This is a genomic window from Arthrobacter mobilis (assembly GCF_012395835.1).
GTDB lineage: Bacteria > Actinomycetota > Actinomycetes > Actinomycetales > Micrococcaceae > Crystallibacter > Crystallibacter mobilis.
In genome coordinates this window covers 124,360-180,155 of the sequence record NZ_JAAZSQ010000007.1, presented here as the reverse complement: position 1 = coordinate 180,155, position 55,796 = coordinate 124,360, and the positions used below count along the sequence as shown (strand labels likewise).

Sequence of the window (55,796 nt, the reverse complement as noted above, 5' to 3'; positions counted from 1 at the left end):
GAGCGCCAGGATTCGCCGCCGAGGAACTTCATCCAGACGAAGCAGAGCAGCAGCGAGGGGATCTCGAAGCCGATCACGGGCATTAGCGCCACCAGCCCCACGAGCGTGGCGGTGCCGAAGAGCACCAGCCAGGACAGCCGGGAGAACTTTTCGCCGTCCCCGCCGTGCCTGCCGATGACCATCTGCGCCAGGCCGAGCACCGCGATGACCAGGCTCATGACGAACGGCCACAGGCCCGGCTGGGGCTGGCTGGGTGTGCCCAGCCCCAGCCGGAGCGACAGGATGAGGCCGGCAGCGCCAAGCACCACCGCCACCGCCGAGGAGACGAGGTTGGCAACCGGCCCGGCGGCCCGCGGCGCTTCCGACTCCCACTGCGCCGCCAGCTGTTCGGGGGTCAGGTCCTCCTCGCGGCCAGCCGGTGCCGGGGTCAGGTTGGTGGTCTCATTCATGGTGCTGCTCCTGGGTGCCTGGCGCCGCTGCTTAGTTCTCCTGCAGGGAGATGTCGTACTTCTCGGTCAGCTGCTTGTACTTCGCGGCCAGCTCGGTCCACTCGCTGACGACTTCCTCGCCGGAGACCTCCCGGGGGGTCAGCAGGTTCTGCTCGTTGAACTGCTGGTAGGCCTCGGTCTTGAAGGTGTTCTCGAAGGCGGTCTTGAGCCGGGCCTGGACGTCCTCCGGGGTGCCCTTGGGCGCCACCATGGCGCGGTACTGCGACACGGGGATGTCGTAGCCTTCCTCGGTCGCGGTGGGGACGTCGGGCAGGAACTTATTGCGTTCGGTCGAGAAGACCACCACCGGTACCAGCTTGCCGGCGTCGATCTGTGCCTTGGCCTCGCCCAGCTGGACCGTGGCCAGCTGCACCTGGTTGCCCAGGACCGCGGTGACTGCGGGCGCGCCGGAGTCGAACGGCACCTCGGTGCCCTTGATGCCGGCCTGCTTGAGCAGCAGGGCCTGGGCCAGCTGCGATCCGGTACCCACGCCGGTGGTGCCGAAGGTCAGGTCCTTGGCTGCGGTGAGGTCCTTGACGGTCTTCACGCCCGCCTCGGGGTTGGCGACCAGCACGTAGTCGTCCTGGGACAGGCCAACGATGACCTCGACGTCGTCCAGGCTCACGGCCTCGGCCTCGCTGACGGCGAGCGGGGTGATGGTGATCAGGGAGGCGTTCAGGGTGGCCAGCTCATAGCCGTCGGCAGCCTTGCCCTGGACTTCCTTCAGGGCCAGGGCACCGTTGGCGCCGGGCTTGTTGACCACGGGCATGGCCACGCCAAGGTCCTCGGACGCGCCCTCGGCCACGGCACGGGCGATCAGGTCGGTCGAACCGCCCGGGGCGGCACCGACCGTGACGTTGATCGGCTTGCTCGGGTAGGCATCGGCCGAGCCCGAGGCGCCGCCGACATTGCCGCCGCAGGCGGTCATCGCCAGCACGGCGGAGGCTGCGGCGGTGCCGAGCAGGATCCGGCGGGTGGGGAAGTACTTCATCGAGTGGACTCCTCGAGTAGGGGTGGCTTGGCATCCGGCCGAATGTGAAGCCGGTCACCAGTGGTTCGCTGAACGAGCCTAGAAAAAAGTTATGATGCATGTCCAAGCCCATTACTGCATTGAGTAATACCCGGAGGGAATCATGTTCACCCTTGACCAAGTGCGCAGCTTCATTGCCGTGGCCGAGGAACTGCACTTCGGCCGTGCCGCTGAGCGGCTGAACATGACCCAGCCGCCGCTCAGCCGGCAGATCCAGAAGCTGGAGAAGAGCATCGGCGTCGACCTGTTCGAGCGCGACAACCGCAAGGTGGCGCTGACCGCCGCCGGGGAGGCCTTCCTGGCGGAGGCCCGCCGGCTGGCCGTGGCCGCCGACCGGGCGCCGCAGACCGCCCGGCGGATCGCCGCCGGCCGGGCCGGTGTGCTGCGCATCGGCTTCACCGCAGCTTCCGGCTACAGCCTGCTGGGGCCGCTCCTGGCCGAGATCGAGGAGGGGCTGCCCGACGTCGACGTGGACCTGCAGGAGATGGTCACCGGGGAGCAGCTGCAGGCGCTGGCCGCCGGCGAACTGGACCTGGGGCTGGCGCGCCCGCCGTTCGACACCCGCCAGTTCGAGTCGCGCCTGCTGCTGTCCGAAAGCCTGCTGGTCGCCGTGCCCGAGGGCCACCCGCTGGATGAGCTGAAGCGTCCGGTGGAGGCCGCCGACCTGGTGGACGTGCCGCTGGTGATGCACCACCCCACCAAGGCCCGCTACTTCTATGACCTCTCGGTCCGCCTGCTGCCGATCGAGCACCGCAACGAGGTCCACTCGGTCAGCCAGATCCTGACCATGGTCGCCCTCGTGGCCGCCGGACGCGGCGTGGCCTTCGTCCCCGAGTCCGCCCGGCTGCTGGGGGTCGGCGGGGTGTCCTACCTGCGGCTGGCCGGCGCCTCCACGGACGTCGTGGAGCTGCACGCCCTGTGGGCACGCGGGACGCGCAACCCGGCGCTGGAACGGCTGCTCGATGTGATGCAGCTCAAGACGGACTAACGCGATTATGCTCCCCGTGCATCAATCCATACAAAAAGGGGCTTGGACACGCATCACCGGGCCTTCCTAGGCTGGACGCGAAGACCCCAGCTGCGCCGTCGCCGGCGCCGTCGCAAAGGAAGATGCCCGTGGCCCAGTACACACCCCAAGAACTCGCCGCCAAGCTCAAGGACGGCCTGCTGTCGTTCCCCGTCACGGCATTCGACGCCAACCTGGAGATCGACGAGGCCGCCTACCGCCGCCACCTGGAGTGGCAGGCCAGCTTCGACGTGGCCGGGCTGTTCGCCGCCGGCGGCACCGGCGAGGGTTTCAGCCTCATCCCTGAGGAGTCCGCCCGGGTTGTCCGGATGGCGGTCGAGGAGGCCGGCAGCCGCGTGCCCGTGCTGGCTTCGGCCGGCGGTTCCACCGCCCAGGCGGTGCAGAACGCCAAGGATGCCGAGGCAGCCGGCGCCGAGGGCCTGCTGCTGCTGCCGCCCTACCTGACCGAATGCGACCAGGCTGGCCTGCTGGCACACGTCTCGGCGGTGTGCGCCGCGACCAGCATCGGCGTGATCGTCTACAACCGCGCCAACGCCATCTACTCGGCCGATACCGTTGCCCGGCTGGCCGAGCGCCACCCGAACTTCATCGGTTTCAAGGACGCACTCGGCGACATCGAGCACCTGACCAAGGTCTACGCGAAGAACGGTGACCGGCTGTTCTACCTCGGCGGCCTGCCGACCGCCGAGACCTTCGCCCTGCCGCTGCTGCAGCTGGGCATGAGCACCTACTCCTCGGCCATGTACAACTTCGTCCCCGAGTTCGCCCTCGAGTTCTACGCGGACGTGCGCCGCCAGGACCGTGCGGGCGTGACCGAAAAGCTCAACCGCTTCGTCCTGCCCTACTTGGAGATCCGTGACCGGGTCAAGGGCTACGGCGTCTCGATCGTCAAGGGCGGGCTGAAGGCCATCGGCCGCGACGCCGGCGGCGTGCGCCCGCCGCTGCAGGACCTGACCGAGCAGGACGTGGCCGACCTGTCCGCACTCATCGACGCCGCCGGCATCCGCCCGGCCGACGCCGCCCTGCCGGCACACGTCTGATACCTATAGACCAACCGCACTACCGAAGGAGCATCCCCATGCCCACGCAACAGGCGGTCCTCACCGGCCACTCCATCATCGCCGGGCAGCCGGCCCCGGGCCGCGGCGGCACCGCCAACGGTTTCAACCCGGCCACCAACGAGATCCTCGAACCGGCCTACACGCTGATCGACGCCGGCCAGCTGGCCGAGGCCACCGCCGCTGCCGAAGCGGCCTTCGAATCCTTCAGCAGCCTGGATCCGGAAACCCACGCGGCGTTCCTGGAGCGGATCGCCGACAACATCGAGGCCGCCGGCGCCGAGCTCATTGCCCGGGCCATGGCCGAGACCGGCCTGCCCGAGGCCCGGCTGGCCGGCGAGCGTGCCCGGACCACCGGACAGCTGCGCCTCTTCGCCGCCGTCGTGCGCCGGGGCGACTTCCGCGGTGTGCGCATCGACCCGGCACTGCCTGAACGCACCCCGCTGCCGCGGGCGGACATCCGCCAGCGCAAGGTCCCGGTGGGCCCGGTGGCCGTCTTCGGCGCGAGCAATTTCCCGCTGGCCTTCTCCACCGCCGGCGGCGACACCGCCTCCGCGCTGGCAGCAGGCTGCCCGGTGGTGTTCAAGGCCCACAATGCGCACCCGGGCACCAGCGAGATCACCGGCCGGGCCATCGCGGACGCGGTCCGCGACCTTGGCCTGCACCCCGGGGTCTTCTCCCTGATCTACGGTCCCGGCAGCAGCATCGGCCAGGCCCTGGTCACCGACCCGGCCATCAAGGCCGTCGGGTTCACCGGCTCGCGCAGCGGCGGCACCGCCCTGATGGCCGCGGCCGCGGCCCGCCCCGAACCCATCCCGGTCTACGCCGAGATGAGCTCGATCAACCCGGTCTTCTTCTTCGACGGCGCGCTCAAGGGCGACGTCGATGCGCTGGCCCAGGCCTACGTCACCTCCGTCACCGGTTCCTCCGGGCAGCTCTGCACCTCCCCCGGGCTGGTCTTCGTGCCCGCAGGCGAGGCCGGCGACAGGTTCGCCGCCGCCGTCGAACGCGTCCTGTCCGGTGCTGCCGGACAGACCATGCTCACCCGCGGCATCGCCGACTCCTGGAATGCCGGCGTCGAGGCGCTCGGTGCCCAGGACGGCGTCGAACTGGTGGCCCGCGGGCAGGCCGGCGGCACGCAGAACGCCCCGGCACCGGCGGTCTTCGGCACCTCCGTGGACACCTTCCTGTCCAACACCGTGCTGCACGAGGAGATCTTCGGCGCCGCCTCGCTGATGATCCGCTACGCCTCGGCCGAGGAACTGGCCGAAGCCGCGCGGAAGCTGGAGGGACAGCTGACCGCCACCCTGCACCTGACCGAGGCGGACTACGCCACCGCTGCCCCGCTGCTGCCGGTGCTGGAGCGCAAGGCCGGGCGCATCCTCGCCAACGGCTGGCCCACCGGCGTCGAAGTGGGCCACGCGATGGTGCACGGCGGCCCGTTCCCGGCCACCTCCGATCCGCGCTCGACCTCCGTGGGCACCTTGGCGATCGAGCGCTTCCTGCGCCCGGTGGCCTACCAGAACATCCCGCAGGAACTGCTGCCGGCGCCGGTGCAGGACGCCAACCCCTGGCAGCTGAACCGCCTGGTCGACGGCAACATCGAACTCGCCGGAGGCAACCGATGAGCACCCAACCCACCATCGCCTCGGTGGAAGTGGTGCCCGTTGCCGGGCACGACTCCATGCTGCTGAACCTCTCCGGCGCCCACGGCCCGTTCTTCACCCGCAACGTGGTGATCGTGACGGACTCGGACGGCCGCACCGGCCTGGGCGAGGTGCCCGGCGGGGAGAAGATCCGCGCCACCATCGAGGATGCCGGCGCCATGATCACCGGCCGTCCGGTGGCCAGGTTCCGCAGCCTGCTGCGTGAGATCGCTGCTGCCTTCGCCGACCGCGACGCGGGCGGCCGCGGCCTGCAGACCTTCGACCTGCGCACCACCGTGCACGCGGTAACGGCCATCGAGTCGGCGCTGCTGGACCTGCACGGCCAGTTCCTGGGCGTCCCCGTCGCCGAGCTGCTTGGCGACGGACAGCAGCGTGAAGCGGTGCCGATGCTCGGCTACCTGTTCTATGTGGGCAACCCGGACGCCACCGACCTGCCGTACTTGCACGAGCCCAACGGCGCGGACGATTGGGAGCGGGTGCGTCGGGAGGAGGCCATGACGCCGGAGGCAGTGGTCCGGCTGGCCGAGGCGGCACAGGCCCGGTACGGCTTCCAGGACTTCAAGCTCAAGGGCGGCGTCCAGGCCGGGGACCTTGAGGTCGACGCAGTGGCCGCGCTCAAGGAGCGCTTCCCGGACGCCCGCATTACGCTGGATCCCAACGGCGGCTGGATGCTGCAGGACGCGATCCGGCTGGGCAAGCGCATGCGGGGCGTGGTGGCGTACGCCGAGGATCCGTGCGGCGCCGAAGGCAAGTTCTCCGGCCGCGAAGTGATGGCCGAGTTCCGCCGCGCCACCGGCCTGCAGACCGCTACGAACATGATCGCCACCGACTGGCGGGAAATGGCCCATGCGGTGCGCAGCAACGCCGTCGACATTCCGCTGGCCGACCCGCATTTCTGGACCATGGCCGGCTCCGTCCGGGTGGCGCAATTGTGCAATGAGTTCGGCTTGACCTGGGGTTCGCACTCGAACAACCACTTCGACATCTCCTTGGCCATGTTCACCCATGTGGGCGCCGCGGCGCCCGGGGAGATCACCGCCCTGGACACGCACTGGATCTGGCAGGACGGCCAGGGCCTGACCAAGGAACCGCTGCTGATCCGCGACGGCGAGATCAAGGTTCCGCAGGCACCGGGCCTGGGCATCGAACTGGACCGCGACGCGCTCGCGGCCGCGCACGCGCTCTACCTGGAGCACGGGCTCGGCGCCCGCGACGATTCGGTGGCGATGCAGTACCTGATCCAGGGGTGGGAATTCGACCCGAAGCGGCCCTGCCTGGTCCGCTGACCTGCTGCGTGGAGGGCCCGGAGGGGTCCGGGCCCTCCACGCCCACCGAACAACTTCAGGAAAGGCGGCCTGAGTGGAGGGCGTCCTGCAGGGATTCAGCATCGTCCTGCTCATCGCCGGCGCCGGCTATCTGGCGTCCGCATTCCGGCTCGGCGGCGGTACGGACCCGCAGCCGGCCCTGACCCAGGTCATCTACTACATCACCAACCCGGCCCTGATGTTCGTGCTCCTGGCCGGGACGGACCTTGGGGCCGTCTTCGGCGTCTTCGCCCCCGCCGCCCTGCTCACCGCCGCGGCGACGGGCCTGGTCTATGCGCTCCTGGCCCTGGCGTTCTTCCGCCGGAACGCAGGCACCGTGGCCGTAGGGGCGATGAGCTCCTCCTATGTGAATGCCGGCAATATCGGACTGCCCATCGCCCTGTACGCGGTGGGCAGTTCCGTGCCCGTGGTCGCCGTCCTGATTGCCCAGCTGCTCGTGGTCGCCCCGCTGTACATCGGCATCTTCTCCTGGGCTGCCGAGCGGCGCCGGCGCAGGGAAGCCGACGACGGCGCGCGCCGGAGCCTGTGGCGGGCGGTGACGGCACCGTTCGCCAACCCCGTCACCGTGGCGACGGCGGCGGGCCTGGCCGTGGCCGCGTCCGGGCTTCAGCTGCCGGAGGTGCTGTGGAATCCGGTGGAGCTGGTCGGCCATGCCTCCGTGCCGCTGCTGCTGCTGGTCTTTGGCATGAGCCTGTACGGGCAGCGCCCGCTGGGGTCCCGGGAGCTGGTGGTGGACACGCTGGTGGCCAGCGGCGTGAAACTGCTCCTGATGCCGGCGCTGGGCTATGTGGCCGGACGCTGGGTGTTCGGACTGGAGGGCGTGGACCTTTTCGGGGTGGTGGCGATGAGCGCCCTGCCCACCGCGCAGAACGTGTTCCTGTTCTCCGGCCAGTTCCGGATGGACTCCGTGGTGGCCCGGGACGTGGTGTTCTTCACCTCGCTGCTGTCCTTCCCGGTGATCCTGGTCATCGCCGTGCTCCTGGCCTGAGAGATTGGCGCTCCGTTCCAGTACCGCTCCGCCCTAGAATGGCCGCCATGACCAACAGCCGCTTCAGGCTCGGCCGCCGATGGCGGCAGGTGGTCCTGCTGGTCCACCTCGTCTCCGGCGCCGGCTGGATGGGCGTCGACCTGGCCCTCGCGCCGCTGGCGCTCACCGGCCTCACCACCGGTGACGGCCGGCTCGCCGCCGCCTGCTACCAGGCCATCGCCGTGCTGGTCCCGGCCACCGTGCCCTACTTGGCCCTGGCCATGACCGCCACCGGGATCCTGCTGGGCGTCGGAACCCAGTGGGGGCTGCTGAAGTACTGGTGGGTGTTCGTGAAGCTGGTGCTCTCGCTGATTCTGACGGCGCTGGTATGGCTGCTGCTCCTGCCTACTGTCGGCAGCGTCTCCAAGCTGGAGCCTGCCTCGACCGGAGACCAGGTGCGGGCCGGTCTGGGCACCTTCCCGGTCCAGGTGCTCTTCCCGGTCAGCGTGTCCTTTACGACGCTGGCGTTTGCGTCGGTGCTCGGCGTGGTCAAGCCCTGGGGACGCACCCGCTGGGGAACCCGTCCAGACCGGGCGCACCCAGCGGCGCGCTAGGACCGCCGGCAGCGGGCACCCCTCAGATCAACCCGGCCAAGGGCGTGTTGGGGACGTGGATCCAGCCTTCCTCCGCTGCCGCCTGTTCCAGCCCCGCCGGCACGGGGCACGTCCTGCCGAGCGCGGCCGCACGGGCCGACAGTGACGCGATGAGCGCATCGTGCAGGTCGTCGTCGGAAGCCAGCAGCTGCGCGTCCGCACCCTCGAGCCGCAGCCAGCCGGCCTGGTCCCGAAGGGACCGCAGGGACGCCTCGCGTGCCAGCCGCGCCGCGTCCGTCCCTCCCTTGTACTTGCGGGCGGTGATCCCCCAGGCCTTCAGCGAAGCCGCCGGATAGACTTCGGCGAGGCCGTCGGAGCCGTCCCGCCGCCGCGGTCCGGCGGTGCGGGCGATCTTGGCCTGGATGACGGCGCAGCGCATGGCCACGTGTCCGAGCCGGTCGGCCGAGACGCTCATCGGGACCAGCCGCAGGAGCCCGGCGACGAAGCGGTCGGTTTCCCGGTAGGCGAGGACGCGCCGGCCCTCGGGCCCGTCGTGGGCCAGGACCGCGCCGGCGTCGTTGCCGAGGTGGCCTTGCAGGAACGGCACCAGCCGGGCGGGCCAACCCAGCGGGCAGTCGATGCCCGTGTAGTCGCAATTCCCGACCAGCCGGACGATGTCCTCATCGGTGGCTCCAAGCCGGAGCTCGGCGAGCCGGGCCTGTCCCGGCGTCCATTCCAGCACCGCGGCGGCGGTCTTCACCGGGTTGGCGGACAGGTCAACGCCGAGCGTCCTCATGGTGCCAGCGTAGCTGCGGCGAGGGCCCGGAACGGGCACACTGGAGGCATGGACAAGACGGCCGACCAGTTCTGGGATTCTTTCTACCGGGAGCGCGGCCAGGTGTGGAGCGGCAAGCCCAATCCCGTGCTGGTCCGCGAAGCCGCCGGCCTGGCCCCGGGCCTGGCCTTGGATCTGGGCTGCGGCGAGGGTGCGGACGCCATTTGGCTGGCGCAACAGGGCTGGCGCGTGACCGCCGTCGATATTTCCGCCGTTGCCCTCCGCCGCGCAGCCGGCCATGGCACAGACGCCGGCGTTGCCGACCGGATCGACTGGCAGCAACAGGACCTTGCCGCCTGGACCCCGGACGGCTCCTATGACCTGGTGTCGGCCCAGTTCCTGCATTCCCCGGTCGAATTGCCGCGCGAAAAGATTCTGCACACTGCGGCGGCAGCGGTAGCCCCGGGCGGGACACTGCTGGTAGTCGGTCATGAGTCCTTCCCGCCGTGGTCCCGGCATCCGGAGCCGGATGTTCCGCTGCCCACCGCTGCCGAACTGGTCCGCAGCTTGGGCCTGGATGATGGAAACTGGCGGCTTGAAGTTGTCGATTCGTCCAGCCGCGAAGTCACCGGTCCGGACGGTCAGCAGGCCGTGCTGGCGGACAGCGTGCTGCGTGCCCGGAGGCTGGGCGGCTGACCCGCCCGCCGGTCGACTCGGCCCTGTGGACCGGGCAGAATGAACCCGGGCCGGCCGGCTGCACCCGTGACCGGCCGGACCCGAGAACCGCAGTCACAAACTTGCCTAGGAGCGCCGTGAAGACAGTAGTCGTCGCAGGAAACCCCAAGCCCAGTTCCCGCACCCTGGACGCAGGCGTCCGGCTGGCCGGACTGCTCGGCGCCGAATCGCCGGACATCCTGGATGTCACCACGCTCGGGCCCGGACTGCTCGGCTGGGGTGATCCGGCAGTGCGGCAGGCGGTGGAGCTGGTTTCCGGCGCCGACCTGGCCATTGTCGCCTCGCCCACGTTCAAGGCCACCTATACCGGGCTGCTGAAACTGTTCCTGGACCAGTTCGATACCGGCGAGGGACTGCGCGGAGTCACGGCCGTGCCGCTGATGCTCGGCGCCGGCCCCGCCCACGCCATGGCACCGGAGCTGCTGCTCAAGCCCGTCCTGGTGGAACTCGGCGCGATCTGCCCCGCCCCGGGGCTGTACCAGCTGGACAAGAGCTACGACACGGACACCAGCGCCGCGGACTACGTCCGGCGCTGGGGGCCGGTGCTCGAGGCTGGCATCGGGGTACGCTGACCGGGCAGCTGGTGCGGCGGCCGGAGGGGGCTTTGCCGTGAGGTCCGCCACCACCGGCTGCCGGCGGCCTTCGGGACGGCCGGCCAGCGCTACACTGGGGCACGGGAATATCGGACCACGCAGGCCTGTTGCCGCTTCCTGTTCCCCTCATTCCACTCCCCCGCTCCTGATGAGGAATCCGCCGTGAGCCAGCCCCTGTCCGACCAGCCCGCTTTAACCCTGCCGCCGGCGCCGGAGGACCGGACCCGGCGGGACCGCCGGGTGATCCGCCTGCTGCTGGCCGCCACCTTCGTGGTCATCCTGAACGAGACCATCATGAGCGTGGCGCTGAGCGAGCTGATGGCAGACCTGGACATCACCGCCCGCGCCGCCCAGTGGCTGAGCACCGCCTTCATGCTGACCATGGCGGTGGTCATTCCCATCACGGGCTTCCTGCTGCAGCGGTTCAACACCCGCCCGGTCTACACCACGGCGATGGCGCTGTTCTCGGCCGGCACACTGCTGGCCGGCCTGGCCCCCGGCTTCGAGGTGCTGCTGCTGGGCCGCATCGTGCAGGCCACGGGCACGGCCATCATGATGCCGCTGCTGATGACCACCCTGATGACCCTGGTGCCCCCGGCCCAGCGCGGCAAGACCATGGGCAACGTCTCGATCGTCATTTCGGTGGCCCCTGCCATCGGCCCCACAATTTCGGGCGTCATCCTGAACACCCTCTCCTGGCGGTGGATGTTCTGGCTGGTGCTGCCCATCGCCGTGGCCATGCTCGTGATCGGCGCGCGCCGGGTGGAGAATGTCACCGACCCGCGCCCGGTGCCCCTGGACGTTGCCTCCGTCATCCTGGCAGCCGTCGGCTTCGGCGGCCTGGTCTACGGACTCAGCACCGTGGGCGAAGGCGGCGGGCACGACGGCGGGGCGGTGCTGCCGGTCTGGGCCGCCGCCGGCGCCGGCGGCGCGGCACTGCTGATGTTCGTGCTGCGCCAGCTGCGGCTGCAGCGGCACGACGGCGCGCTGCTGGACCTGCGCACCTTCAAGGCCCCGGCCTTCTCCATCGCCGTGGGCCTGATGACCGTAAGCATGGCGGCGCTGTTCGGCACCATCATCCTGCTGCCGATCTTCCTGCAGCAGGTGATGGGGCTGGAACCTGTCCAGATCGGCCTGATGCTGCTGCCCGGCGGGCTGCTGATGGGGCTGCTGGCCCCGGCGGTCGGCAGGCGCTACGACAGGTCCGGCCCCACGGTCCTGGTGGTGCCGGGCACCGTCCTGGTCAGTGCGGTGCTCTGGTTCCTGTCCACGATGAACCAGGACACCCCGGTGCTGATGGTCCTGGCCGCGCACCTGGTGCTGAGCCTGGGTCTGGCCCTGCTGTTCACGCCGCTGTTCACCGCCGGCCTGGGCGCCGTCCGGCCGGAGCTGTATTCGCACGGTTCCGCCATTGTCGGCACCGTCCAGCAGGTGGCCGGCGCCGCCGGCACCGCCTTGTTCGTGACCGTCATGTCCGTCCAGTCCGCGGCCTTGGCGGCCGGCGGGCAGGCCGGGATCGAGGCTGTTGCCGGCGGCGTGCAGGCGGCCTTCCTGACCGGGGCGCTCATCTCGCTGCCGGCCATCGCCGGGGCGTTCTTTATCCGCAAGCCGGCCGAGCAGCCGGTAGCTGCCGGGCACCACTAAGACGCTCCAGGACCGTGGGGCGGGTGCCGGGAAATTCCCGGGCACCCGCCCCGCGGTTTTAATCGTCGGTTCGCAGACCTGCGGCTGTTCAGGCGTTGACGAGCTCCGGCAGGCCTTCGGCCAGTTCCAGGCCGAAGGCCTCGGCGACCGAGCGGTGCATGACGCGTCCGGCGGCGATGTTCAGGCCCGCGGCCAGGGCGTGGTCCTTGGCCAGGGCGGCCTGCACCCCGAGGTCCGCCAGCGCCACCGCGTAGCGCAGGGTGACATTGGTCAGCGCGTAGGTGGAGGTGTTCGGGACCGCGCCGGGCATGTTGGCCACGCAGTAGAACAGCGAATTGTGGACGGTGAACGTCGGGTCCTCGTGGGTGGTGGGGCGGGAATCGGCAAAACAGCCGCCCTGGTCCACGGCGATGTCCACCAGCACGGACCCGGGCTTCATCCTCGCCACCAGCTCGTTGGTGACCAGCTTCGGGGCCTTGGCGCCGGGGATCAGCACGGAGCCGATGACCAGGTCCGCCTCGACCACGGAGCGCTCGATCTCCAGGCTGTTGGAGGCCACCGTCTTCAGCCGGCCGGCGTACTGGGCGTCCAGCTCGCGCAGCCGGTGGATGTTGATGTCCAGGATGGTCACGTCCGCGCCCAGGCCCAGCGCCATGGCCGCGGCGTTGGTGCCGGCCACCCCGGCGCCCAGCACGGTCACCTTCGCCGGGCGGACGCCCGGGACCCCGCCCAGGAGGATGCCGGGGCCGCCGGCCGGCTTGGTCAGGGCGTTGGCGCCGACCTGCACGGACAGGCGCCCGGCGACCTCGCTCATCGGGGCCAGCAGCGGCAGGGCGCCGTTGGGAGTCTGGACCGTCTCGTAGGCGATGGCGGTGACCCTGGACTCGAGCAGGGCGCGGGTCAGCTCCGGCTCGGCGGCCAGGTGCAGGTAGGTGAACAGCACCAGGCCGGCCCGGAAATGCCGGTATTCGGAGGCGACGGGTTCCTTGACCTTCAGCACCATGTCCGCGCGGGCCCAGGCCTCATCGGCGGTGGCGACGATTTCGGCGCCGGCGGCGGTGTACTCCTGGTCCGAAATCCCGGAGCCGGCACCGGCGCCGGCCTCGACCAGGACGGTGTGGCCGCGGCCGCGCAGCTCGTGCACACCGGCGGCCGTGATGGCCACGCGGAACTCATTGTTCTTGACTTCCTTGGGAACACCAATAATCACGGGAGGACTCCTGGAGGTGGGATCGATAGCGGCGCCGGAACCGGCGGTAATTCAACTGTAAGAGCGGGTTTTGGCGGCCCTTCCGGCGCCTGCCGGAGGGTAGGTACGACGGCGGCGGCCGGCGTGGCCGGCGCCGCGCCGCGCCGTCGTGCCGGGAAGGGCCTGGAATCCGCGCCGCCGCGCGGAACCCCGGGGCCGCCGGCCCACGGGCCCTGCACTTCAGCAGTGTGACTGCTACCACAGAGCCTGTGGCGGGGACAGTCGACAAATGTCGAGTCCCGGCTCGGCAACTGTCGCCCGCTGTCTTACAGTGGGACCGGGAAGCGCAGCGGGTGGAGGAGCGGATGAGCATCAGGAACCCGGACGTCGAGGAGTCCGTGGAGGCCATTGCCGGCGCCCTCGGCCACGGCGTCTCGGTCGAGGACGTGGACGGCGTCCTGCTCGGCTACAGCAGCCACCAGTCCACCGCCGACCAGGTCCGGGTCAACTTCCTGCTGAGCAAGAAGGTGCCCGCGGATGTCAGCGCCTGGCAGCTCAGCCACGGGATCGCCACCGCCGTGCGCCCGGTGGTGGTCCCGGCCAACGAGCAGCTGGGCATGCTCGGCCGGGTCTGCGTGCCGCTGCTGGTGCGCGGGTTCCGGGTGGGCTATCTGTGGGTGATCCACGACGCCGAGGAATCCCCGGACGCCATCCTCGGAGCCCTGCCGGGGATCCGGGGCCGGCTGGACCAGCTGGCCGAACTGCTGCTGGACACCAACACCCCCGAGTCCGAAGCCCGGCGGCGCCGGGAAGCCCTGTTCCTGGCCGCTTGCGCCGGGGATTCGGACGCCGTGGACACGGTGGCAGGCTGGCCGGAGGTGTATGGGCGGGCGCCCTGGGTGGTGGGCACGATCATGGAACGGATCGAGGACCCGGACACGGCGCTGGCCGAGCTGGCGGATCCGGAGGCGGGCGTGCTGCTGCAGCGCATCGCGGCGCTGCACGCCACCGTGGGCATCCGGCCGGCCCTGTTCAGCGCCGGCGCACAGCTGCACGCCGTCATCCTCTTCCGCGACCTGCCCGGACGCGCCGAGCACGAGGCGGTGCTCAAGCGCTACGGGACCGAGATCTCGCTGCGCGGGGGCCATCCGGAGCGACCGGACATGCTGGGGCTGAGTGAGCCGTTCAGCGACCTGCGGCGCCTGCCCGAGGCCTACACGCAGTCCAAGACCGCCGTCCAGGCCGCAGCCGTGGACCCGGGGATCGACCGGCTGGTGGACTACCGCAACACCGGGGTGTACCAGTTCCTGGCCGCTTCCCGGCGTCCGGCCGGTGCCGAGTCGGTGTACTTCGGCGACCTGGCCGAACAGGACCGCAACGGCGAACTGCTGCCGGTGCTGGAACTGCTCTACGACACCGACGGCTCGGTGGCCGACGTGGCCGCCCGCCTGCATCTGCACCGCAGCAGCGTGTACAACCGGCTGGCCCGGATCCGTTCGATCATCGGTGCGGACCCGCTGCGGGGCAGGATCCGGCTGGAGCTGCACCTGGCGATGAAGGCGGTGCGCTGGGCCGCCCGGCCGCGGATCTAGAAGCCGGTGGGTTCGGTCTCGAGTTCCGGGCCTTCGGCTCCGGTTTCATGCTGCAGCGGCTGCAGGGCCTGGGTATCGGGGAACCAGATCAGGGCGTCGTACCGCTCCCCCATGAGCGTGGGGACATAGTTGCCCGCATCGCGGCGCGGATCGTAGACCACGCCGATCGCCCGGTGGCCCAGCCAGGCGGACAGCCAGGGCCCGTCGCGCCCGTCGAACATGAGCAGGGACGGCCCGGGCAGCGCCTGCCCGAGCAGCTCCTCGTGGCTGCCCGGACGGGCCGCCGGCACCGGCATGGTCCGCTCGGCCGAACCCCAGGAATCCGCCGCGATGACCGATCCCCGGCCGCCGGCGAAGCCGATGAGCGACACTCCATCTTCGGCATGGCGCTGGCGCACCAGCTGCCCGACGTTGACCATGCCGACGTCGGCCATGTCGGTGGCCCGGGCGTCGCCGATGTGCGTGTTGTGTTCCCAGACGAGTCCCTTGGAACCGGGCCCGAGGTGCTCGGCGATCCTGGCGATGGTGTCCGCCATGTGCACGTCGCGCACGTTCCAGGACTGCCGGTCACCGCGGACCATGCTGCGGTAGTAGTTTTCGGCGTTGGCGGCCGCCTCGGCATTGCAGAGCGCGTTGAAGGCCGCTTCGTCGTCGTCCCGCTCCTCGGCACGGTGGCGCACCTGCATCAGCAAATCCACCACGTCCTGCTCGCAGGTGTCCGGGACCAGCCGGGTGCTCCAGGCATAGCTGTGCGGGTCCTCATGGAACGGGACGAAGCACTGCCAGGCCTCCATCGCCGCTTCCACGGCCTCCGGCGCGTTCGCCTGGAGCCAGCCGATAATCTCCCGCAGTGAATCCCACAGCGAGTACACGTCCAGCCCGTAGAATCCGGTGCGTTCGGCTTCCGGCCGGTCCGCGTTCCAGCGGCGCAGCCAGTCCAGGAATTCCGCGACCTCGCGGTTGGCCCACATCCACCGGGGCCAGCGCTCGAAGCCGGCCAGCAGCTGGTACACGTCCAGGTCCTGCTCCTCCTGGCCGCGGACCCAGCGGTTGATCCGCCAGCAGTCGGGCCAGTCCCCCTCCACCCCCACCCAGCGGAAGCCGTGCTCCTCGATCAGCCGGCGGCTGAGCAGGGCGCGCCAGCGGTAGTACTCATGCGTGCCGTGCGAGGCCTCGCCGATACAGACAAAGCGGTCCGGCGCCACCTGCCGGATGAGCGGATCCAGGTCCCCGGGGCCGGCCAGCGGCCTGGCCAGGGACCGGATCTGCCCGGCGGCGCCGGCCGGATCCTGCCCGCGTTCTCCCACGTTCACTGCATTCCTCCGGCCGCCGCGGCACCGTCCCGGGCCGCCGTCCCGGGCAGCAGGTGGCGGACGAACCAGTCCCGGGCCAGCGCCGCCGCTTCGGCCAGCGTCCCGGGCTCCTCGAACAGATGCGTCGCCCCGGGCACTACCGCCAGCTCGCTCGGGCAGCGCAGCTGGTCCTGGGCCTGCCGGTTCAGTTCCAGCACCTGGGTGTCCAGCCCGCCCACAATCAGCAGGGTCGGCGCGGTGACCGCCGGCAGCCAGTCTCCGGCCAGGTCCGGCCGGCCGCCCCGGGAGACGACGGCGTCGACCTGTGCCCCGGGCTGCCCGGCCGCCTGCAGCGCGGCGCCGGCTCCCGTGCTGGCCCCGAAGTAGCCGATCCGGCAGCCGACCGCGTCCGGGCGCTCCAGCACCCAGCCGGTGGCCGCCGCCAGGCGTCCGGCCAGCAGGCCGATGTCGAACACGTTCGCCCGGTCCAGTTCCTCCTCGGGCGTGAGCAAATCCAGCAGCAGCGTGCCCAGGCCCGCCTGTTCCAGCACCTGGGCCACGTACCGGTTGCGCGGGCTGAAGCGGCTGCTGCCGCTGCCGTGGGCAAACAGCACGACGCCGGCGGCCGGCTCCGGCAGGTACAGGTGCCCGGCAACCGTCTGCGCGCCCACCGGAATCTCGACGTCGCCGTCGAAATCCGGGGCGTTGCCGGCCCGCTCCCCGTCCGCCCACCGCTTGGCCGCGGCATCGAGCAGGACCACCACCTCGTCGTCGGACGTCGGAGAGAAGTCCCGGTAATGGCAGCCGACCGCGGTAAAGTGCGCCGGCGTGCTCAGGCAGACGGTTTCATCAGGGCCCTCCAGATCCCGCAGCGCATCCTTGGGAGCCACCGGCACCGCCAGGATGACCTTCGCGGCGCCCAGGTGGCGGGCCACCTGGCAGGCCGCACGCGCCGTCGAACCGGTGGCCAGCCCGTCGTCCACGATCAGGGCCGTGCGGCCCTGCAGCGGCACCCGCGGCCGGCCGCGCCGGAACCGCTCCACCCGGGTGCGCAGGGTTTCGCGCTCGCGCTCCTCGACCTGCCGCACGTCGTCGTCCCCCACCCGGGCCTGGGACATGATCCGCCGGTCCAGCACCCGGGCGCCGTCCTCGCCAATGGCACCCATGGCCACTTCCGGCTGGTACGGGACGCCAAGTTTGCGCACCACGATCACATCCAGCGCGGCCCCCAGGGACTGCGCCACCTCCCAGGCCACCGGCACGCCGCCGCGCGGCAGCCCCAGCACCACGAGATCCTGCCCGCGCAGGTAGGCCAGCCGCTCGGCCAACTGCCGCCCGGCATCCACCCGGTCCTCGAACATGTGCCGCCTCTTCCGGCCGACGACGTGCCCACCGGACGCGCAGGTGCCGTCAGCTGCTCGGGCATGGTTCGCGCGTCCTCCACCCGATCCTTGTCCCGGTACGGCGGGATGTCAACGGGTCCTGATATACGCCGAAGTGCAGCCCTCGGCATCCGCTTGGGGACCTCCGCGCCCCTCTCCACCCTTCCGCAACATACATTCCCTGTGGCTGCGATCACAGGTATCGTTGGACAACTCAACCGTCAGCCGAAGGAGCCGGACTTGGGCTTTGGGACCCCTTCCGTCGTGGCCACCGCCTTCTCCACCACGCAGGTGCCGCGGCAGGACCGCCTGCCTCTCTGGGAAGAGCACAACAAGCGCTCGTTGATCGACCTGCACTGCCGCACCCTGGCCGCCGCAGGGCTCCTGGCTGCGCAACGCAACCTGCGCCTGCCCCGCCTGCGCTTCACCGAGATGAAAGGCAACGACCACGTGGTGGAGCGGTCCCCGGAGAACATCCGCTCCACCCCGGCCGACACGCTCCCGCTCTGCCTGCTGCTGGAGGGCCAGGCCTTCTACTACCACTCCGACGGCTGTGAGGTCCTCGGCGCCGGAGACGCGATCCTCTACGACGCGGACCGGCCGTTCATGTACGGCTTTTCGACGTCGATGCGCCAGGTGATCCTCGAAGTTCCCCGCGGACTGTACGAGGAGCGGACCGGGCAGTCCGGCCTGCCGTCGCCGCGCGTGCTGCGCCCCGGACCGGGCCTGCCGTTCGCCGCGCACGCACTGGCCGCTGTGCGCACGATCCGCGATGCGCTGCAAGCCCCGCCGCCGGACCCGCAGCAGGTGGAGGACTCTGCCCTTGACCTCTTCGACCTGCTCACCGGCACGCACGCCGGCACGTCCGGCTACCTGCCCAGTGCCCGTGACTACATCCGCCGCCACCTGCACGAACCGGACCTGTCCGCGGCCCGGATTGCCCGCGCCGTGGGCATCAGTGACCGCCACCTGACGCGCGTCTTCGCCGCAGCAGGGACCACCGCCACCCGGGAGATCATGGACGCCCGGCTGCGCCGCGCCGCGGATAAGCTGGCCGACCCGCAGCTGCGCAGCACACCGATCGGCGCCATCGCCGCCTCCGTCGGCTTCGTTTCCGCCGCACATTTCTCCCGCGCCTTCAAGCAGGCGTACGGCCGCACCCCGCGCGACGCACGCGCCGATTGACGGATGCGGCTGGCCGTGCACTTGTCCCTGCGGGACAAAGATTTTGCCTGTTTCAGCCATCGGCCCCGGACGGGACATTCCACTGCCACGATGAGATGCACGTCACACCCATCGGGCAAAGGAGCACAGAAGTGTCCCAAACCATTTCCGAAACCACCGGGCAACTGCACGTCAGTGCCGAAGTTCCCGGCCTGCTGGAGCGGATCGAGGAAATCACCCCGCTGCTGATGTCCCAGGCCGCACAGAACGAGAAACTCGGCCACCTGACCGAGGCCGCGGCACAGGCCCTGCACGCCGCGGGCGTCTTCCGACTGGGCATTCCGCGGGATCTGGGCGGCTATGAAGCCTCGCCGCGGCAGGTCATCGAGGTGATCGAAAAACTCGCCTACGCGGATGCCTCCACCGGCTGGGCGGTCATGGCCCTGCAGATGATCACCGGCACCACCGCCGCCTACCAGGGCGCCGAGGCGACCGCCGAGCTGTTCGCCGACGGCGGCTACCACCTGATGGCAGGCCAGGGTACCCGGCTGGGCACCGCCAAGAAGGTCGACGGCGGCTATCTGCTCACCGGGTCCTGGAGCTTTGCCTCCGGGCTGCCGCACGCCAGCCACATCCACACCGCGGCCCTGGTCCAGGAAACCGGCGAGCCGCTGATCTTCACCTTCCCCAAGGAACAGGCGCAGATCGTGGACAACTGGGACGTGATGGGCCTGAGGGCCACCGGCAGCATCGACTACAGCACTGAGGACCTCTTCGTCCCGGAGGCCTACACCTACAACGTGGCCACCAAGGACTGCGTGCACGGCGGCGCGATCTACCGGATGGGCCTGGCCAACATGTCCGGGATCAACCACGCCGGCTGGGCTTTGGGCGTGGGCCGCCGGATGCTGGACGAGATGAAGGTGCTGGCGCAGAAGAAGTCCGGCGCCCCCGGTGCCAGCGTGGACACCGACCAGTTCGCCGCCGAATTCGCCAAGGCCGAGGCAACCCTGCGCTCGGCCCGCGCGTTCGTCATGGACGTCTGGGCGGACAACGAGGCGGCCTTGGATCGCGGCGAGCTGCTCTCCGACGAGCAGGAGACGCTGACCCGGCTGGCCCTGAACAACGCCACATGGTCCGCGCACGAGGTCTGCATGACAGTCTACAAGTGGGCGGCCACCGCTGCCCTGCGCGAGGGCGACCTGCAGCGTTTCTTCCGCGACATGCACGCCGGCACCCAGCACATGACCTCCGGGCCCGTGGTGCTGCAGGCCTGCGGCCGGATGCTCGCCGGCCTGGCCAAGGACTCCGAGTGGGTCTTCTTCTCCCTGGTGCAGAAGCAGCGGTGAGTGGCATCCGCTCCGCCCGGCGGGTGGCCGAGGGCGCCTTCGAGGACATGGTCCCGGCCGATGAGTTCAAGGCGGCCTTCCGCAACCACCCGGCGGGCGTCGCCGTGATCACCGCCGATCCTGGGGGCGGGCCGGTGGGGCTGACCGCCAGCTCGGTCATCTCCGTCTCGGCCAATCCCCCGCTGCTGGTGTTCTCGCTTTCGGCCTTCTCCTCGGCTGCACCGGCCCTGGCCCGGGCTGAAACCGTGGTGGTCCACCTGCTCGGGGCCGGGCAGGTCCAGCTGGCCAAGACCTTCGCCACCGGCGGCATCGACAGGTTCGCCGACCATACAAGCTGGTCCCGGCTGGTAACCGGCGAACCTGTCCTGACGGACGCCCAGACCTGGCTGCGTGGACGCGTCGTGGACCGTATGGAGGCTGGGGATTCGACGGTCGTCGCCGTCCAGGTCCTGCAGGCCCGGGTCCCGGACGCTGCCCCGGATCCGCTGGTCTTCCACAACCGCACCTGGCACAGCCTCGGTGGGCAATCCGTGCTCGCCTGAACGTCAACCTATAGATAGAGGAGAAGAATCCATGGCACTTGATGAGGCAACCCTGACGTTCCTCGCCGGCATGGCCGAAGCCGGCGGCCCGGACGCCAAGCCGCTGTGGGAAATGAGCCCCGCCGAGGCGCGCGCGGCCAGCAGCGGGCTGAAGGAGCTCTACGGACCGGGTCCGGAAATGCTGCGCACCGAGGACCACACTCTGGCCGCATCCGACGGCGGCGGCTTCCGGGTTCGCGTGCACGTCCCGGTGCAGGCCCCCGCGGCGGTGCTGCTCTACCTGCACGGCGGCGGCTGGGTACTCGAGGACATTGACAGCTTCGACACCCTCGCCCGCCAGCTGGCACACAAGTCCGACGCCGCCGTCGTGCTGGCCGAATACCGCAAGGCCCCCGAGCACCCCTTCCCCACCCCGGTCCAGGACAGCTGGACCGCCCTGCAGTGGACGGACAAGCACCTGGAGCAGATCGCCGGGGCCCGGGTGCCGCTCTACATCGGCGGCGACAGCGCCGGCGGCAACCTCTCGGCGGTCACCGCGCTGCGCGCGCGGGACAACGGTGGTCCCGCGCTGGCCAGCCAGATCCTGGTCTATCCGGTCACCGACGCCGACTTCACCCGGGCGTCCTATCTGGAGCCGGAGAACCAGTCCTTCCTGACCACCGACTTCATGCACTGGTTCTGGAACCATTACGTCCCGGCCCCGGAGGACCGGCTGCATCCGGAGGCCGCCCCGCTGCGCGCCGAGTCCCTGACGGGACTGCCGCCGGCGCTGGTGATCACCGCCGAGCACGACGTGCTGCGCGACGAGGGCGAGGCCTACGCCCGGCGGCTGCGCGAGGCTGGCGTGCCGGTGGAGCACCACCGGTGGCCGGGGCAGATGCACGCCTTCTTCTCCATGGTCAACGTGCTGCCGGCCAGTGCCGAGGTGGTCGAAGTGATTGCCGGCAAACTCAGAGGCGGCCCGGTCGCGGGCTGAACCGGGAACTGTGCGGGCGCCGTCCGGTTCAGCCGGACGGGGCTGGCGCACGGACGCAGACCGGCGTAGCGTCGGTTAACGGCAGAGGCGGCGGCCGGCCCAAGGCTCCGTGCCGCGGCCACACCCGCACCAATCCGCTGCGAGGAACCGGCATGGCTGGATGGAATGCTGATACGGCGGCCGGGCCGCTGGGGTCCGGGACGGTTACTTTGGTGGAAGGTTCGTCCTTCTGCATCTCGTCGGCGAATGGGGATATCCATCCGGAACTGCCGCACGGGGTGTTCCATCAGGACACGCGCATCCTGTCCCGTTGGAACCTGACCGTCAACGGCCAGCCGATCGAGCCCCTGGCCGCAGAAACAAAGGAGCCGTACCGGGCGCTGTTCGCCGGCCGTGTCCCGCGCTCGGACGGCTATGCGGACAGCCCGCTGCTGGTGGAACGGCTGCGGGAAGTCGGGGCCGGAATCCTCGAGGACATCACCGTCCGCAACTTCTCGGCGGACCCCGCCGAGTGCGTGGTCGCGCTGGCCGTGGAAGCGGATTTCGCGGACCTGTTCGAGGTGAAGGAGGCGCGGATCCAGCGGCAATGGGACGAAAGGCGGGAGCCCGGGAACGGTTCGCTGACCATCCGGGCTGTCTGGCAGGACGTCCGGAAGGGCGTCGTCGTCAGGGCCGCCGGTGCCGAGGCCGTCCCGGAGGCTTTGGCCTACCGGATCACCGTCCCGCCGCACGGGCACTGGAGCACCCGCCTGAGCGTGGTGCCCGCCGTCGACGGGCACGGTCCGGCGGCGCCGTTTGCGCACCCGGCACCGGGAGACATGTCCCCGCGGGACAGGCGCCGGCAGGAATGGGTGGCGAAGATCCCGGTGCTGCACATGGGCAACCGCTCGATCGAACGGACCCTGCGGCGCAGCTACGACGACTTGGGCGCGCTGCGGATCGAGGACCCGGAGCATCCGGAGCGGGTGGTGGTCGCCGCCGGGGCGCCGTGGTTCATGACCCTGTTCGGGCGGGATTCGCTGCTGGCCTCGGAAATGTCGCTGCCGGTGGACCCCTCGCTGGCCCTGGGTACCCTGCAGACGCTGGCCGACCGCCAGGGCACGGTGGTGGACCCGGCCAGTGAGGAGGAGCCGGGCAAGATCCTGCACGAGGTCAGGCTGGACGTCTCCAGCGGGCTGGCGCTGGGCGGCAAGTCCGCGTACTACGGCAGTGTGGATGCGACCCCTTTGTTCGTGGTCGTGCTGGGCTCGGTCAGTCGCTGGGGCTTTGCCAAGGAGACCATTGCCGCACTGCTGCCGCACGCGGACCGGGCGCTGGAGTGGATCGAGAACTACGGGGACAGGGACGGCGACGGGTTCGTCGAATATGCGCGGCTGAATGACCGGGGGCTGATCAACCAGGGCTGGAAGGATTCCTGGGACGGGATCAACTTCGCCGACGGGCGCATGGCGGAACCGCCCATCGCCCTGTGCGAGGTGCAGGCCTATGTCCACGGCGCGTACATGGCGCGGGCGTGGATGGCCTACGACGCCGGTGACCTGGCTCTGGCGGCCGACCTGCGGGAGCGCGCGGCCCGGCTGAAGCAGCGGTTCAACGAACAGTTCTGGCTGCCGCAGAAGGGCTACTACGCCGTCGCCCTGGACAGGGACAAGCGGCCCGTGGACGCCTGCGCGTCCAACATGGGGCACTGCCTCTGGTTCGGCCTCGTCGATGAGGACAAGGTGCCGCTGGTGGCCGAGAAGCTCATGTCCCCGGAAATGTTCAGCGGCTGGGGCGTGCGCACCCTGGCGTCCGACATGGGCGCCTACAACCCGGCCAGCTACCACAACGGCTCGGTCTGGCCCCACGACAACGCCATCATTGCGGCGGGCCTGATGCGCTACGGCTTCGTGGAGCAGGCACAGCGGATCGCCACCGCCCTGCTGGAGGCCGCCGAGTACTCGGAGGGCCGGCTGCCCGAACTGTTCTGCGGCTTTGACCGGCAACAGTTCAACCAGCCGGTGCCCTATCCCACGGCGTGCTCGCCGCAGGCCTGGGCCGCCACCACGCCCATCCAGCTGGTGACAAGCCTTCTGCGCTACGACGCCCACGTTTCCCTCGGCGGAGTCTGGATAGACCCGGTGCTGCCGCAGTCCTTCGGCCACCTGCACATCACTAACGCCCCCACGGGCGCCGGCCGGATCACCATCGATGCCTCCGGCACCAGCGCCACCGTCCAGGGTCTGCCCGAAGGCCTGGTGCTCCACCGCGGGACCCGGCCCTGGATAACCGAGCTGGTGGAGCAGGCCAAACTGCGCCCGGAAAAATAACGGAACCGGCCCGGGACAGCCACACAAGAGCGCCACGGAGCGGACTCCGTGGCGCAGATGCGTTGGTTATCCGGGGGTCTGCGAAGGTCCCCGACTGCGGCTACATCATCTGCATGGGCTTCTTGGCGGACACATGCTCCACCAGCTCGCCCACCTTCTGTTCGCTGTAGTTGCGCGCAATATCACCCTGGCTGATGATGCCCACCAGCTTGTGGTCGGTGATGACCGGCAGGCGCCGGATCTGGTACTTCTCCATCATCGCAATGGCGTCGTCGATGTTGGCATCGGCGTCGATCCAGTGCGGCTTGCCCTGCGCCAGATCCATCGCCTTCACTTCCCGGGCGTCCCGGCCCTCGGCCAGGCACTTGACCACGATGTCGCGGTCGGTGATGAAGCCCTTGAGCTTGCCGTCGTCGCCGCAGATCGGCAGCGACCCGCAGTCCATGTCCCTCATCATGCGGGCGGCCTCTTCGAGGGTTTGGTTCTCCCCGATACACCGACAATCCGTCGTCATGAATTCACGGACGACGCTCATGATTCCTCCTTCATCGATGGGTATCGACGCCGGAGCTTCGGCACCAGCGCCGATACTGCCAGCCTACGCCCGGAGCCCCGAGGGGTACAGACCGCCCGTCCCCCAGCCATTGCCGGCTTCGTCAGCCCTGCGGTTCGCCGAGGCCGAAGTGCATCAGGTCCTCGCCGACGACGAGGTTGCCGGAGAAGCCAACTTGGGCCTTTTGCCACTTCTCCACCGGGGTGTTGCCGGGAACCAGGTGGGTCAGGACCAGGGTGTTGACCCCTGCCTTTTCGGCCTGAGGGCCGACCTGTTCAATGGCGGTGTGCGCGGCGAGCATGTGCTGCATCAGGTTCGGGTCCGGCTTGGGCGAGTCCGGGCCGAGCAGCCCGTCGACCCAGTCCAGGTCGATGCACTCGTGCAGCAGCAGGTCCGCGCCCTCGGCAATGGTGACCAGGTTCTGGCATACCCCGGTGTCCCCGGAGATGACAATGGCACCGTCCGGGGTGTCGAAGCGGAAGGCAAAGGCCGGGAAGATGGGCCGGTGGTCGACCAGGATGGCGGTGATCCGCACGTTTTCATCCCGGTAGATCTCGAACGGATCCATCGCCGGGGTCGGGTTCCCGTTGGGGTCGTCCCCGGTGCCGGCGGGCAGCTCGATGTCGTGGAACTGAAAGATCTCCCGCAGGTCCTGCTTGGCGTTGTCGCGCATCCTGTCGTTGATGTCCAGGGCATAGGCCTGCAGCAGCTTTTCCGAGGATTCGACCAGGCCCGGGGTTGGGGACTTGGGGTGGAACACCTCGGGCAAGTGCTCGCGCTTGTCCTCGTCAAAGATCGGCGGCAGCACGCCGCGGTCGCCCGGTCCGTGGATCTGGATGGGCTGCTTGAGCCCGTCGGAGCCGTTGTGCCAGGCCAGCAGCAAAAGGTTCGGGTAGTCGACCATGTGGTCCGAGTGGTGGTGGGTGATGAACACCGCCCGCAGGTTGTCCAGGCCCTTCTGGAATCCTGCGGGGCCGAGGCCGGACTTGCGGAACTGCGGGCCCCAGCCCTCGCCGCAGTCGATCAGGTAGACCTGTCCGTTGACAGTGACGGCCGTGGAGATCCCGTTCCGGTCCGAGCCGTCCCACCATGGCGGGCCGCCGGCGGTGCCCAGCAGGGTCACGCGGGTGCGGTATTTGGCGGCCTCGGTTGCGGTCAGGGGCTCGTATTTGCGGGTCATGGGCGTGTCTTTCTCTCGGTGCGGGGGTTAGCGGATGGTGGCGTGGGACTTGGCGGACTGGATCAGCTCGAACACTTCGGCGCGCAACCGGGCGTACTCGGGCAGTGATTTGGTCCGGACCTGGTTGCGGGGGGCGGGCAGGTCGACGGCGAGATTACGGCTGACGGTGGTGGGGGCTCCGGAGAGCACGATCACCCGGTCGCCGAGGTAGACAGCCTCGTCGATGTCGTGGGTGACGAACACGACGGTGGTGTCGAACTCGGCTCTCACCCGCAGGACCAGATCCTCCAGCTCGATCCGGGTCTGCGCGTCCACGGCGGCGAAGGGTTCGTCCATCAGCAGCACGTCCGGCTGGTAGGCCAGGCCGCGGGCGATGGCGGCGCGCTGCTGCATGCCCCCGGACATCTGCCACGGGTAAAGGCTGCCCTTGCCGGCCAGGCCTACAGCCTCGAGCACGGATTCGATCCGGGCGGGCCGTTCGGCCTTGCCGAACTTGTTGCGCATGGGCAGCTCCACGTTGGCCCACACGGTCATCCAGGGCAGCAGCGAGCGGCTGTAGTCCTGGAACACCACGGCCAGCTTCGCCGGAGGCTCGGTCACCGGCGCCCCCTCGAACACGGTTTGCCCGCCGCTCGGTTCCAGCAGTCCGGCCATGCACTTGAGTAGTGTGGTCTTGCCCGACCCGGACGGGCCGACCACGCACACGAATTCGCCCCTGCGGATCTGGAAGTCGACCCCGGCCAGAATCTTCGCGGCCCCGTAGCTTTTCTGCAGGGCCTGCAGTTCCAGCACGACGTCGGCGGAACCCGGGGCGGATCCGGTTCCGGTCTGCGGATAGGTTTCGGTCATTCTCATGCACCGCTTCCTGTGATGGCGAGCAGGCCGGCCTGCCAGCGCAGGACGTACCCTTCAATACGGATGAAAACAAGGTTGGCCAGGTAGCCCAGCGCCCCCAGGACCAGGGTCCCGGCCCAGGTCTGCGGCACGGCGAAGGTCTGCTGGGAATTGAGCACGTAGTAGCCGATGCCGTTGGTGGAGGCGACCATCTCGGACACGACGATCAGGATGATCGCCATCTGCAAGGTGGTGCGCAGGCCGGCGAAGATCTGCGGGCTGGCGTTGGGCAGGATGACCCAGCGGATCTTCTGTGCCCGGGTCAGCCGGTAGGACCGGGTCATCTCGGTCAGCTGCGGATCCAGCGAACGGACCCCGTCGATGGTGTTCAGGAGCGTGGGCCAGACCGCTCCAAAGGCAATGATCGCGATGTTCATCGACGCGCCTATACCAAAGACCAGCAGGCCGACCGGCAGCAGCACCGGCGGCGGCAGCGACCGCAGGAACTGCACGATCGGCTCAACGGCCGCCCGCAGCGCCGGGTACATGCCGATCACCAGGCCCAGGAAGATGCCGGCGACCGCCGCAATGAGGAAGCCGGCCAGGAACTTGCCGATGCTCGGCAGCAGGTGCCCGGCGAAGCTGGGGCCGGCCCAGTCGGCCCCGAGGGTCTCGAGGATAGTCTGCAGCGGCGGGAAGTACAGCGAGGTGCTGGATGCCGAGGCGAGCCACCAGGCTGCTACGAGTCCGGCTGGCAGCCAGGCCCGCAGCAGGATGAGCCGGATCCCGCCACGGGACCGGGTGGATGGAAAAGTGCTCACAGGGTTCCCTCCTGACGGATGGACGGGTGCCAGAACAGCAGCGGCTTCGCCAGCCCGCGGAAGCCGGCGTTGATAGCTAAACCAAGCAGGCCCGCAGCCAGGATCAGGGCATACATCTCGGCCAGCGCCCCGGCGGACTGGGCCACCACGATGTTCTGTCCCAGTCCCGCGGCACCGCCGATCATTTCGGTCACCACGGCGACGATGACCGCGATGGAGGCCGAGATGCGCAGGCCGGTCAGGGCGAAGGGCAGGACCGACGGCACCACGAGCCTGCTGACGGTCAACCACCGGCCCAACCGGTAGCTGCGGGCCATCTCCGCACCGACGCCGTTGATTTCCCTGATCCCGTAGATCAGCTGGGTCAGCAGCGGCCAGATGGCGCCCATGACGATCAAGAACAGCTTCATCCCCGGCGACGGCCCCCACAGCAGCAGGCCCAGCGGAATGAGCGCCACCGGCGGGATGGGCTTGAGGAACTCCAGCACGAACCAGACCGATTCCTGCACCGGGCGCACCAGGCCGATCAGCAGTGCCAGCGGCGAAGCAACCACCACGATCAGCAGCAGGCCCAGCAGGGCCACGGACACCGTGTTCCACAGGGCTTCCCAGAATCCTAGGGTGCCCAGTTGGCCGATGAATTCGGCCAGCACGGCCGACGCGGGCGGGATCGAGCCGGGTGGGAAGGCACCGGAGCGTGCCAGCACCTCCCACACGGCCATCACGGCCACGACCGTGCCGGCCCCGAGGGCCATCCTGCCGGTCCTGCCGGCCGCGAAGCTGCGCCGCGGCGCCGTCCTGCGGCCGGTGCCTTCCCGGGCCTGCGCCGGCAACTGCCGAATCTGCGTTGTCATTTCCATACCGCGCTTTCCACATCGACGCTGCCGGGCAGGAACCCGAGCCCGCGCATCAGTTCACCTGTACTGGCCAGCGCCGACGTGTCCAGTTTGTCGCTGTACATGGGGACCCGGATCCTGGCAAAGACCTCCGGCGGAAGCTTGCCGTACTTGGCCAGCACGGCCCCGACCTTCTGCGGATTCCGCGCGGCCTCCACGCTGGCGCGGTCAACGGCCCGGGCGAACTTCTCCACGATTCCGGGGTTCGTCTCAATGAAGGGCTGCGCAGTAAAGACCACCGTGAAAGTACCGTTCGGCTGCAGCACCTTCGAATACGGGTGGGCGATGACCCGGGCGCCTTCGGCGACCGAGCGGGCGTGGAACGGCTCCACCAGGGAGGCGGCGTCCACGGCGCCGCGGGCCAGGGCCGGCAGCATATCCGGGAACGGCATGGCCACGAAGGTCACCTTCGCCGGGTCCCCGCCATCGGCCTTCACGGCGGCGGCCGCGGTGACGTGCACGATCGAGCTCAGCGCGTTGACGGCGACCGTGCGGCCTTCCAGGTCCTTGGGCCGCGTAATGCCGTTGCCGGGCCCGGCAACCAGAGCGGACGGGTCCTTGGCCGGGTCGGCAGCAATGGAGGTGCCATTGGCCACCGCCTTCAGTGGCAGGCCCTTCTGCACGGCGCCCAGGAACGGCGGCACGGCGGCGGTGCCAAACTGCAACTGTCCGTTGATCACTGACGGGGCAATCGCGGCGGCGTTCTGCATGACCTGGGTCTTCACGTTCAGGCCTTCGTCAGCGAAATAGCCCTCCTCTGCGGCGATGTAGATCGGCGCGAAGTCGGCCACGGGAATCACCCCGACCTTGATTTGAGCACCGGGGCCAAGCTCCACGGCGCTGCCGCGGCCCACGCCGCAGCCTGAGGCAAGAACCAGGACCAGCAGGGCTGCCAGAGTTGCGGACCACTGCCTGGCTGTCATGGCGTCCGCCCGGGGGCCGGAATCCGGTTCGCGGCAAAAGTCATGGCTCCTCCTCAGAGCTGGAGTTGGGAATCAGCTCGCTGTGCTGCAGGTCACTATTCAGGCTCCCGGAGCGGGTGCTAGAGGACAAATATCAATTCGTGGGCCATGCCATACAATTTCCGACTATGAACCTGCGCCAGCTTGAGTATTTCCTCGCTGTCGTGGCTGAGGGATCCGTCTCCCGCGCCGCAGCCACGCTGCACATGACCCAGCCGCCACTGAGCCAGTCGGTGCTCCAGCTGGAAAAACAGCTCGGCGTGCAACTGCTCTCCAAGCACCACCAGGGCGTCTCCACCACCCCGGCAGGCGAACTGCTGGCCACCCAGGGTCGCCAACTGCTGCGCTGGAGCGAGCGCCTCGAGGAGCAGGTGCGCGCCTTAGGCCAGGGGCTGGCCGGCAGGCTGCACATCGCCTCGGTGCCAACCTTCGCCTGGGGCCACTTGCCGCCGCTGCTAAAGGCTTATGCCGCACAGGCGCCCGACGTCGCCGTCGAACTCTCCGACCCTGAACCTGCCGAGGTCCTGCGCCAGGTGGCCGCCGGCGGTGCCGACGTCGGCTTCGTGGCAACATCGGATCCGGAGGGGCTTGCTGCTGCCCACGGGGAGCTGGTCATGGCCGTGGTACTGGCCATGCCGCTGGTGGCGGTGGTCCCACCACGCTTTGCAGACCTGCCGGAGCCGCTGGACCTGGCCGAACTGGCCGGGGAGCCATGGATCCTGCCAAGTGCCAGTCCAGGTTTTCCCGGCCTGCCCGAAATCGCCGAACGGCTCTGGCAGGAGATGGGCACCCGCCCGTCGTCGGTCCGCACCGTGTCCACGCTGCAGACGGCAGTGCCACTGATCTCGGCCGATATGGGAATCAGCCTGATGCCGCACTCCGTGGCGGACATCGCCGGCAGCAGGGTCCGGATCCATACGCCGCTGCAGCCGGTCCAGCCGCTGTACGCGACCTTGGTGCGGGCCCGGCACATCCAGCCCCCACCGGTGCTGGCGCGTTTCCTGGAGGTTGTGCAGCACCCGTACACTGGTGAACTATGACGCAGGCCACACCCGGTGCGCGCCCGCACGGTCTGACCCGGTTCTCCACCGCCGGGCTGCCCGGCGCGCAGCGGATCTCGCTGTGGGAAGAGCACAATGCCCGTGCCCTGGTCGGGCTGCAGGCCCGCACGCTCACCGGCGGCGCGCTGGAAGCCACGGAGCTGAACCTGATCCTGCCCCGGCTGCAGTTTGCCCAGGTGTCCGGCAATCCGCATGTGGTGGAACGCTCGGCCCGCCAGATCGCGGAGCATCCGGCCGAAGCGGTGGTCGCCTACTTCGCCCTCGAGGGCGAGGGCTTCTTCTACCACCGGGACGGCTGCGAAATCCTCAAGCCCGGCCAGGCGATCCTCTATGACGCAGACCAGCCGTTCATGCGCGGGTTCTCGCACGGGCTGAAGGAACTGGCTCTGAAGGTACCCCGCCGGACATTGAGCGAGCTCACCGGACGGTCCGGGCTGAACCGGCCGAAGGTCTTCGGCTTCCGCGGGCCCGACGCCGGGTCCATACATGCCGAAGCGCTGGCTTCGGCACTGTCGGGTGCTCTGGCGGGCCGGACCGCGGACTGGGACGGGCTGGAAACGACGGCGCTTGAGCTGCTGGCGGAACTGCTGGGCGGCGGCGCCGGGCAGGCCGGCCATCTGGCCGCCGCCCAGGCCTTCATCACCGCCCGGCTGGCGGACCCGCGGCTGTCGGCCGGGCGGATTGCCGCCGCCGTCGGCATTTCGGAACGCCACCTGTCACGGGTCTTCGCCGAGGCAGGCAGCAGCGTGCCGCGCGCCATCTTGGACGCACGGCTGGAGGCGGCGCGGCGGCAGCTGCTCTCACCCACGGGCGCACGGGTGCCGCTGGGCGGCCTCGCCGCGCAGCTGGGCTTCGCCTCACAGGCGCATTTCTCCCGCAGCTACAAGGAGAAGTTTGGCCTCTCCCCGCTGCAGGACCGCAAGTCCGCCGCCGCGCCCACCTCGCCCTCCTCATCGACGACGTAGAAAAGGCCCCTTTCAGCCCCGAGAAGGGCCGTATCCGCACCGTCAACGCTGGGGAGGGTTGCGGTTTTTTGACCGGATCCGCCGCGTTTTTGCCGGCATCCGCCGTGATCGCCTTCCTGCGGTCCGGGGAGTCTTGTGAGCTGGAACACTCGAAGCAGTCGTCCGGAACAAGACCGGCTGTTGAAAGTGGAGTAATGCCATGGTGATTTTCAATGACGGGGTCGCCGAGACCCAGACCCCGGATTCCGCCGTCGTCGAGACGGATGTCCTGATTGTCGGCTCCGGCCCTGCCGGTTCGTCCGCTGCCTTGTTCCTGTCCTCGCTGGGGATTCCGAACATCATGATCACCAAGTACCGCTGGACCGCGAACACCCCGCGGGCACACATCACCAACCAGCGGACCATGGAGATCTTCCGCGACCTGGGCATCGAGGAGCAGGTGCTGGCGGACGCGACCCCGCACCACATGATCGGGGACACCGTCTTCTGCACCTCGATCGCCGGAGAGGAAATCGGCCGCATCCTCACCTGGGGCACGCACCCGGCGCGCCACGCGGACTATGAGCTGGCCTCACCCTCGCTGAACTGCGACATCCCGCAGACCTACCTGGAACCGATCCTGGTCAAGAACGCCACCATGCGCGGCACCCAGACCCAGTTCAGCACCGAATACCTCTCGCACACGCAGGATTCCGATGGCGTCAACGTCCGGGTGCTGAACCGGCTGACCGGCACCGAATACACCATCCGGGCCAAATACCTGATCGGTGCCGACGGCGCCCGCTCCAAGGTCGCCGCCGACCTGGGGCTGCCGTACGAGGGGCAGATGGACATCGCCGGTTCGATGAACATCACCTTCAAGGCCGACATTGCCGAGCTCGTGGGGCACCGTCCCTCGGTGCTGTACTGGGTGGTCCAGCCCGGCTCCAACATTGGCGGCATCGGCGCGGGCCTGGTGCGCATGGTCCGGCCGTGGAACGAATGGCTGATTGTCTGGGGCTTCGACATCAGCGAAGGCACCCCCGAGGTGTCCGAGGACGACGCCCGGCAGATTGTGCGCAACCTGATCGGCGTGCAGGACCTAGACGTGGAGATCACCGGCATTTCGCTGTGGGGCAACAACGAACAGTACGCTACGCACCTGCAGTCCGGCCGGGTGTTCTGTGCCGGGGACGCGGTGCACAAGCACCCGCCGAGCAACGGTCTGGGCTCCAATACCTCGATCCAGGACTCCTACAACCTGGCGTGGAAGCTGGCCGCCGTGCTCAACGGCCAGGCCGGCGAAGAACTGCTGGAAACCTACTCGGCCGAACGCGCTCCGGTGGCCAAGCAGATCGTGCTGCGGGCCAATAAGTCAGGCCGCGAGTTTGGCAAGCTGTTCGAGGCCCTGGGCATCGACAAGGCCGAATCCCCCGAGCAGATGCTCGCCCTGATCGAGGAGCGCAAGGACAACACGCCTGCCGGCGCCGCCAAGCGGGCCGCGGTTCTCGAGGCGATGGAGCTGAAGAACTACGAGTTCAACGCGCACGGCGTCGAACTCGGCCAGTACTACCGGTCGGCGGCAGTGGCCGGCGACGGCACGAGGCGTCCTGCACCGGCGCGTGATCCGGAGCTCTACTATGAGCAGTCCACCGATCCGGGGGTCCGCTTCCCGCATGCCTGGGTGGGCGACAATGCGCACAAGTACTCCACGCACGACCTGGCCCCGTACGGTCAGTTCACCCTCTTCACCGGCATTACCGGCGAGGACTGGACGACGGCGGCGCAGAAGGTTTCCGACCGCCTCGGCGTTAAGTTGGAAACTGTGGTCATCGGACCTGGACGCGAAATCACCGACCTCTACTTCGACTGGGCCAGGCTGCGCGGCGTCGCCGAGGACGGTGCCGTCCTGGTCCGCCCGGACAAGCACGTCGGCTGGCGCAGCCGGCAGTTGCCCGCCGATCCCGAAGCAGCCCTGATGGAGGCCATGTCCGCCATCCTGAGCAGAAGCGAGTAGAAATGTCTTTGGTTTTTGAGCATGTGACGCTGGGACAGCGGGTGCTGTTCGGCACCGGGAAGGCGGCCGACAACCTGGCCGCGGAGGTGGAGCGGCTGGGCGCTGCGCGGGTGATGGTGATCGCCTCGGAGTCCGAGGCGGCGATCGCGGATCTGGTCTGTGCCGGGATTTCCCCCGTGCTGCGCTGGAACGACGTCGTCATGCACGTGCCGGTGGAGGTCGCCGGGAAGGCCCGGGAGGCAGCGGCGGAGTACAACGTCGATCTGCTGGTGTCCGTGGGCGGGGGCTCGACCACCGGCCTGGCCAAGGCGATCGCCCTGACCACCGGGATCCCGATCGTGGCGGTGCCAACCACCTATGCCGGCTCTGAGGCCACCAACGTCTGGGGCCTGACCGAGGCGGCGCGCAAGAGCACCGGGACGGACGACCGTGTCCTGCCGGTGAGCGTGGTCTACGATGCGGGCCTGACCCTGTCCCTGCCGGTGGAGCTGTCCGTGGCCTCCGGACTGAACGCCCTGGCACACTGCATCGACTCGCTCTGGGCACCGCGCGCGGACCCGATCAACGCCGCCCTGGCCGCCGAGGGCATCCGCGCACTGAACCAGGGCCTGCCCCAGGTGGCGGCAGACCCGGCCGGAGTCCCCGGCCGGGAGCAGGCCCTGTACGGATGCTATCTGGCCGCGGTCGCCTTCGCCAGCGCCGGGTCCGGGCTGCACCACAAGATCTGCCACGTGCTCGGGGGCACCTTCAACCTCCCGCACGCCCAGACCCACGCCACCGTGCTGCCCTACGTGCTGGCCTTCAACGCGCCCGCAGCCCCCGAAGCGACCGGGCGGATTGCGGCCGCGTTCGGCACCGCCGGTGCCCTCGAGGGCCTGCAGGCATTGCGTGAAACCCTAGACGCCCCGCGCGCCCTGGCCGACTACGGGTTCAGGCAGGAGAACATCGCCGAGGCCGTCGAGGTCGCCCTGCCGGCGATCCCGGCCTCCAATCCCCGGCCCGTGACCGCGGAGAACCTCACCGCGCTGCTCACCGCCGCCCTGACCGGCGAGAACCCCAAGACGCTCACCGACCTGTAAAGGACACCGCCATGACCGACACCACCCACATCCCCGCCGGCGAGGCGGTTTCCGGGCAGCAGCGCCGGATCGAGGAGGACCTCACCTACAGGGTCCTCGCCTCGTTCGAGAACACCCCGGACGCGCGGCTGAAGCAGCTGATGCAGGCGCTGACCCGGCACCTGCACGCCTTCATCCGCGAGGTGCGCCTGACCGAGGAAGAGTGGAACACGGCGATCGGATTCCTCACCGCCGCCGGGCACCTCACCGATGAGAAGCGCCAGGAGTTCATCCTGCTCTCGGACGTGCTCGGCGCCTCGATGATGACCGTGGCGGTGAACAACCAGGCGGTCGGGGACGCCACCGAGGCAACCGTGTTCGGACCGTTCTTCGCCGAGGACTCCCCCGAAATCCCTCTGGGCGGGGACATCGCGCACGGCGCGGCCGGCCAGCCCTGCTGGGTCGAGGGCACCGTCACCGACACCAGCGGCAAGCCCGTGCCCGGGGCGAGGATCGAGGTCTGGGAGGCCGACGAGGACGGCTTCTACGACGCCCAGTACGCCGACGGGCGTACCGCTGGCCGGGCCCACCTCTACACCGACGCGGACGGGAACTACTGCTTCTGGGGCCTGACCCCCACCCCCTACCCGATCCCGCACGACGGTCCGGTCGGGAAGATGCTCGAGGCAGTAAACCGGTCCCCGGTGCGGGCCTCCCACCTGCACTTCATGGTCACCGCGCCCGGGCTGCGCACCCTGGTCACCCACATCTTCGTCGAGGGCGACCCCCAGCTGGAGATCGGCGACTCCGTGTTCGGGGTCAAGGACTCCCTGATCAAGGCCTTCGTGGAACAGGCCCCCGGCACACAAACCCCGGACGGGCGCGACCTCGGGAACCAAACCTGGGCCCGCACACGCTTCGACATCGTCCTCGCCCCCGCGGGCACGTAGTACACGAGGGACGCGCACCTGGTATGGTGACGGCGGCGTCCGGACAGGCTTTCTGAGCCGGTCCGCCCGCCGCCGTCATTGTCTTGTCAGGTCAGGACGTTCACCGGAGACCCGGCCCGGAAGGCCTGGATGTCCTCGAGCATCTGCGTGTAGCCCAGCCGGTGGGCACGCTTGGTCACGAAACCGATGTGCGGGCTCAGGATCAGGTTCGGCGCGGCCCGCAGCGGCGAATCCGCAGGCAGCGGCTCGACGTCGTACACATCCAGCGCGGCCGCAGCAATCCGCCGCCCGTGCAGGGCGGCCACCAGTTCGGCTTCCTGCACGATCGGCCCGCGGGACGTGTTGACCAGCCGTCCCTCGCTGCCCAGCAGGTCCAGCTCCCGGCGGCCCACCAGCCCCTTGGTCCGTTCCGAATACCTCAGATGGATGCTGACAATGTCACTGCGCCGGAACAGGTCGTCCTTCTCCACCATGACGGCGCCGCCTGCGGCGGCCCGCTCCGGGGTCAGGTTCGGACTCCAAGCCAGGACCTCCATGCCGAACGCCTTCGCGTAGCCGGCCATCTTCGTGCCCAGCCGGCCCAGGCCCAGCAGCCCCAGCGTGCTCCCGTCCAGGTCGATGCCGATGCGCCGCTGCCAGTAGCCGGCGCGCACGTCGCGGTCATTGGCCGGAATATCCCGGGCCGCGGCCATCAGCAGCGCCCAGGACAGTTCGGCAGCCGCGTATGTCGAACGGATGGTGCCGCACACGGTCACCCCTTGGCCGCGGGCCGCTGCCAGGTCAATCGCGGCATTAGCCATGCCCGTCGTCGTGATGAGCCGCAGCTTCGGCAACCGCTCCAGCAGTTCCGAGGTCACCGGAGTGCGTTCGCGCATGAGCACCAGCACGTCCGCATCCTGCAGCCGCCGGGCCAGTTCGTCGACGTCGTCCACATGGTCGGTGAACCGCACCACCTCGGCGTCCGGGCCCAGCTCTGCCCAAGGGGCGCTCGCCAGCGCGACGTCCTGGTAGTCATCCAGCACCGCAATTTTCATGCCAGTAACCTTCCGCCCTTAAAACAAAACGCACCCGGTCAGGCCCAAGAGCCTGGCCGGGTGCGGCGCCGTCGTCCGGTCAACGCATCATATTAGCGCGTCGCGCCTTCCTACTGCCCCGCAAGCTCGCAGCGGGGCAGCGCATCGTGCCTTCCCGCTGTTCGCTTCGCTCACAGCGGGGCCCTCGGCACTCGCTGCGAACGCTAACTGGCCGGTACCAATCCCTCCGGAATGGCTGACTTGTCCGCGATCCGCGAGGTGGCGGCGTATTCGCGCGCGTCATTGATCGCGGCCACCACCCGCGCCTTTTCGTCGTACCCTTCGGATACGGCGATAACCCTGTTCTTCTCGCCGATCAGGCGGAAGCGGTACTTCCGGTTGCGGTCCCGGAAAATTTCGAACATGTATCGTCCCCCTGGATGATTTCCTCCATGGCCCGTCATTGGGCCCTGCACCCGCCGGCGGGCGCAGCACCCCCTTGCTGCAGACCGGCGTTAGTCAAAACCCTAAGTGGCTCCCAGCCAGAAGGGAAATGTTACTCAAGTCACAAGCGTAAAAAACCCAAAAATTCCCAGAAAAGTCAAAGTTTGCCGCAGTTCGCAACCTTCAACTTGCAACTTGCAACGCTGCCGGACGACGCCGCCCCGCAATGGTAAGCATGCTTGCAACCGGCCGCGTGCTGCGAAAAACTGAAGGTCCAGAAGATGACCGCACAAGGGAAGCAGGAGCACCATGACTTCGGAACGCCATGAGGACCAGCGGGCGGAAAAGCCGAACCCCAGCCGGGATGAAGAATTGCTGCCCGACGCCGACAAGCCGGCGAGCTCCTCGCAGGGCCTCGGCAAGGTCTGGGGGGATGCAGAACGCTCAGGCTCGGCCGTGGACGAGCCGGTCAAGGAGCCCAACGAACGCGACGCCGCCGCCATCCAGGACCTGGAGGAGAACTACATCGTCCGCGAAGACGAGCACGGCGAACGCTATATAGAGGAGGACCGCGGCGAGCGCTGAGCCTGGGCCGGAACCGCGAGCCAGCGCCGGGCGGCGGCCACCAGCAGCAGCACCAGCAGGACGATCAGCGCGCCGTCGGCCGCTATATACAGCAGGTGCATGCCGGAGCCGCCGCCGGACAGGCCGGCGAGCACCCGGTCCGTCTCCTGGTTCAGCACCGGCCGGATGACCGCCACCTTGACCAGCAGCACGCCGACGGCAGCCCAGAGCAGGCCGCGGAACAGACGGTCCACGCCCGCACGGACGCTGGAGAGCACCAGCAGCGCCGCGATCACCAGTTCCACGATGTTCATGGCGGTGAAGACGAGCCGGCCGATACCCAGCCCCAGCGGAACCGTGATGCCGGGCGCTTGGAACTTCAGCGGTGCCTCGATCAGTGAAATGCCGATGATCATGCCCAGCCAGATGGCCGGAAGGACCAGCCGTGCGGCAGTACGGGCCCGCTGCATGTGCGTCTCCTTGTCCGTCCTCTGCTCCGGCTTCCAGCCTATCCGGCGGAATGGGGCGGCTTACAGTTCGCGCACCACCTTCGCCGGATTGCCCAGCGCCACCACGTTGGCCGGCAGGTCCTTGGTGACGACGGCGCCGGCGCCCACCACGGTGTTCTCGCCGATAGTCACTCCCGGCAGCACGACCACGCCGCCGCCGAGCCAGGCATTGTCACCGATAGTGATCGGCTTACCGGCCTCGAGCTTGTCGCGGCGCTGCCGGGCATCCAGCGGGTGGGTGGGGGTGAGCAGCTGGACGTTGGGGCCGATCTGCACGTCGTCGCCGATGGTGATCGGCACGACGTCGAGTGCCACGAAGTTGAAGTTGATGAAGGTACGGGCCCCTATGGAGATGTTTTTGCCGTAATCGACATAAAGCGGCGCGCGGATTTCGGTGCCCTCCCCCACCGCACCCAGCAGCCGGCGCAGGATCCGCGCCGCGGTGTCCGGATGGGCCGCCCAAATCCGGGAGTATTCCGCGGCCATCCGCATGGCTTCGCGGTTGGCCCGGGCCAGCACCGGATCGTCGGCGATGTAGAGGTCCCCGGCCAGCATCCGCTCCTGCTGGGAACGGGGGTCGTCGTCGAAATACCCGCTCATGCCGCTTCCTTTCGCCACGTCCGGAACCTGCTCAAACCATCCTGCCGCCGCAACCGGCACGGCGGTAGACCCCCGGCGCCCCCGGCGGGCCGATGCCGGTAGCATCGGGGCATGGAATTCAGGTATCTGGGCAACAGCGGGCTGAAGATCTCGGAAATCACCTACGGCAACTGGCTCACCCACGGCTCCCAGGTGGAGAACGACGTCGCCACCGCGTGCGTGCATGCGGCGCTGGATGCGGGGATCACCACCTTCGACACAGCGGATGTCTACGCCAACACCGCGGCCGAAACGGTGCTCGGCAAGGCACTGCAGGACGAACGCCGGGAATCCCTAGAGATCTTCACCAAGGTGTACTTCCCCACCGGCCCCAAGGGCCACAACGATACCGGGCTCTCGCGCAAGCACATCATGGAATCCATCAACGGCTCACTGCGCCGGCTGCAGACGGACTACGTGGACCTCTACCAGGCGCACCGCTACGACGTCGAAACCCCGCTGGAGGAAACCATGCAGGCCTTCGCGGACGTGGTCCGGGCGGGCAAGGCGCTGTATATCGGGGTCAGCGAGTGGACGGCGGAGGAACTGCGCGCCGGCCATTCCCTGGCCCGGGAGCTGGGTTTCCAGCTGATCTCCAACCAGCCGCAGTACTCCATGCTCTGGCGGGTGATCGAGGAGGAGGTAATCCCGGCCTCCGAGGACCTGGGCATCTCGCAGATCGTCTGGTCCCCGGTGGCGCAGGGCGTACTCAGCGGAAAATACAAACCCGGAGCGGCGGTCCCGGCCGGAAGCCGGGCCGCGGACGAGAAGGGCGGCGCGGACATGATCCGGCGCTGGCTGTCCGACGACGTACTCGCCGCAGTGCACCGGCTGCAGCCGGTTGCCGAGGAGGCAGGGCTGACCATGGCCCAGCTCGCCGTCGCCTGGGTGCTGCAGAACCGCAATGTCGCCTCCGCCATCATCGGCGCGTCCCGGCCCGAGCAGGTGGCCTCCAACGTCAAGGCCGCCGGGGTACGGCTGAAGCCGGAAATCATGGCCCGGATCGACGAGGCCGTGGGCGAACTGGCCGAACGCGACCCGGCCAGGACCAAGTCCCCCGCCGCCCGCCTGGTCTGACCCCGCCCGCGACTGCGTGAAGCCCCCGGGCGGCCGGAGCGGCCGGCCGCCCGGGGATGTTCAGTTAGTTCTTCGTGACCTGGATGCTGACCGGCGTCGGGTTGGCGAAGAGGTCCAGGACCGGGCAATGCGCGTCCACGGTCCGGCGCAGTTCCTCATAGCGCTCCTGCGTTTCCGGGCCGGTGATCTCCACCTTCAGGCGCACGGCCTCGAACCCGGGACGGACGCCGTCGCCGGCGCCGAACAGGCCGCTCACGTCGAGGTCGCCCTCGGCGGCGATGTTAATTTCGTCGAACTTGATGCCCAACTGGTGGGCGTAGAGCCGGTACACGACCACCTGGCAGGAGATCAGCGCGCCGAGCGCGTACTCCACGGGGCTGGCCGCGGCGTCGTCGCCGGCCAGCCCGGCCGGCTCGTCCACGGTGAATTCATGCTTGCCCGCGGTAATGCGGGTAGCTACCGCGCCTTCGCCGTCGCCGGACGCCTTGAAGGTCAGGCGGGCATTGGCGGTGTTCTCGGCAATCCTGCCGCTCCAGAAGGCGCCGGCCTCGTCCAGCCGTGCGGCGCGGTCTTCGGCCAGGTCCCGTACTGCAGTTTCGGTCATGGTGTTCCTTCGCGTCGAGGCGCATGCCAGGCACGGCGCCATACTTACGCGGCCCGGTCCTGCGCCGAAGCCGCGTCGAATCATCACCTGGGGCACCCCACTACAGCGATGAGGGTTGCCGCCCAACCAGCCAGGGCTTGACGTCGGGACTCCTGATTCCGGATCCCATCTTGGGATGTGCAGGCAACAGGTGCAATCGTGGCGGTAACACGGCGCAACCGCGGGTCACAGGAGGCAATACGCCCGGTGGCCACTGCCGATGAACTGGCAGTGGCCACCAATTGCGTCCGGAGGACAGGCGGATTTTAGCGGACTTTGTCCTTGAGGAAGTCGACGGCGCGGGTCCAGGCGAGCTTGGCTTCGGCCGGGCGGTAGTTGCCGGCCGGGTTCTCGTCGTTGTGGAAGGCGTGCGGGGCGTCGTAGAAGTAATAAGTGACCTCGGCGCCGGATTCGCGGCGGATCTGCTCGGCCTGTTCGTGGGCCTTGTCGGCGGGGTAGAACGCATCCTGTTCCCCGTAGTGGCCCTGAACCGCCGCGCGCACGCCCGTGAAGGATTCCGGCACGCCCTGGCCCACGCCGTAGAACGGCACCGCGGCGCTGACCCGTTCGCCCTGCTGGGCCGCGAGCGCCAGCACAAAGCCGCCGCCCATGCAGAAGCCGATGGCCCCCACGGTGGAGCTGGTCACGGCGTCGCTGGCGAGCAGGTAGTCCACGGCCCCGGCCAGCAGCCTGGCGCCCTCGTCCTCCGGCAGCTTCGACATCATCTCGGCGGCCTCATCGCCGTCGTGCGTGATCCGCCCGCCGTACAGGTCCGGGGCCAGCGCCACGAAGCCCTCGGCGGCCAGCCGGTCCGTGACGTCGCGGATGTGGTCCACCAGGCCCCACCATTCCTGGATGACGATCACCCCCGGGCCCTTGCCGGATTCGGGCAGGGCCAGGTAGCCGTGGGCTTTCCCGCCGGCGGACGGGAAGGTGAGGTTCTGGTGCGGGGTCTGCTCGGCCAAAGGTATCCTCCTGCTCATCGGATCGATTCGCCCCCACTCTAACGTGGAATAACGCGTGGCCATCGCGATGTTGGTACCGAGCATGAGCCCCGTTACCCATTCCCCCGACGCGCTCCTGGAGCGCTGGCAGCGCTTCCGCGCCAACCGGGACAATGCCCTGGCCGCCGAGCACGGCTGGCTGACGCTGACTTCGCTGCAGTGGCTGCCGGCCGAACCCTGCGCGCTGGAACTGGTGCCGGGATTGTGGAGCGCCGACGGCACGACCTCCGCGGGCGGTTCCGCCACGCTGAGCGCCGCGGCGGAGGACGGGCTGGTCTTCGTGGACAGCGGCGAACCGGCCGCCGGAACGTTTAGCGTGGCCCTGGCGGACGAGGAATCGCTGAACTGGGTGCGGTACGGCAGCACCGTCGTCGAACTGGCCGTGCGCGGGGACCGCTACGCCATCCGTACCCGGGACAATGCCTCGCCGGTGCTGACCGGGTTCGACGGCGTGCCGGTCTTTGCGTACAACTCGGACCTGGCGCTTACCGGCCGGTTCGAGGCGTACGACCAGCCCCGCCAGGTGGCGATCGGGACCTCCAACCCGCTGGTTGGCGGTACCGCCGCCGCCGTCGGCACGGTCACGTTCGAGCTGGACGGACGCAGCCACTCCCTGGTCGCGGAGCCGGAGAAGCTCGGTTCGCTCAGGCTCACCTTCCACGACCGGACCAACGGGAGCTCCACCGCCGGTTGGCGCCAGGTGGTCACCAACCGGCCGGCGGCGGACGGGACGGTCACGATCGACTTCAACCGGGCGATCAACTTCCCGAGCGCCTTCACCGATTTCGGCACCTGCCCGCGGCCGGTCGAGGGCAATATCATCGACGCCGCGGTCGAGGCCGGGGAAAAGCGGCCCCGTTAGCCCGGATCCCGGCTTTCCCTCCGAAACGGGAATCTGCTCCGGGTACAAAACGTGAGCAGATCCCCGTTTCGCAGGAAAGAAAAGGTAGATGGAAAGCCCGGGCGCCAGCTCCGGCAGGAAACTCCCGGTGCCTGTCCACGCTACGCTGAACAGCAGTTCGCGCCTGAGGAGGAACATTGGTTGACGTCCTGACCGAAACGGTCATCGAGCGGCCCAGCGCCGAGGTGGCCGCCTTCGCCACGGATCCGGACAACGCACCGCGGTGGTACCGGAACATCTCGTCCGTCGTGTGGCAGACGCCGAAGCCGCTGGCGGTCGGCTCGCGGGTGGCGTTTTCCGCGCAGTTCCTGGGCCGGCAGCTGGACTACGTCTACGAAATCAGCGAACTGGTGCCGGGACGGAAGCTGGTCATGCGCACCGCGCAGGGGCCGTTTCCCATGCAGACTACGTACACCTGGACCGCCGCCGGTCCGGCCGCTACCCAGATGACCCTGCGCAATACCGGTGAACCGGCAGGCTTTTCCCGGCTGGCTGCCGCCGTCATGGCCCCAATGATGCGCGCCGCCAACCGCCGGGACCTGCGGGACCTCAAGCGCATCCTCGAGGCCTGACCGGGCCTAAGCCGCCCCGCTCCTGGGCAGCGCCACCAGTTCCACCTGCCCAAGCCGGCCGGCATCCGCCACCGCCGTGAGGTAGCTGCAGAACGGCTGGCGGCGCCGGTCCGTGGGCGAACCCGGATTCAGCAGCCGCATACCGCGCGGTGTCGTCGTGTCCCACGGGATGTGGCTGTGCCCGAAGACCAGCACGTCCGTATCCGGGAACTGTTCATCCGCGCGGGCCTCGCGTCCGCGGGCGGGCCCGGTCTCGTGCACCATGGCGAAGCGGATCCCGTCGAACTGCACCCTGGCCACCTCGGGCAGCCGTGCGCGCAGCTCATCGCCGTCGTTATTGCCGTACACCCCGACCAGCTGCGCGGCGCGCAGCTGCAGTTCCTCCAGCAGGTCCACGGTTAGCCAGTCCCCGGCGTGGAACACCACGTCCGCCTGTTCGACGGCGTCCCAGACGGCCGCCGGCAGCGCGCGGGCGCGTTTGGGGACGTGCGTATCTGCCAGGAACAGGAGCCGGGTGGACATGGGGGCATTTTCCCATGTCGCCAAATTGTTGCAAGCCAAACTCTTGTCAAGTTCCGGCGCGGGAACAATGCTGGGGGAAGTGTACGGCATAGCCGGCCAGTACATCCATGCTCGCAAAGGGGGGCGCAATGGGGCGCAGAGAAGGATCCGACACGGCCAACAGCGGGCAGCCGCCCGCGCAGATCGACGGCCACCCGCTGCCGGCAGGGGTCTGGGAGGACCCCGGCGGGTTCTTCGGCAGCGTGTGCGAGGGCAGGACCGGCACCGGGGTGCCGGGCGGGAGCCCGCAGGGTTTGACGACGGTGATTCCGGCCAGGGCCCGCGCCGGAAGCAGGACCCGGAACAGGACCAGGTTCACCGTCGACCACCCGCTCGATCCGGAGAACAGGTACCTGTCGCATTCCTCCGTCTGGTCCGCGGAGATGCTCAATGTCTACAGCGGCACGGTGACCACCGATGACAAGGGCGCGGCCCAGGTCCGGCTGCCCGAGTACTGCGAAGCGCTGAACACCGACTTCCGCTACCAGCTCACCGCCGTCGGGCAGTTCGCCCAGGTGATCGTGGCCGAGGAAATCGACGGCAGCGCCTTCACCATCCGGACCGACCGTCCGCACGTCAAGGTCTGCTGGCAGGTCACCGGAGTCCGGCAGGACGCCTGGGCCGCCGCGAACCCGCTCACCGTGGAAGAAGACAAAGCGGACGGGGAGCGGGGCCGCTACCTGTATCCGGAGTTGTACGCTCAAGACGAGGAGGTCACCGTCCCCCGGCCGGCCATACGGGAGGCTCTGCCGGAGAGGGCGGCCGGGCTGGTTCCCGAGGACCTGCAGGAGCAGGCCGGCAGCCCGCTGCAGCTGCTCATCCAGGACAATCCCGTGGACGACGAAGATCTGCGCCGGCTGCTGAGCGGGATCCGGGACCGCGCCGAGGCCACGGCCGCGGCTGCCCGCGCGCGGTTGAAGGAACAGTGGGGCGAGCTGCACGAGGACTGACGCGGGATCCCTCCGCGTCAATTGGCGAAAAGATCCGCCAGCCGGTCCCGGGACGTCCACAGCGCCAGCGAGTCGCCGTCGTTGTTCAGGACCGACGCCGCGCCGCCGTTGTAGTAGCGGCCGGCGGTGCTGGTGCCCGGCCCGGCGTACACGCGCAGCTGCCCGCCAGGGGCCAGCACGTAGCCTTCCCCAATGGTGAGTTTGTTGCCGGCCGCGTCCCGGATGACGTAGCCGCCGACATCCACGCTGCGGCCGGAGGAGTTGCGCAGCAGCACGTACTCGCCGTTCTCCGGCTGCACGTCGCTGCCGGCCGGGTTGTTCAGCGCGTCCGCGATCTCCACGCCGGATGCCGCCGGCAGCACTTTCCGGCCGTCCAACTGGCGGGCGGCCTGGATCGGGAAGTCGCCGGTCACCGCATCCACGCCAAGGTCGACCACGGCCTGGATAGCTTCGGGTCCGTTGACGGTGTAGACGCCCAGGGACAGGCCTGCAGCCTTCACGTCCGCGACGTTGCCTGCGGTGAGGTTGCGATAGTTCGTCCCGACTGAATCCGCGAAGCCGGCCCAGGACGCCAGCATCCGGGCATCCGGAACGGTGCCGGTGAGCTGCTGCAGCGGAATGTCGGGCGCGAGCCGGGCGAATTCGCGGTTGGAGGCCTCGTCGAAACCGATCACCTGCACCTTGCCCGCATCCACGAGCTGGCGCCAGGCCGGGTCCTGCGCCAGCTTGTCCGCCACCAGCTGCTCGATGCCCGGGGAATTCTTCGGCGCTTTGATCTCGATGTAGACCCCGGTGCTGCCGGCGGCGATCCGGGCCGCGTCGTCCAGGTGCGGGATCCGCTCGCCGGCGAAGCGTTCGCCGAAATAGGAACCGGCGTCCAGCTGGCGCAGTTCGGCCCACGTGAAGGAGGTGACCGGGGCCTGGGCACGGTCCGGGAAGACTTCCTCAACATTGGTGGTACGTGCCGCCGTGTCGTCGTGGAACAGGAACGGCACGCCGTCCGCGCTGAGCTGGACGTCGATTTCGATGAAGTCGGCGCCCGAGGCGCGGCCGTCCTTGAAGGCCGCCACCGTGTTCTCCGGCGCGGTGCCGGCCGCCCCGCGGTGGCCGATCAGCAGCGGCCGGCCAGCGTCCGGCTCCTGGGCGGTGGCTGCCGGGGCAGCGAACGGGGAAAGTACGACGACGGCGGTGGCTGCCGCGGCGCCGAGGGCCTGGGCGAGGCGAGGTGCCATGGGTTCAGGGTCCTTCCGGTAGCTGGCTGTTGATCCTGCCGGACCCGATGCTTCCCTGCCCTGGTGCCCGGGATGCCACCGCGGGGTGAATCCCCGGTGAAGGGCTGCCGTCGGACCGGTGGTGGGCCGGCGCCGCAGGAGCCGGGGAAAACGTCACAAAATCAGCACTAATTTTTCCGCCCGCCCCGGGCTTACCCTAGGGGCAGGGTGCCTTCCGCACCGGAAGGCCGCAACGACGGAGGTACTTCCCGTGACTACCAATGTTGCCGACTGCAGCGTGACCAACTGCTCCTTCAACGACCACCATGAATGCAATGCGTCCGCCATTACCGTGGCCGGAAACGAGGACCACGCCCACTGCGCCACCTTCGTGGACATCGGTGTCCACGGCGGCCTGCCGAAGGTCCTGGCCACCATCGGCGCCTGCCAGCGGGCCGAATGCACTTACAACGACCATCTGATGTGCGGTGCGCCCGAGGTCCATGTCGGGCCGGGCGCGGACAATGCCGACTGCCTGACCTACAGGCACGCCTCCTGAGCAGGCTGTCCGAACAAAGTGCTTAATGTGGGGCCCTGCCGCTGAACTGCTCCCCAGAAGTTGGACTGAAGAATTCAGATCCGATGACTGGGGAGCAGTTCCATGTATGCAAGCAGTTCGTTGTCCGAGGCCCAGCGCGCTGAAGCGGTAGCGTTGTTCGAAGCTGGTTATGGGTATAAGGCTGTGGCATCGCGGCTTCAAGCGGGCCGTAAGCCGATCCAAAAGTTGCACGGCCGGTGGCGGATTCGTGGAAGTGGAGCGCTGGTGACCAAGCCGACCAAGCGGACGTTTTCGTTCGAGTTCAAGCTCGAAGTGGTGCGCCGGGCCATCGCGGGTGAAACGCAGCTCGCGTTGGCGCAGGAGTTCGACCTGTCCTCGCCCCGGCTCATCCAGAAGTGGGTGAACACCTACCGCACCGAGGGCGAGGACGGGCTCCGGCCCAAGCCCAAGGGACGCCCGCGGGGGACTCCCGACGATCCGGAGCGTCAGGAGTCCGAACTGGAGCGGCTGCGCCGGGAGAACGAGCGGCTGCGGGCGGAGAACGCCTACCTGGGAAAATTGCGGGCCTTGAGGGCGCAGGAACGGCGGTGAAGGTCCAGGCCGTCATCTCCCTCAAGGCCGGGCACCGGTTGGGCCTGCTGCTCGAGGCCGCAGGACTGGCCCGCTCGACCTTCTTCTACCACCAGGGCCGGCTGGCCCTGCCGGATCCGCAGACCGGGTTGAAGGCCGCGATCCACGCGGCCTTCAACACCGCGAAAGGCCGCTATGGCCACCGCCGCGTCCACCGCGAACTGGTCAAGGCCGGCTGGCAGGTCGCGAAGAAGACCGTCCTGAAGCTCATGCGCCAGTCGGGCCTGTTCAGCCATGTCCGCCGCCGCCGGCGCTACAACTCGTTCCAGGGCGAAGCGGGGCAGGCCGCCCCGAACCTGCTGGACCGGGACTTCAACGCCGGAGAGCCGAACGAAAAATGGGTCACCGACGTGACCGAGTTCCGCATCGGCGAGTCCAAGATCTACCTGTCCCCGGTGATGGACCTGTTCGACCGCTCCATCCTCGCCTACTCCTGGGGCACCTCACCGGGACTGCAGCTAACGAACACGCCCCTGCAGGAGGCGCTGTCCACGCTGCGGCCCGGCGAGCACCCGATGGTGCATTCGGACCAGGGATTCCAGTACCGGCACCGCTCCTGGCGGAACCTGCTCGCAGGGGCCGGGGCAAAGCAGTCCATGTCCCGCAAGGGCACCTGCCTGGACAACGCGGTCATCGAGGGCTTCTTCGGACACCTCAAGGAGGAACTCTTCAACCACGCCCGGTACCCCAGCGTCGAGGCGTTCACCGCCGAACTGGACGAGTACATGCACTGGTACAACAACGTCAGGACCCACACACGCCTCGAGGGCTTGAGCCCGGCCGAATACCGGACCCAAGCCCTCGCAGCCTATGGTTCTAATTAGACAGTCCAACTTTCGGGGACCAGTTCACGCAGGGCCCCGCACTTTTTACGGCAGCCGGCGGTCGTCCGGAGTGTGCAGGCGGAGCCAGCGGTAGCCGTAGGCGTCGAGCGGCAGTTCGACGCTGCCATCCCCGGCCAGTTCCAGGTCCGTGCCGTCCAGCAGGTCCAGCAGCAGGGCGCCGGCGAGCGGGCGGGTGGTGCCGTCCTTGCCGGCCCCGCTCCCACCGGTCAGCTCCAGCCTGACGGTGGCCGGTTCGGCTGAGAGGTTGTGGGCCAGGACGATGGTGGATTCCTCCCAGGTGCAGCGGTGCGCGAGCACGCTGGGCACGGGCTGGTCGAGCAGCTCGAAGCGGCCCCAGCCCAGCTCCGGGCATTCACGGTAGCGCCGGATGAGCAGGGCCATGAAGTTCCAGAGCGAATCCGGGTCCCGCCGGGCGCGGGCGGCGTTGACGAACTGCGGCCCGAAGCCGCCGTCCACCAGCGGCGAAATGAGCTTCTTCGGGGCCGCCGTCGAGAAGCCGGCGTTGTCGGCGTCGGTCCACTGCATCGGGGTGCGCACCGCCAGCCGGCCCTCGGCGTCCAGGTCCTCCCCCATGCCGATTTCCTCGCCGTAGTACAGCACCGGAGTGCCTGGCAGCGAGAACAGCAGCGAATACACCATGCGCAGGCGCCGCGGATCCCCGCCCAGCATCGGCGGAAGCCGCCGCTTGAGGCCGCGGCCGTACAGCTGCATCCGCTCCTCGGGGCCGAAGGCGGCAAAGACTTCCTGCCGCTCGTCCTCCGTGAGCTTGTCCAGGGTCAGTTCATCGTGGTTGCGCACGAAGGTCGCCCACTGGTTGTCCGGGTTGATCGCCGGCCGTGCGGTGAGCGCCTTGGCCAGAGGGGCAGCGTCCTGCCGGGCCAGCGAGAGGTAGAGGTTCTGCATGCCGATGAAGTCGAACATCACCGTCAGTTCATCCCCGTCGCTGCCGCCGAAGAACAACAGCTGGTCCTGGTACGGCAGGTTGACCTCGCCGAGCAGGATCCCGTCGCCGGAGCGGCGGCCAAGGAAACGGCGCAGGTCCCGCAGGAATTCGTGCGGGTCGGGCAGCTGCGTCCCGTCATCCCCCATCGTTTCAAGGAAGAAGGGCACCGCGTCCACGCGGAAGCCGTCCAACCCGAGCTCCAGCCAGAAGCCCATGGCCCTGGCGATGTGGTCCCGGACGGCGGGGTTGGTGACGTTCAGGTCCGGCTGGTGCTTATAGAAGCGGTGCAGGTACCACTCGCCGGTGGTTTCCTCCAGCGTCCACAGCGAGTCCTCCTGGTCCGGGAACACCACCTCCTTGGAGGTGTCCGGCGGCGGATCCGAACGCCAGACGTAGTAGTCCCGGTACGGGCTGTCCTTGGATTTTTTGGCGGACTGGAACCACGGGTGCCGGTCCGAAGTGTGGTTGACCACCAGATCGGCGATGACCCGCATGCCGCGGTCCCGGGCGGTACGCAGGAACTCCACCAGCTCCCCATGGTCCCCCAGCCGCGGGTCCACACCGTAGAAGTCCGTGATGTCGTAGCCATCGTCCCGGTCCGGGGTCGGGTAGAACGGCATCAGCCAAATGCAGGTCACGCCCAGCTCCGCCAGGTAGTCCACGCGCTGGGCCAGACCCGCGAAGTCCCCCACGCCGTCGCCGCCGGAATCGAAGAAGGTCTCCACGTCCAGGCAGTAGACCACGGCGGTCTTCCACCACAGGTCCGAGGTATCGGTGATCCGCATGGTCCTCCTTGTCCCTGTCCTGCCCCTGCTGGGCCGCCGCGCCGGACATCCGGTCAACGCAGCTGCGGCAGCACCTCGTCCGCGAACTCGGTGATAAACGGCTGCTGCTTCTGCCCCACGAAGTGCAGGTACAGCTCGTCAAAGCCCAGGTCCAGGTACCCCTGCAGCCATTCGGCGTGCCGGCCGGTGCTGGCGGAGACATTGACCGCCTGCCGGACCTGGTCCTCGCCCACGTGCTCGCTCACGGCGTCGAAATGCGCCGCCGTGGCCAGGTCCGCCGCCACATGCGAGGGGAAGACGTTGGAGCGCCACTGGTCCAGGGCAATGGCGGCGGCTTCCTCCTCGGTGTCGGCCCAGGACAGGTGGACCTGGAGCGCGGCCCGGCCGCGGCCGCCGTTGTCCCGGTAGGCCCCCAGCACCTTCCTGAGCTGCTCCGGCGATTGGTTCACGGTGATCAGCCCGTCCGCCCAGGCCGCCGCGCGGCGGGCAGTTTCCACGCTGATCGCCGGGGCAACCAGTTCGGGCTTGATTTCCGGGACCTCCCAAATGCGGGCCTGTTCCACGGTGACCAGGCCGCGGTGGGTGACCTCCTCTCCATCGTGCAGGCGCCGGATCACGTCCACGCACTCTTCCAGCCGCCGCTGGCGCACGTCCTTGGCGGGCCAGCCGCCCCCGGTGATGTGTTCGTTGGTGTTCTCGCCGCTGCCCGGGGCGAACCAGAACCGGCCGGGAAACATGGCCGCAAGGGTCGCCGAGGCATGGGCAATGGTGGCCGGATGGTAGCGCTGGCCGGGGGCGGTCACGACGCCGAAGCGCAGCCGGGTGGTGGCGAGCGCGGCTCCCAGCCAGGACCAGGCGAACCCGGAGTGGCCCTGGCGCGCGGACCAGGGCTCGATGTGGTCCGAGCACATGGCGGCGTCGAAGCCGGCCTCCTCGGCCAGCTTGACGTCGGCCAGCAGCTGGGCGGGGCCGATCTGTTCGTGGGACGCATGGAATCCGATGACAGCCACTGTCCATCCTTATCCTGCCGCCGCGGCGGCTGTCGAGGCCGGCCGGCTCAGCCGCCGGCCTGCCAGTGAACTTCCTCGATGATCCGCAGCACGGCGACGGAGTCGGCAGGGTCCACCGGCACCGGCCCGTCCCCGGCCAGTGCCTCGGCCAGCAGCCGGTAGAACTCCGGGTACGCGCCCCGCTCGGCGGGGACTTTGCGGGTGTCCCCGGGGACGCCGAGGGTGCCCCAGTGTTCCTTGGGTTCGACGCCGTAGCCCGGGTCCGTGGGCAGCAGGCCGGCGGCGAGGGCCGCCTCCTGGCCGTCCAGTCCCCACTTGGTATAGGCGGCCCCGCTGCCGAGGACATGGAAGCGGGGCGCTGACAGTCCCGAGACCAGGTTCATGGACAGATGCGAGCGCACCCCCGATTCGTGCAGCAGCGACACGAAGGCGTCGTCGTCCGCATCGGAATCCTCCGCGCCGAGGTGCCGGGCAGTCTCGCCGTAGACGGTGGAGACGGGGCCGAACAGCTGCAGGGCCTGGTCGATCAGGTGCGAACCGAGGTCGAAGAGGATCCCGCCGCCGTCGGCGATCCCGGAGGTCCCCTTCCAGGTGCGCAGCCCGTGCGGGGACCAGCGCTCGAAGCGGGATTCGAACCGGTGTATCCGGCCGAGCTCGCCGGCGTCGATGAGCTGCCGCAGGGTCAGGAAGTCCGAGTCCCAGCGCCGGTTCTGGTAGACGCTGAGCAGGACGTTGGCCTGCCGGGCCTGGAGGATCAGTTCCTCGGCTTCGGCGGACGTGGGGGCGAAGGGCTTGTCCACCACCACGTTCAGGCCGTGCTCGATGGCCCGGCCGGCCAGTTCGACGTGGCTGGCCGGCGGGGTGCAGACCAGGACCAGGTCGAGCCGGTGCGCCTGGCCGAAGAGCTCGTCGACGGTGGCCAGGACGGCGGTGCCGGGGCACGCGGCGCGGGCCCGGGCGGCGCGTTCGGGGCTGCCGGTGACGATGAAGTCCAGGGAGTAGGCCGGGTCCGCCTGGATGAACGGGGCGTGGAAGTCCCGGCCGGACAGGCCAAAGCCGATCAGGGCAGTGCGGATGGGCTGGACTGCGGTCATGGAACCCCTTCCGGAACGCCGTATCCCTGTCCGGCATCCTACGGGCATTCCCGGAAGGGGGCTACTGTCCCCCTTCCGGTTCCCGGGTCCGTTCCCCTCGCGGTCAGGCGTCCTGCAGCGCCCGCACCGGGGCGTGCGCTGCCGCGGTGGGCACCGGGGTGCCGGCGGTGGACCTGAAGGCCTTCAGGCGCAGGCTGTTGCTGACGACGAAGATGCTGGAGAACGCCATTGCGGCGCCGGCGAGCATCGGGTTGAGCAGGCCCATGGCTGCCAGCGGAATCGCCGCGACGTTGTAGGCGAAGGCCCAGAACAGGTTCGTCTTGATGGTGGCGAGCGTGGCGCGGGCGAGCCGGATTGCGTCCGCTGCCGAGCGCAGGTCGCCGCGGACGAGGGTGAGGTCGGCGGCCTCGATGGCGACGTCGGTGCCCGTGCCCATGGCCAGGCCTAGGTCCGCCCGGGCGAGGGCGGCTGCGTCGTTGACGCCGTCGCCGACCATGGCCACGGTCCTGCCCTCGGCCTGCAGCCGGGCAACGACGTCGACCTTGTCCTGGGGCAGGACCTCGGCGACCACCTCGGTAATGCCGACCTCGGCGGCGACCTGTTCGGCCACGGCCCGGTTGTCGCCGGTCAGCAGCACCGGGGTCAGGCCCAGCTCCCTGAACTGCCGGACGGCCTCGGCGCTGGTGGGTTTGACGGCGTCGGCAACGACCAGCACGCCGCGGGCCCGGCCGTCCCAGGCCACCGCGACGGCGGTCTTCCCCTCCCGCTCGGCACGCTCCTTCGCCCGGGCCAGGTCCCCGTCCAGGCTGACGGACCAGTCCGCCAGCAGCGACGCACGGCCGACCAGGACCGCGTGGCCCTCGACGACGCCCTGCACGCCCCGGCCTTCGATGTTCGCGAACGACTCCGGCACGGGCAGTGCTCCCACGCGCGCGGCCGCCGCCTTGGCGATGGCCTGGGCAACCGGGTGCTCGGAGGCATGCTCGAGCGCGCCGGCGATCCGGAGCAGGTCCTCGGCGGAGGTGCCGTCCGCGGGGAGGGCGTCCAGGAGGGTCATCCGGCCCGTGGTGACGGTGCCGGTCTTGTCCAGCACGATCGTGTCGACCTTGCGGGTGGACTCGAGCACTTCGGGTCCCTTGATCAGGATGCCCAGCTGCGCTCCGCGGCCGGTGCCGACCAGCAGCGCCGTCGGGGTGGCCAGGCCGAGGGCGCAGGGGCAGGCGATGATCAGCACCGCGACGGCGGCGGTGAAGGCTGCCGCGGGCGGGAAGCCGGCCCCGAGCCAAAAGCCGAGGACGGCGACGGCGGCCGCGATCACGACCGGCACGAAGATGCCCGAGACGCGGTCGGCCAGCCGCTGCATCTCGGCCTTGCCGGACTGGGCGTCCTCGACGAGCCGGGCCATCTGTGCCAGCTGGGTGTCGGAGCCGACGCGGGTGGCCCGGACCACCAGGCGTCCGCCGGCATTCACGGTCGCGCCGGTGACGGGATCGCCTTCGGCGACCTCGACGGGCACGGACTCACCGGTGAGCATGCTCGCGTCCACCGCCGAGCGGCCGTCGATGATGACGCCGTCGGTGGCGATCTTCTCCCCCGGCCGGACGACGAACTCGCCGCCCACTGCGAGCCGGTCGACCGGGATGCGGGTCTCGGTCCCGTTGCGCAGGACGGCGACATCCTTCGCGCCGAGCTCCAGCAGGGCGCGCAGGGCCGCACCGGCCTGCCGCTTGGACCGTTTCTCGAAGTAGCGGCCGGCCAGGACGAACATGGTCACCCCGGCGGCCACCTCCAGGTAGATGTTGGCGGCCCCGTCCGAGGGTGCGACGGTCAGCTCGAAGCCGTGCACCATGCCGGGAGTACCGGCGGTGCCCAGGAACAGGGCATAGAGCGACCACAGGAAGGCGGCCAGCGTGCCGACGGAGACCAGTGTGTCCATCGTTGCCGCGCCATGGCGCAGGTTCGTCCACGCGGCCCGGTGGAACGGCCACGCCGCCCACAGGACCACCGGGGCGGCCAGGGCCAGCGAGGCCCACTGCCAGTAGGTGAACTGCAGGGCCGGGACCATCGCCAGAATGATCACGGGAACCGACAGCACGATGCTGCCGGCCAGCCGCTGGCGGAGCGAAGCCAGTTCAAGGTCCGGCTGCTGCCCGTCCACGGTTTCCGGCGCGGCCGCGGCCTCGGGCAACGCCGCGGTGTAGCCGGTCTTCTCCACCTCCTGGATAAGCAGCTGCGGGTCGAGATCCGCCGGAGCGGTGATCCTGGCGGTCTCGGTGGCGTAGTTCACGGTGGCGGTCACGCCGTCGAGCTTGTTGAGCTTCTTCTCGATGCGCATGGCGCAGGACGCGCAGGTCATTCCGCCGATTTCCAGTTCGATGCTGTTCTCCGGCGCCTGGGGCCGGGATGCTGGTGAGGTCATGGGGTTCCTCCTCGATCAGTGGCTGGAATGTCCGTGGGTCCCGCCCTGTCCGGGCGAGGACGCCGCGGTCCCGGCGGTGAGCGTGAATCCGGCGGTGTGGACGACACCGTCGACCTGGAAGTCCAGGTACAGCAGGTATGTGCCGGCGGTCGGCGCCTGGGTCATGAACTCGATTGCCGGGCCTGGTTCGGTCCTGCCGTCGCCGGGTTCGCCCTCGGGATGCACGTGCAGGTACGCCAGGTCTCCCTCGCGCAGCGCCACCAGGTGCCCGTAGGCGCCCAGGTACGGCTGCAGCGACGTGACCGGCTTCCCGCCGCGGGTGACGGTGAAGCGGAGCGTTGATTCCCCTCCGGCCTGCAGCGAGCCGTCCAGGGCGACGGTGAAGCCGCCGGTTTCAGCCGTCGTCGACATGCTGCGGGACGCCGGGGAGGTTTCCCCCGCAACATCCCCCAAAACGTCGATCGTCCGCGACAAGGTGACGTTGCTGCCCAGCGCGGCCGGGACGAAATCGGCGAAGATCCGGTAGCTGCCCGGGGCGTCCCACTGCCAGGGCACCGACCAGACGCCGTCCTGGTCCCGCACCGGGTGCACGTGGCGGAAGCCGGCGCCGTCGCTGCGGACGATGATCAGGTGCAGCTCCTTCTCGTGCGAGCGGGTGTACCCGGTCAGCGGATCCCCGTCCGGCCCGGTGACCGTGAACGACAGCCTGCCCCGCTGGCCTGTCTCATGAGGTGCTTCCACCGGGCCCAGGACGTAGCCGTCCTGCTCGAGCGACAGGCCGCGCGCGTCCGTCCCTGTGCCGGCTGCTGCCGGGCCGGTTGTTCCCGAAGGGGCGTGTTCTTCCATGGTTCCGCCTTCCTGTGCTGCGGCCGCGGCCCACCCGGGAGCTACCTCGGCGGGCATGACGGCCTGGGCGACGGCGAGACTGCCGGCGAACAATGCCGCCAGCCCCGCCCCGTACAGTCCCAACTTGGTTGGCACGCGCATCGTCAGACCCGTTCCGCCCGATAGCCGGCCTCGTCCACGGCCGCGAGCACCTGGGCATCATCAACCGGGCTCTGGCTGGTAACTGCGAGCCTGCCGGTGGCGGCGCTCACTTCGATGCCTTCGACGCCACCGATGCGGGCAACTTCGTCGCGGATGGCCAGTTCGCAGTGCCCGCAGGTCATGCCAGTTACTTGGTATTCCGCCGTCGTCATCACATTCCTCCTCTAATAGGCCGATACCCCTTAGGGGTATGCTTCACTGTGAAGATATACCCTGGCTGGGTATATGGCAAGTGCGGGGAAACGCAGGCCGGATGCAGGCACGACAAAGCCCTCCGCGGCTGCCGCCAGATGGCGGCCGGCAACGCGGAGGGCTGTCAGGTGCAGGGCAGGACCCCTGCCGGGCCCCTCAGTGCTAGCGGGATTCGATCTGCCGGACCAAATCGGCCGGCAGTTCCTTGTCTGCGGTCCGCAGATTGGCCAGCAGATGGTCGGGGTTGACGGTGCCGACCACGGCACTGGTGAGGTGCTGGTTGTTCAGGACGTAGGCCAGGGCCACCTCGCTGCCCTTCATGCCTTCGATGTCGTTGATGAACCGGTACTTCCGGCCGGCCAGGAACTTGCTGCGGTGGTTGCGCATGGCCCGGAGCAGGTACCAGACGTCGCTCGGGGCCTTGAGCTTGAAGATGTCGCGGGAGTAGAGGGTCTGGGCCAGCGGCGACTTGATCAGCACGCCCATGCCGGCCTCGTGGGCGGCGTCAATCAGCCGGGCGGGAGTGGTGCGGTTGATGATGTTGTACTCGATCATCAGGCTGTCGAACACACCGGCATCCAGCACCTTGCGGGCTCCGGCATTCCCGGTGGAGACGCCCAGATGACCGACCAGGCCCCGGTCCTTGAGCTTCAGCACGGTTTCGATGGCCGCGTCGGCCGGATTCGGGAAGCCGTGGAAGTGCAGCAGGGGGATGTGGTCCAGCTGCAGCCGGCGCAGGCTGGTGAGCACGCTCTGCTCGATGCCCTGCGGCGAGAAATCCTTCACGTGCCGTCCGCCGACCAGCTGGGTGCCGACCTTCGTGGATACGGTCACCTGCCCGGTCCTGCCTTTGAGGATCCGGCCCAGCCGGGCTTCGGCATTGCCGCCACTGTAGTTCGGGCCGGTGTCGAAGAGGTTGACCCCACCCTCGAGCGCCAGCTCAACCAGGCGCCGGGCCTTGCCCTCGTCGAAGGACTTCATACCCCAGTAGCCTCCGGCCCCAAAGCTGATTTCCGAGACCAACAATCCGGTGTTGCCGAGCGGCCGCTGCTTCATGCGCCCGACCCCGCACGGAAACCGCCCCTGAAGGTGACCACTGATTCTCTCCGTCCGTTGATACTGCCAAAAGCCGTCAAAGCGCGCGCAAAAGCGCCGCCGGCAGTTTCCTGCCGCCATGGTGAGCTTAGCCGGTGGCCAGCTTCTTCAGCGGC

At 69.1% G+C, this 55,796-nt stretch carries 55 protein-coding genes and 1 riboswitch (1 of these 56 running past the window's edge); of the genes, 28 read left to right on the top strand and 27 right to left on the bottom strand.

The annotated features are described in order from the left end of the window. A protein-coding gene (locus HGG74_RS09845) for a tripartite tricarboxylate transporter TctB family protein (protein ID WP_168486171.1) crosses the window boundary here: on the bottom strand, positions 1-449 show its 5' portion. Its footprint begins 88 nt before the window's first position; 449 of the gene's 537 nt are visible here — the first part of the coding sequence; its start codon is at positions 447-449; its stop codon lies off the left edge, out of view. A gap of 31 nt (positions 450-480) precedes the next feature. Further along, positions 481-1,479 (bottom strand): Bug family tripartite tricarboxylate transporter substrate binding protein, encoded by a 999-nt coding sequence (locus tag HGG74_RS09840; protein ID WP_168486170.1) that lies wholly within the window; start codon positions 1,477-1,479, stop codon positions 481-483. 142 nt (positions 1,480-1,621) lie between these two features. On the opposite strand from HGG74_RS09840, the gene HGG74_RS09835 reads away from it, so the two are divergent. The 6 genes from HGG74_RS09835 to HGG74_RS09810 all read left to right on the top strand — a co-directional run bounded on the left by HGG74_RS09835 (position 1,622) and on the right by HGG74_RS09810 (position 8,176). Beyond that, entirely contained in the window at positions 1,622-2,506 is an 885-nt protein-coding gene (locus HGG74_RS09835) for a LysR family transcriptional regulator (protein ID WP_168486169.1), read from the top strand. A 128-nt stretch (positions 2,507-2,634) separates the two neighbouring features. Beyond that, entirely contained in the window at positions 2,635-3,585 is a 951-nt protein-coding gene (gene kdgD / locus HGG74_RS09830; RefSeq protein ID WP_168486168.1) for a 5-dehydro-4-deoxyglucarate dehydratase, read from the top strand. Between the two features lie 38 nt (positions 3,586-3,623). After that, a complete protein-coding gene (locus HGG74_RS09825; protein ID WP_168486167.1) occupies positions 3,624-5,231 on the top strand; it encodes an aldehyde dehydrogenase (NADP(+)) in 1,608 nt (535 codons plus the stop codon). After that, entirely contained in the window at positions 5,228-6,556 is a 1,329-nt protein-coding gene (locus HGG74_RS09820) for an enolase C-terminal domain-like protein (protein ID WP_168486166.1), read from the top strand. The genes HGG74_RS09825 and HGG74_RS09820 overlap by 4 nt, the downstream gene beginning before the upstream one ends. A 73-nt stretch (positions 6,557-6,629) precedes the next feature. Continuing rightward, complete coding sequence (locus HGG74_RS09815) at positions 6,630-7,583, top strand: AEC family transporter (protein ID WP_168486165.1); 954 nt, start codon at positions 6,630-6,632, stop codon at positions 7,581-7,583. Between the two features lie 47 nt (positions 7,584-7,630). After that, positions 7,631-8,176, top strand: coding sequence for a hypothetical protein (locus tag HGG74_RS09810; RefSeq protein ID WP_168486164.1), 546 nt, complete (start codon positions 7,631-7,633; stop codon positions 8,174-8,176). A gap of 22 nt (positions 8,177-8,198) precedes the next feature. Here HGG74_RS09810 and HGG74_RS09805 read toward each other — a convergent pair whose 3' ends face one another. Then, positions 8,199-8,951, bottom strand: a complete 753-nt coding sequence (locus tag HGG74_RS09805) for a DUF429 domain-containing protein (RefSeq protein ID WP_168486163.1) — start codon at positions 8,949-8,951, stop codon at positions 8,199-8,201. Between the two features lie 48 nt (positions 8,952-8,999). Between HGG74_RS09805 and HGG74_RS09800 the strand changes: the two genes are divergently transcribed. From HGG74_RS09800 to HGG74_RS09790, 3 genes are all read left to right on the top strand, one after another. Continuing rightward, positions 9,000-9,626 (top strand): SAM-dependent methyltransferase, encoded by a 627-nt coding sequence (locus HGG74_RS09800; RefSeq protein ID WP_168486162.1) that lies wholly within the window; start codon positions 9,000-9,002, stop codon positions 9,624-9,626. A gap of 116 nt (positions 9,627-9,742) precedes the next feature. Beyond that, on the top strand, positions 9,743-10,237 hold the full coding sequence (locus HGG74_RS09795) for an NADPH-dependent FMN reductase (protein WP_168486161.1): 495 nt from the start codon (positions 9,743-9,745) through the stop codon (positions 10,235-10,237). Positions 10,238-10,420: 183 nt separating this feature from the next. Then, positions 10,421-11,902 carry a DHA2 family efflux MFS transporter permease subunit gene (locus tag HGG74_RS09790; RefSeq protein WP_376766130.1) on the top strand — a complete coding sequence of 494 codons (1,482 nt, stop codon included), beginning with the start codon at positions 10,421-10,423 and terminating at the stop codon, positions 11,900-11,902. An 88-nt stretch (positions 11,903-11,990) separates the two neighbouring features. Here the strand turns inward: HGG74_RS09790 and ald are convergent, their stop codons facing one another. Then, on the bottom strand, positions 11,991-13,112 hold the full coding sequence (gene ald / locus HGG74_RS09785; protein ID WP_168486160.1) for an alanine dehydrogenase: 1,122 nt from the start codon (positions 13,110-13,112) through the stop codon (positions 11,991-11,993). A gap of 344 nt (positions 13,113-13,456) precedes the next feature. Here ald and HGG74_RS09780 point away from each other — a divergent pair, with 344 nt between their 5' ends. Continuing rightward, on the top strand, positions 13,457-14,683 hold the full coding sequence (locus HGG74_RS09780; protein WP_205761651.1) for a PucR family transcriptional regulator: 1,227 nt from the start codon (positions 13,457-13,459) through the stop codon (positions 14,681-14,683). Here the strand turns inward: HGG74_RS09780 and HGG74_RS09775 are convergent. Both HGG74_RS09775 and HGG74_RS09770 read right to left on the bottom strand, forming a co-directional pair. Beyond that, entirely contained in the window at positions 14,680-15,996 is a 1,317-nt protein-coding gene (locus HGG74_RS09775; RefSeq protein ID WP_312856804.1) for an erythromycin esterase family protein, read from the bottom strand. The genes HGG74_RS09780 and HGG74_RS09775 overlap by 4 nt on opposite strands. Beyond that, positions 15,993-17,336: a phosphoribosyltransferase gene (locus HGG74_RS09770; protein WP_168486159.1), complete on the bottom strand. Its 1,344-nt coding sequence runs from the start codon at positions 17,334-17,336 to the stop codon at positions 15,993-15,995. The genes HGG74_RS09775 and HGG74_RS09770 overlap by 4 nt, the downstream gene beginning before the upstream one ends. Positions 17,337-17,597: 261 nt before the next feature. Here HGG74_RS09770 and HGG74_RS09765 point away from each other — a divergent pair, with 261 nt between their 5' ends. From HGG74_RS09765 to HGG74_RS09745, 5 genes are all read left to right on the top strand, one after another. Next, on the top strand, positions 17,598-18,542 hold the full coding sequence (locus HGG74_RS09765; protein WP_168486158.1) for a helix-turn-helix domain-containing protein: 945 nt from the start codon (positions 17,598-17,600) through the stop codon (positions 18,540-18,542). Positions 18,543-18,673: 131 nt separating this feature from the next. Continuing rightward, positions 18,674-19,870, top strand: a complete 1,197-nt coding sequence (locus HGG74_RS09760) for an acyl-CoA dehydrogenase family protein (protein WP_312856803.1) — start codon at positions 18,674-18,676, stop codon at positions 19,868-19,870. A 47-nt stretch (positions 19,871-19,917) separates the two neighbouring features. Beyond that, the gene (locus tag HGG74_RS09755; RefSeq protein WP_168486186.1) at positions 19,918-20,412 is read left to right on the top strand and encodes a flavin reductase family protein; all 495 of its coding nucleotides are present in this window, start codon (positions 19,918-19,920) and stop codon (positions 20,410-20,412) included. A gap of 31 nt (positions 20,413-20,443) precedes the next feature. Further along, positions 20,444-21,388 (top strand): alpha/beta hydrolase, encoded by a 945-nt coding sequence (locus HGG74_RS09750; RefSeq protein WP_168486156.1) that lies wholly within the window; start codon positions 20,444-20,446, stop codon positions 21,386-21,388. Between the two features lie 152 nt (positions 21,389-21,540). Further along, positions 21,541-23,697 (top strand): amylo-alpha-1,6-glucosidase, encoded by a 2,157-nt coding sequence (locus HGG74_RS09745; protein WP_168486155.1) that lies wholly within the window; start codon positions 21,541-21,543, stop codon positions 23,695-23,697. A gap of 100 nt (positions 23,698-23,797) precedes the next feature. Here the strand turns inward: HGG74_RS09745 and HGG74_RS09740 are convergent, their stop codons facing one another. The 6 genes from HGG74_RS09740 to HGG74_RS09715 form a co-directional block, all read right to left on the bottom strand. Continuing rightward, on the bottom strand, positions 23,798-24,232 hold the full coding sequence (locus HGG74_RS09740) for a CBS domain-containing protein (protein WP_168486154.1): 435 nt from the start codon (positions 24,230-24,232) through the stop codon (positions 23,798-23,800). Between the two features lie 121 nt (positions 24,233-24,353). Next, the gene (locus HGG74_RS09735; RefSeq protein WP_168486153.1) at positions 24,354-25,430 is read right to left on the bottom strand and encodes an MBL fold metallo-hydrolase; all 1,077 of its coding nucleotides are present in this window, start codon (positions 25,428-25,430) and stop codon (positions 24,354-24,356) included. Between the two features lie 27 nt (positions 25,431-25,457). Then, complete coding sequence (locus tag HGG74_RS09730; RefSeq protein ID WP_168486152.1) at positions 25,458-26,285, bottom strand: ABC transporter ATP-binding protein; 828 nt, start codon at positions 26,283-26,285, stop codon at positions 25,458-25,460. After that, positions 26,282-27,085 carry an ABC transporter permease gene (locus HGG74_RS09725; RefSeq protein WP_312856802.1) on the bottom strand — a complete coding sequence of 268 codons (804 nt, stop codon included), beginning with the start codon at positions 27,083-27,085 and terminating at the stop codon, positions 26,282-26,284. The genes HGG74_RS09730 and HGG74_RS09725 overlap by 4 nt, the downstream gene beginning before the upstream one ends. Continuing rightward, a complete protein-coding gene (locus HGG74_RS09720; protein WP_168486151.1) occupies positions 27,082-27,939 on the bottom strand; it encodes an ABC transporter permease in 858 nt (285 codons plus the stop codon). Before HGG74_RS09720 ends, HGG74_RS09725 begins: the two co-directional genes overlap by 4 nt. After that, positions 27,936-28,904, bottom strand: a complete 969-nt coding sequence (locus HGG74_RS09715) for an ABC transporter substrate-binding protein (RefSeq protein WP_168486150.1) — start codon at positions 28,902-28,904, stop codon at positions 27,936-27,938. Before HGG74_RS09715 ends, HGG74_RS09720 begins: the two co-directional genes overlap by 4 nt. 167 nt (positions 28,905-29,071) lie before the next feature. Here HGG74_RS09715 and HGG74_RS09710 point away from each other — a divergent pair, with 167 nt between their 5' ends. The 5 genes from HGG74_RS09710 (at position 29,072) to HGG74_RS09690 (ending at position 34,973) form a co-directional block, all read left to right on the top strand. Next, entirely contained in the window at positions 29,072-29,983 is a 912-nt protein-coding gene (locus HGG74_RS09710; protein ID WP_168486149.1) for a LysR family transcriptional regulator, read from the top strand. Next, positions 29,980-30,969, top strand: coding sequence for a helix-turn-helix domain-containing protein (locus HGG74_RS09705; RefSeq protein ID WP_168486148.1), 990 nt, complete (start codon positions 29,980-29,982; stop codon positions 30,967-30,969). The genes HGG74_RS09710 and HGG74_RS09705 overlap by 4 nt, the downstream gene beginning before the upstream one ends. A 199-nt stretch (positions 30,970-31,168) precedes the next feature. Further along, a complete protein-coding gene (locus tag HGG74_RS09700) occupies positions 31,169-32,965 on the top strand; it encodes an FAD-dependent oxidoreductase (RefSeq protein ID WP_168486147.1) in 1,797 nt (598 codons plus the stop codon). A 2-nt stretch (positions 32,966-32,967) separates the two neighbouring features. Continuing rightward, positions 32,968-34,044: a maleylacetate reductase gene (locus HGG74_RS09695; protein WP_168486146.1), complete on the top strand. Its 1,077-nt coding sequence runs from the start codon at positions 32,968-32,970 to the stop codon at positions 34,042-34,044. Positions 34,045-34,055: 11 nt separating this feature from the next. Then, complete coding sequence (locus tag HGG74_RS09690) at positions 34,056-34,973, top strand: hydroxyquinol 1,2-dioxygenase (protein ID WP_168486145.1); 918 nt, start codon at positions 34,056-34,058, stop codon at positions 34,971-34,973. 86 nt (positions 34,974-35,059) lie between these two features. On the opposite strand, the gene HGG74_RS09685 is transcribed toward HGG74_RS09690, so the two are convergent. Continuing rightward, positions 35,060-36,007, bottom strand: coding sequence for a D-2-hydroxyacid dehydrogenase family protein (locus HGG74_RS09685; protein WP_168486144.1), 948 nt, complete (start codon positions 36,005-36,007; stop codon positions 35,060-35,062). Positions 36,008-36,210: 203 nt separating this feature from the next. Further along, on the bottom strand, positions 36,211-36,411 hold the full coding sequence (locus tag HGG74_RS09680; RefSeq protein ID WP_168486143.1) for a YegP family protein: 201 nt from the start codon (positions 36,409-36,411) through the stop codon (positions 36,211-36,213). 328 nt (positions 36,412-36,739) lie between these two features. On the opposite strand from HGG74_RS09680, the gene HGG74_RS09675 reads away from it, so the two are divergent. Next, positions 36,740-37,015 (top strand): hypothetical protein, encoded by a 276-nt coding sequence (locus HGG74_RS09675; RefSeq protein ID WP_168486142.1) that lies wholly within the window; start codon positions 36,740-36,742, stop codon positions 37,013-37,015. On the opposite strand, the gene HGG74_RS09670 is transcribed toward HGG74_RS09675, so the two are convergent. Further along, the gene (locus tag HGG74_RS09670; protein ID WP_168486141.1) at positions 36,985-37,464 is read right to left on the bottom strand and encodes a hypothetical protein; all 480 of its coding nucleotides are present in this window, start codon (positions 37,462-37,464) and stop codon (positions 36,985-36,987) included. The genes HGG74_RS09675 and HGG74_RS09670 overlap by 31 nt on opposite strands. Positions 37,465-37,524: 60 nt before the next feature. Further along, entirely contained in the window at positions 37,525-38,103 is a 579-nt protein-coding gene (locus tag HGG74_RS09665; protein WP_168486140.1) for a sugar O-acetyltransferase, read from the bottom strand. A gap of 111 nt (positions 38,104-38,214) precedes the next feature. On the opposite strand from HGG74_RS09665, the gene HGG74_RS09660 reads away from it, so the two are divergent. Next, positions 38,215-39,219 (top strand): aldo/keto reductase family protein, encoded by a 1,005-nt coding sequence (locus HGG74_RS09660; RefSeq protein WP_168486139.1) that lies wholly within the window; start codon positions 38,215-38,217, stop codon positions 39,217-39,219. A 64-nt stretch (positions 39,220-39,283) separates the two neighbouring features. Here HGG74_RS09660 and HGG74_RS09655 read toward each other — a convergent pair whose 3' ends face one another. Both HGG74_RS09655 and HGG74_RS09650 read right to left on the bottom strand, forming a co-directional pair. After that, positions 39,284-39,823, bottom strand: coding sequence for an OsmC family protein (locus tag HGG74_RS09655; RefSeq protein ID WP_168486138.1), 540 nt, complete (start codon positions 39,821-39,823; stop codon positions 39,284-39,286). A gap of 35 nt (positions 39,824-39,858) precedes the next feature. Further along, a riboswitch (SAM riboswitch) is annotated at positions 39,859-39,981 on the bottom strand. Positions 39,982-40,128: 147 nt separating this feature from the next. Continuing rightward, entirely contained in the window at positions 40,129-40,827 is a 699-nt protein-coding gene (locus HGG74_RS09650; RefSeq protein WP_246262787.1) for a dienelactone hydrolase family protein, read from the bottom strand. 82 nt (positions 40,828-40,909) lie between these two features. Between HGG74_RS09650 and HGG74_RS09645 the strand changes: the two genes are divergently transcribed. Together HGG74_RS09645 and HGG74_RS09640 are read left to right on the top strand one after the other, a co-directional pair. Further along, a complete protein-coding gene (locus tag HGG74_RS09645; protein WP_168486136.1) occupies positions 40,910-41,728 on the top strand; it encodes a DUF1684 domain-containing protein in 819 nt (272 codons plus the stop codon). A 176-nt stretch (positions 41,729-41,904) separates the two neighbouring features. Next, a complete protein-coding gene (locus tag HGG74_RS09640) occupies positions 41,905-42,339 on the top strand; it encodes an SRPBCC family protein (protein WP_168486135.1) in 435 nt (144 codons plus the stop codon). Between the two features lie 6 nt (positions 42,340-42,345). Here the strand turns inward: HGG74_RS09640 and HGG74_RS09635 are convergent, their stop codons facing one another. Next, a complete protein-coding gene (locus tag HGG74_RS09635; protein WP_168486134.1) occupies positions 42,346-42,861 on the bottom strand; it encodes a metallophosphoesterase family protein in 516 nt (171 codons plus the stop codon). Positions 42,862-42,989: 128 nt separating this feature from the next. Here HGG74_RS09635 and HGG74_RS09630 point away from each other — a divergent pair, with 128 nt between their 5' ends. Then, the gene (locus tag HGG74_RS09630; RefSeq protein ID WP_168486133.1) at positions 42,990-43,850 is read left to right on the top strand and encodes a hypothetical protein; all 861 of its coding nucleotides are present in this window, start codon (positions 42,990-42,992) and stop codon (positions 43,848-43,850) included. Positions 43,851-43,867: 17 nt separating this feature from the next. Here the strand turns inward: HGG74_RS09630 and HGG74_RS09625 are convergent, their stop codons facing one another. Beyond that, positions 43,868-45,082: a glycerophosphodiester phosphodiesterase family protein gene (locus HGG74_RS09625; protein WP_168486132.1), complete on the bottom strand. Its 1,215-nt coding sequence runs from the start codon at positions 45,080-45,082 to the stop codon at positions 43,868-43,870. Between the two features lie 250 nt (positions 45,083-45,332). Between HGG74_RS09625 and HGG74_RS09620 the strand changes: the two genes are divergently transcribed. The 3 genes from HGG74_RS09620 to HGG74_RS09615 all read left to right on the top strand — a co-directional run bounded on the left by HGG74_RS09620 (position 45,333) and on the right by HGG74_RS09615 (position 47,074). Beyond that, positions 45,333-45,620 carry a DUF1540 domain-containing protein gene (locus HGG74_RS09620; RefSeq protein ID WP_168486131.1) on the top strand — a complete coding sequence of 96 codons (288 nt, stop codon included), beginning with the start codon at positions 45,333-45,335 and terminating at the stop codon, positions 45,618-45,620. 264 nt (positions 45,621-45,884) lie between these two features. Beyond that, positions 45,885-46,211 (top strand): helix-turn-helix domain-containing protein, encoded by a 327-nt coding sequence (locus tag HGG74_RS21560; protein ID WP_312856801.1) that lies wholly within the window; start codon positions 45,885-45,887, stop codon positions 46,209-46,211. Beyond that, on the top strand, positions 46,208-47,074 hold the full coding sequence (locus tag HGG74_RS09615) for an IS3 family transposase (protein ID WP_312856800.1): 867 nt from the start codon (positions 46,208-46,210) through the stop codon (positions 47,072-47,074). The genes HGG74_RS21560 and HGG74_RS09615 overlap by 4 nt, the downstream gene beginning before the upstream one ends. A gap of 45 nt (positions 47,075-47,119) precedes the next feature. Here the strand turns inward: HGG74_RS09615 and HGG74_RS09610 are convergent, their stop codons facing one another. The 7 genes from HGG74_RS09610 to HGG74_RS09580 form a co-directional block, all read right to left on the bottom strand. Then, on the bottom strand, positions 47,120-48,823 hold the full coding sequence (locus HGG74_RS09610; RefSeq protein ID WP_168486130.1) for an alpha-amylase family protein: 1,704 nt from the start codon (positions 48,821-48,823) through the stop codon (positions 47,120-47,122). Between the two features lie 53 nt (positions 48,824-48,876). Continuing rightward, positions 48,877-49,833: a TIGR03885 family FMN-dependent LLM class oxidoreductase gene (locus HGG74_RS09605; protein WP_168486129.1), complete on the bottom strand. Its 957-nt coding sequence runs from the start codon at positions 49,831-49,833 to the stop codon at positions 48,877-48,879. A 47-nt stretch (positions 49,834-49,880) separates the two neighbouring features. Beyond that, positions 49,881-50,927, bottom strand: coding sequence for a Gfo/Idh/MocA family protein (locus HGG74_RS09600; RefSeq protein WP_168486128.1), 1,047 nt, complete (start codon positions 50,925-50,927; stop codon positions 49,881-49,883). 103 nt (positions 50,928-51,030) lie between these two features. Next, positions 51,031-53,346: a heavy metal translocating P-type ATPase gene (locus tag HGG74_RS09595; RefSeq protein WP_168486127.1), complete on the bottom strand. Its 2,316-nt coding sequence runs from the start codon at positions 53,344-53,346 to the stop codon at positions 51,031-51,033. A 15-nt stretch (positions 53,347-53,361) separates the two neighbouring features. Next, positions 53,362-54,333: a DUF8832 domain-containing protein gene (locus HGG74_RS09590; protein ID WP_168486126.1), complete on the bottom strand. Its 972-nt coding sequence runs from the start codon at positions 54,331-54,333 to the stop codon at positions 53,362-53,364. A 2-nt stretch (positions 54,334-54,335) separates the two neighbouring features. Then, positions 54,336-54,545 carry a heavy-metal-associated domain-containing protein gene (locus HGG74_RS09585; RefSeq protein ID WP_168486125.1) on the bottom strand — a complete coding sequence of 70 codons (210 nt, stop codon included), beginning with the start codon at positions 54,543-54,545 and terminating at the stop codon, positions 54,336-54,338. Positions 54,546-54,747: 202 nt separating this feature from the next. Then, on the bottom strand, positions 54,748-55,641 hold the full coding sequence (locus HGG74_RS09580; protein ID WP_168486124.1) for an aldo/keto reductase: 894 nt from the start codon (positions 55,639-55,641) through the stop codon (positions 54,748-54,750). Between the last annotated feature and the right edge of the window lie 155 nt (positions 55,642-55,796).

Excerpts from the sequence above, each read along its gene's own strand:
- HGG74_RS09770 (WP_168486159.1), bottom strand. The coding sequence starts at position 17,336 with ATGTTCGAGGACCGGGTGGATGCCGGGCGGCAGTTGGCCGAGCGGCTG.
- HGG74_RS09630 (WP_168486133.1), top strand. The coding sequence starts at position 42,990 with ATGGGGCGCAGAGAAGGATCCGACACGGCCAACAGCGGGCAGCCGCCC.
- HGG74_RS09755 (WP_168486186.1), top strand. The coding sequence starts at position 19,918 with ATGGTCCCGGCCGATGAGTTCAAGGCGGCCTTCCGCAACCACCCGGCG.
- HGG74_RS09840 (WP_168486170.1), bottom strand. The coding sequence starts at position 1,479 with ATGAAGTACTTCCCCACCCGCCGGATCCTGCTCGGCACCGCCGCAGCC.
- HGG74_RS09685 (WP_168486144.1), bottom strand. The coding sequence starts at position 36,007 with ATGAAAATTGCGGTGCTGGATGACTACCAGGACGTCGCGCTGGCGAGC.
- HGG74_RS09645 (WP_168486136.1), top strand. The coding sequence starts at position 40,910 with ATGAGCCCCGTTACCCATTCCCCCGACGCGCTCCTGGAGCGCTGGCAG.
- HGG74_RS09585 (WP_168486125.1), bottom strand. The coding sequence starts at position 54,545 with ATGACGACGGCGGAATACCAAGTAACTGGCATGACCTGCGGGCACTGC.
- HGG74_RS09595 (WP_168486127.1), bottom strand. The coding sequence starts at position 53,346 with ATGACCTCACCAGCATCCCGGCCCCAGGCGCCGGAGAACAGCATCGAA.
- HGG74_RS09710 (WP_168486149.1), top strand. The coding sequence starts at position 29,072 with ATGAACCTGCGCCAGCTTGAGTATTTCCTCGCTGTCGTGGCTGAGGGA.
- HGG74_RS09745 (WP_168486155.1), top strand. The coding sequence starts at position 21,541 with ATGGCTGGATGGAATGCTGATACGGCGGCCGGGCCGCTGGGGTCCGGG.
- HGG74_RS09580 (WP_168486124.1), bottom strand. The coding sequence starts at position 55,641 with ATGAAGCAGCGGCCGCTCGGCAACACCGGATTGTTGGTCTCGGAAATC.
- HGG74_RS09730 (WP_168486152.1), bottom strand. The coding sequence starts at position 26,285 with ATGAGAATGACCGAAACCTATCCGCAGACCGGAACCGGATCCGCCCCG.
- HGG74_RS09750 (WP_168486156.1), top strand. The coding sequence starts at position 20,444 with ATGGCACTTGATGAGGCAACCCTGACGTTCCTCGCCGGCATGGCCGAA.
- HGG74_RS09680 (WP_168486143.1), bottom strand. The coding sequence starts at position 36,411 with ATGTTCGAAATTTTCCGGGACCGCAACCGGAAGTACCGCTTCCGCCTG.
- HGG74_RS09590 (WP_168486126.1), bottom strand. The coding sequence starts at position 54,333 with ATGCGCGTGCCAACCAAGTTGGGACTGTACGGGGCGGGGCTGGCGGCA.
- HGG74_RS09670 (WP_168486141.1), bottom strand. The coding sequence starts at position 37,464 with ATGCAGCGGGCCCGTACTGCCGCACGGCTGGTCCTTCCGGCCATCTGG.
- HGG74_RS09655 (WP_168486138.1), bottom strand. The coding sequence starts at position 39,823 with ATGACCGAAACTGCAGTACGGGACCTGGCCGAAGACCGCGCCGCACGG.
- HGG74_RS09695 (WP_168486146.1), top strand. The coding sequence starts at position 32,968 with ATGTCTTTGGTTTTTGAGCATGTGACGCTGGGACAGCGGGTGCTGTTC.
- HGG74_RS09660 (WP_168486139.1), top strand. The coding sequence starts at position 38,215 with ATGGAATTCAGGTATCTGGGCAACAGCGGGCTGAAGATCTCGGAAATC.
- HGG74_RS09780 (WP_205761651.1), top strand. The coding sequence starts at position 13,457 with ATGAGCATCAGGAACCCGGACGTCGAGGAGTCCGTGGAGGCCATTGCC.
- HGG74_RS09690 (WP_168486145.1), top strand. The coding sequence starts at position 34,056 with ATGACCGACACCACCCACATCCCCGCCGGCGAGGCGGTTTCCGGGCAG.
- HGG74_RS09820 (WP_168486166.1), top strand. The coding sequence starts at position 5,228 with ATGAGCACCCAACCCACCATCGCCTCGGTGGAAGTGGTGCCCGTTGCC.
- HGG74_RS09705 (WP_168486148.1), top strand. The coding sequence starts at position 29,980 with ATGACGCAGGCCACACCCGGTGCGCGCCCGCACGGTCTGACCCGGTTC.
- HGG74_RS09735 (WP_168486153.1), bottom strand. The coding sequence starts at position 25,430 with ATGACCCGCAAATACGAGCCCCTGACCGCAACCGAGGCCGCCAAATAC.
- HGG74_RS09715 (WP_168486150.1), bottom strand. The coding sequence starts at position 28,904 with ATGACAGCCAGGCAGTGGTCCGCAACTCTGGCAGCCCTGCTGGTCCTG.
- HGG74_RS09825 (WP_168486167.1), top strand. The coding sequence starts at position 3,624 with ATGCCCACGCAACAGGCGGTCCTCACCGGCCACTCCATCATCGCCGGG.
- HGG74_RS09720 (WP_168486151.1), bottom strand. The coding sequence starts at position 27,939 with ATGACAACGCAGATTCGGCAGTTGCCGGCGCAGGCCCGGGAAGGCACC.
- HGG74_RS09600 (WP_168486128.1), bottom strand. The coding sequence starts at position 50,927 with ATGACCGCAGTCCAGCCCATCCGCACTGCCCTGATCGGCTTTGGCCTG.
- HGG74_RS09610 (WP_168486130.1), bottom strand. The coding sequence starts at position 48,823 with ATGCGGATCACCGATACCTCGGACCTGTGGTGGAAGACCGCCGTGGTC.
- HGG74_RS09625 (WP_168486132.1), bottom strand. The coding sequence starts at position 45,082 with ATGGCACCTCGCCTCGCCCAGGCCCTCGGCGCCGCGGCAGCCACCGCC.
- HGG74_RS09805 (WP_168486163.1), bottom strand. The coding sequence starts at position 8,951 with ATGAGGACGCTCGGCGTTGACCTGTCCGCCAACCCGGTGAAGACCGCC.
- HGG74_RS09800 (WP_168486162.1), top strand. The coding sequence starts at position 9,000 with ATGGACAAGACGGCCGACCAGTTCTGGGATTCTTTCTACCGGGAGCGC.
- HGG74_RS09665 (WP_168486140.1), bottom strand. The coding sequence starts at position 38,103 with ATGAGCGGGTATTTCGACGACGACCCCCGTTCCCAGCAGGAGCGGATG.
- HGG74_RS09635 (WP_168486134.1), bottom strand. The coding sequence starts at position 42,861 with ATGTCCACCCGGCTCCTGTTCCTGGCAGATACGCACGTCCCCAAACGC.
- HGG74_RS09835 (WP_168486169.1), top strand. The coding sequence starts at position 1,622 with ATGTTCACCCTTGACCAAGTGCGCAGCTTCATTGCCGTGGCCGAGGAA.
- HGG74_RS09810 (WP_168486164.1), top strand. The coding sequence starts at position 7,631 with ATGACCAACAGCCGCTTCAGGCTCGGCCGCCGATGGCGGCAGGTGGTC.
- HGG74_RS09700 (WP_168486147.1), top strand. The coding sequence starts at position 31,169 with ATGGTGATTTTCAATGACGGGGTCGCCGAGACCCAGACCCCGGATTCC.
- HGG74_RS09740 (WP_168486154.1), bottom strand. The coding sequence starts at position 24,232 with ATGAGCGTCGTCCGTGAATTCATGACGACGGATTGTCGGTGTATCGGG.
- HGG74_RS09675 (WP_168486142.1), top strand. The coding sequence starts at position 36,740 with ATGACTTCGGAACGCCATGAGGACCAGCGGGCGGAAAAGCCGAACCCC.